At 46.5% G+C, this 57411-nt stretch carries 60 protein-coding genes, 1 other RNA gene and 1 riboswitch (2 of these 62 running past the window's edge); of the genes, 28 read left to right on the forward strand and 33 right to left on the reverse strand.

All coding sequences use genetic code 11. The features are described from left to right. Window positions 1-2376, forward strand: the 3' portion of a protein-coding gene (locus M0413_RS06495; RefSeq protein WP_249553584.1) for a transporter substrate-binding domain-containing protein. Its footprint begins 1029 nt before the window's first position; 2376 of the gene's 3405 nt are visible here — the last part of the coding sequence; its start codon lies off the left edge, out of view; it ends in the stop codon at window positions 2374-2376. A 10-nt stretch (window positions 2377-2386) separates the two neighbouring features. On the opposite strand, the gene M0413_RS06500 is transcribed toward M0413_RS06495, so the two are convergent. From M0413_RS06500 to moaA, 7 genes are all read right to left on the reverse strand, one after another. Beyond that, complete coding sequence (locus M0413_RS06500) at window positions 2387-3490, reverse strand: ABC transporter ATP-binding protein (protein WP_249553531.1); 1104 nt, start codon at window positions 3488-3490, stop codon at window positions 2387-2389. After that, window positions 3471-4151, reverse strand: a complete 681-nt coding sequence (modB, locus tag M0413_RS06505; RefSeq protein WP_144376044.1) for a molybdate ABC transporter permease subunit — start codon at window positions 4149-4151, stop codon at window positions 3471-3473. The genes M0413_RS06500 and modB overlap by 20 nt, the downstream gene beginning before the upstream one ends. Before the next feature lie 8 nt (window positions 4152-4159). Beyond that, window positions 4160-4963, reverse strand: a complete 804-nt coding sequence (gene modA, locus M0413_RS06510) for a molybdate ABC transporter substrate-binding protein (RefSeq protein WP_249553532.1) — start codon at window positions 4961-4963, stop codon at window positions 4160-4162. Between the two features lie 43 nt (window positions 4964-5006). Next, entirely contained in the window at window positions 5007-5474 is a 468-nt protein-coding gene (gene moaE, locus M0413_RS06515) for a molybdopterin synthase catalytic subunit MoaE (protein WP_055646887.1), read from the reverse strand. Between the two features lies 1 nt (window position 5475). Then, on the reverse strand, window positions 5476-5727 hold the full coding sequence (gene moaD, locus M0413_RS06520; protein WP_047538593.1) for a molybdopterin synthase sulfur carrier subunit: 252 nt from the start codon (window positions 5725-5727) through the stop codon (window positions 5476-5478). Between the two features lie 19 nt (window positions 5728-5746). Beyond that, window positions 5747-6181 (reverse strand): cyclic pyranopterin monophosphate synthase MoaC, encoded by a 435-nt coding sequence (gene moaC, locus M0413_RS06525; protein ID WP_370686196.1) that lies wholly within the window; start codon window positions 6179-6181, stop codon window positions 5747-5749. 158 nt (window positions 6182-6339) lie between these two features. After that, complete coding sequence (gene moaA, locus M0413_RS06530) at window positions 6340-7320, reverse strand: GTP 3',8-cyclase MoaA (protein WP_249553533.1); 981 nt, start codon at window positions 7318-7320, stop codon at window positions 6340-6342. Continuing rightward, a riboswitch (molybdenum cofactor riboswitch) is annotated at window positions 7308-7441 on the reverse strand. (Overlaps the previous gene by 13 nt.) A 252-nt stretch (window positions 7442-7693) precedes the next feature. Between moaA and M0413_RS06535 the strand changes: the two genes are divergently transcribed. Continuing rightward, on the forward strand, window positions 7694-9343 hold the full coding sequence (locus M0413_RS06535) for an electron transfer flavoprotein-ubiquinone oxidoreductase (protein WP_249553534.1): 1650 nt from the start codon (window positions 7694-7696) through the stop codon (window positions 9341-9343). A 303-nt stretch (window positions 9344-9646) separates the two neighbouring features. Then, window positions 9647-11563: a methyl-accepting chemotaxis protein gene (locus M0413_RS06540; RefSeq protein WP_047538600.1), complete on the forward strand. Its 1917-nt coding sequence runs from the start codon at window positions 9647-9649 to the stop codon at window positions 11561-11563. A gap of 87 nt (window positions 11564-11650) precedes the next feature. Here the strand turns inward: M0413_RS06540 and M0413_RS06545 are convergent, their stop codons facing one another. The 4 genes from M0413_RS06545 to M0413_RS06560 all read right to left on the reverse strand — a co-directional run bounded on the left by M0413_RS06545 (window position 11651) and on the right by M0413_RS06560 (window position 15439). Then, the gene (locus M0413_RS06545; RefSeq protein WP_037423127.1) at window positions 11651-12007 is read right to left on the reverse strand and encodes a DUF4870 domain-containing protein; all 357 of its coding nucleotides are present in this window, start codon (window positions 12005-12007) and stop codon (window positions 11651-11653) included. Window positions 12008-12046: 39 nt separating this feature from the next. Further along, window positions 12047-12739, reverse strand: a complete 693-nt coding sequence (locus tag M0413_RS06550; RefSeq protein ID WP_218737860.1) for an MOSC domain-containing protein — start codon at window positions 12737-12739, stop codon at window positions 12047-12049. A 94-nt stretch (window positions 12740-12833) separates the two neighbouring features. Beyond that, window positions 12834-14291 carry a sensor domain-containing diguanylate cyclase gene (locus tag M0413_RS06555; protein WP_047538607.1) on the reverse strand — a complete coding sequence of 486 codons (1458 nt, stop codon included), beginning with the start codon at window positions 14289-14291 and terminating at the stop codon, window positions 12834-12836. Window positions 14292-14599: 308 nt separating this feature from the next. After that, a complete protein-coding gene (locus M0413_RS06560) occupies window positions 14600-15439 on the reverse strand; it encodes a PfkB family carbohydrate kinase (protein WP_169548282.1) in 840 nt (279 codons plus the stop codon). A 366-nt stretch (window positions 15440-15805) separates the two neighbouring features. Here M0413_RS06560 and M0413_RS06565 point away from each other — a divergent pair, with 366 nt between their 5' ends. Continuing rightward, window positions 15806-16003: a hypothetical protein gene (locus M0413_RS06565; protein WP_099457300.1), complete on the forward strand. Its 198-nt coding sequence runs from the start codon at window positions 15806-15808 to the stop codon at window positions 16001-16003. 8 nt (window positions 16004-16011) lie between these two features. On the opposite strand, the gene M0413_RS06570 is transcribed toward M0413_RS06565, so the two are convergent. Next, window positions 16012-16407 carry a hypothetical protein gene (locus M0413_RS06570; RefSeq protein WP_037423116.1) on the reverse strand — a complete coding sequence of 132 codons (396 nt, stop codon included), beginning with the start codon at window positions 16405-16407 and terminating at the stop codon, window positions 16012-16014. A 141-nt stretch (window positions 16408-16548) separates the two neighbouring features. After that, window positions 16549-17532 (reverse strand): prolyl hydroxylase family protein, encoded by a 984-nt coding sequence (locus M0413_RS06575; RefSeq protein ID WP_249553536.1) that lies wholly within the window; start codon window positions 17530-17532, stop codon window positions 16549-16551. 293 nt (window positions 17533-17825) lie between these two features. Between M0413_RS06575 and ovoA the strand changes: the two genes are divergently transcribed. The 7 genes from ovoA (at window position 17826) to glnG (ending at window position 26360) form a co-directional block, all read left to right on the forward strand. After that, complete coding sequence (ovoA, locus tag M0413_RS06580) at window positions 17826-19925, forward strand: 5-histidylcysteine sulfoxide synthase (protein ID WP_249553586.1); 2100 nt, start codon at window positions 17826-17828, stop codon at window positions 19923-19925. A gap of 656 nt (window positions 19926-20581) precedes the next feature. Next, window positions 20582-20893 carry a pyrimidine/purine nucleoside phosphorylase gene (ppnP, locus tag M0413_RS06585; protein WP_037423109.1) on the forward strand — a complete coding sequence of 104 codons (312 nt, stop codon included), beginning with the start codon at window positions 20582-20584 and terminating at the stop codon, window positions 20891-20893. A 113-nt stretch (window positions 20894-21006) separates the two neighbouring features. Continuing rightward, a complete protein-coding gene (locus M0413_RS06590) occupies window positions 21007-21603 on the forward strand; it encodes a TetR/AcrR family transcriptional regulator (protein ID WP_037425090.1) in 597 nt (198 codons plus the stop codon). 150 nt (window positions 21604-21753) lie between these two features. Then, on the forward strand, window positions 21754-22911 hold the full coding sequence (locus tag M0413_RS06595) for an iron-containing alcohol dehydrogenase (protein WP_037425092.1): 1158 nt from the start codon (window positions 21754-21756) through the stop codon (window positions 22909-22911). A 294-nt stretch (window positions 22912-23205) separates the two neighbouring features. After that, window positions 23206-23739 carry a DUF4124 domain-containing protein gene (locus tag M0413_RS06600; RefSeq protein ID WP_249553539.1) on the forward strand — a complete coding sequence of 178 codons (534 nt, stop codon included), beginning with the start codon at window positions 23206-23208 and terminating at the stop codon, window positions 23737-23739. Between the two features lie 121 nt (window positions 23740-23860). Beyond that, window positions 23861-24907 (forward strand): nitrogen regulation protein NR(II), encoded by a 1047-nt coding sequence (glnL, locus tag M0413_RS06605; protein WP_140907480.1) that lies wholly within the window; start codon window positions 23861-23863, stop codon window positions 24905-24907. Window positions 24908-24944: 37 nt separating this feature from the next. Further along, a complete protein-coding gene (glnG, locus tag M0413_RS06610; protein WP_037423096.1) occupies window positions 24945-26360 on the forward strand; it encodes a nitrogen regulation protein NR(I) in 1416 nt (471 codons plus the stop codon). 68 nt (window positions 26361-26428) lie between these two features. Here the strand turns inward: glnG and M0413_RS06615 are convergent, their stop codons facing one another. From M0413_RS06615 to M0413_RS06630, 4 genes are all read right to left on the reverse strand, one after another. Then, window positions 26429-26986: a porin family protein gene (locus tag M0413_RS06615; RefSeq protein ID WP_047538633.1), complete on the reverse strand. Its 558-nt coding sequence runs from the start codon at window positions 26984-26986 to the stop codon at window positions 26429-26431. A 154-nt stretch (window positions 26987-27140) separates the two neighbouring features. Beyond that, the gene (locus tag M0413_RS06620) at window positions 27141-27551 is read right to left on the reverse strand and encodes a hypothetical protein (protein ID WP_249553541.1); all 411 of its coding nucleotides are present in this window, start codon (window positions 27549-27551) and stop codon (window positions 27141-27143) included. A gap of 47 nt (window positions 27552-27598) precedes the next feature. Next, on the reverse strand, window positions 27599-28489 hold the full coding sequence (fieF, locus tag M0413_RS06625) for a cation efflux pump FieF (RefSeq protein WP_037423092.1): 891 nt from the start codon (window positions 28487-28489) through the stop codon (window positions 27599-27601). 50 nt (window positions 28490-28539) lie between these two features. Continuing rightward, complete coding sequence (locus M0413_RS06630; RefSeq protein WP_050991289.1) at window positions 28540-29028, reverse strand: Spy/CpxP family protein refolding chaperone; 489 nt, start codon at window positions 29026-29028, stop codon at window positions 28540-28542. Window positions 29029-29387: 359 nt separating this feature from the next. Between M0413_RS06630 and M0413_RS06635 the strand changes: the two genes are divergently transcribed. Next, a complete protein-coding gene (locus tag M0413_RS06635) occupies window positions 29388-30074 on the forward strand; it encodes a response regulator (protein ID WP_037423088.1) in 687 nt (228 codons plus the stop codon). 14 nt (window positions 30075-30088) lie between these two features. Continuing rightward, the gene (locus M0413_RS06640) at window positions 30089-31438 is read left to right on the forward strand and encodes an ATP-binding protein (RefSeq protein ID WP_249553543.1); all 1350 of its coding nucleotides are present in this window, start codon (window positions 30089-30091) and stop codon (window positions 31436-31438) included. A 58-nt stretch (window positions 31439-31496) separates the two neighbouring features. On the opposite strand, the gene M0413_RS06645 is transcribed toward M0413_RS06640, so the two are convergent. Continuing rightward, on the reverse strand, window positions 31497-33356 hold the full coding sequence (locus M0413_RS06645; RefSeq protein WP_249553545.1) for a sigma-54-dependent Fis family transcriptional regulator: 1860 nt from the start codon (window positions 33354-33356) through the stop codon (window positions 31497-31499). A 369-nt stretch (window positions 33357-33725) separates the two neighbouring features. Here M0413_RS06645 and exaC point away from each other — a divergent pair, with 369 nt between their 5' ends. Then, entirely contained in the window at window positions 33726-35246 is a 1521-nt protein-coding gene (gene exaC, locus M0413_RS06650; protein WP_037423082.1) for an acetaldehyde dehydrogenase ExaC, read from the forward strand. A gap of 69 nt (window positions 35247-35315) precedes the next feature. Here the strand turns inward: exaC and M0413_RS06655 are convergent, their stop codons facing one another. Further along, window positions 35316-36077: an SDR family NAD(P)-dependent oxidoreductase gene (locus tag M0413_RS06655; protein WP_249553547.1), complete on the reverse strand. Its 762-nt coding sequence runs from the start codon at window positions 36075-36077 to the stop codon at window positions 35316-35318. A gap of 137 nt (window positions 36078-36214) precedes the next feature. Between M0413_RS06655 and M0413_RS06660 the strand changes: the two genes are divergently transcribed. Continuing rightward, window positions 36215-37132 carry a LysR family transcriptional regulator gene (locus M0413_RS06660; RefSeq protein WP_249553549.1) on the forward strand — a complete coding sequence of 306 codons (918 nt, stop codon included), beginning with the start codon at window positions 36215-36217 and terminating at the stop codon, window positions 37130-37132. Here M0413_RS06660 and M0413_RS06665 read toward each other — a convergent pair. Then, a complete protein-coding gene (locus M0413_RS06665; protein WP_249553551.1) occupies window positions 37129-37626 on the reverse strand; it encodes a hypothetical protein in 498 nt (165 codons plus the stop codon). The genes M0413_RS06660 and M0413_RS06665 overlap by 4 nt on opposite strands. Window positions 37627-37654: 28 nt before the next feature. Further along, entirely contained in the window at window positions 37655-38077 is a 423-nt protein-coding gene (locus M0413_RS06670) for a ribosomal maturation YjgA family protein (protein WP_249553553.1), read from the reverse strand. Window positions 38078-38284: 207 nt separating this feature from the next. Between M0413_RS06670 and M0413_RS06675 the strand changes: the two genes are divergently transcribed. The 6 genes from M0413_RS06675 to M0413_RS06700 are packed head-to-tail and all read left to right on the forward strand — an operon-like array spanning window position 38285 to window position 42197. After that, entirely contained in the window at window positions 38285-38881 is a 597-nt protein-coding gene (locus tag M0413_RS06675) for a cytochrome b/b6 domain-containing protein (RefSeq protein WP_037425122.1), read from the forward strand. A gap of 33 nt (window positions 38882-38914) precedes the next feature. Continuing rightward, entirely contained in the window at window positions 38915-39346 is a 432-nt protein-coding gene (locus M0413_RS06680) for a DUF1924 domain-containing protein (RefSeq protein ID WP_047538656.1), read from the forward strand. 47 nt (window positions 39347-39393) lie between these two features. Further along, window positions 39394-39957 (forward strand): diheme cytochrome c, encoded by a 564-nt coding sequence (locus M0413_RS06685; RefSeq protein WP_047538659.1) that lies wholly within the window; start codon window positions 39394-39396, stop codon window positions 39955-39957. After that, window positions 39950-40216 carry a PepSY domain-containing protein gene (locus M0413_RS06690; protein WP_037423059.1) on the forward strand — a complete coding sequence of 89 codons (267 nt, stop codon included), beginning with the start codon at window positions 39950-39952 and terminating at the stop codon, window positions 40214-40216. Before M0413_RS06685 ends, M0413_RS06690 begins: the two co-directional genes overlap by 8 nt. Beyond that, window positions 40216-40878, forward strand: coding sequence for a winged helix-turn-helix domain-containing protein (locus M0413_RS06695; protein ID WP_037423056.1), 663 nt, complete (start codon window positions 40216-40218; stop codon window positions 40876-40878). The genes M0413_RS06690 and M0413_RS06695 overlap by 1 nt, the downstream gene beginning before the upstream one ends. 2 nt (window positions 40879-40880) lie before the next feature. After that, window positions 40881-42197 carry a sensor histidine kinase gene (locus M0413_RS06700; protein WP_249553555.1) on the forward strand — a complete coding sequence of 439 codons (1317 nt, stop codon included), beginning with the start codon at window positions 40881-40883 and terminating at the stop codon, window positions 42195-42197. A gap of 37 nt (window positions 42198-42234) precedes the next feature. Here M0413_RS06700 and M0413_RS06705 read toward each other — a convergent pair whose 3' ends face one another. From M0413_RS06705 to M0413_RS06735, 7 genes are all read right to left on the reverse strand, one after another. Next, window positions 42235-42747, reverse strand: coding sequence for a DUF1993 domain-containing protein (locus M0413_RS06705; RefSeq protein ID WP_037423051.1), 513 nt, complete (start codon window positions 42745-42747; stop codon window positions 42235-42237). A 585-nt stretch (window positions 42748-43332) separates the two neighbouring features. Beyond that, window positions 43333-44436 (reverse strand): hypothetical protein, encoded by a 1104-nt coding sequence (locus tag M0413_RS06710; RefSeq protein WP_249553557.1) that lies wholly within the window; start codon window positions 44434-44436, stop codon window positions 43333-43335. Between the two features lie 77 nt (window positions 44437-44513). After that, window positions 44514-45035, reverse strand: a complete 522-nt coding sequence (locus M0413_RS06715) for a helix-turn-helix domain-containing protein (protein ID WP_169548301.1) — start codon at window positions 45033-45035, stop codon at window positions 44514-44516. Then, window positions 45028-45207 carry a hypothetical protein gene (locus tag M0413_RS06720; protein WP_249553559.1) on the reverse strand — a complete coding sequence of 60 codons (180 nt, stop codon included), beginning with the start codon at window positions 45205-45207 and terminating at the stop codon, window positions 45028-45030. Before M0413_RS06720 ends, M0413_RS06715 begins: the two co-directional genes overlap by 8 nt. Window position 45208: 1 nt before the next feature. After that, window positions 45209-45544, reverse strand: coding sequence for a hypothetical protein (locus tag M0413_RS06725; RefSeq protein WP_249553561.1), 336 nt, complete (start codon window positions 45542-45544; stop codon window positions 45209-45211). Beyond that, window positions 45544-45852 carry a hypothetical protein gene (locus M0413_RS06730; protein WP_249553563.1) on the reverse strand — a complete coding sequence of 103 codons (309 nt, stop codon included), beginning with the start codon at window positions 45850-45852 and terminating at the stop codon, window positions 45544-45546. Before M0413_RS06730 ends, M0413_RS06725 begins: the two co-directional genes overlap by 1 nt. Window positions 45853-46054: 202 nt before the next feature. Further along, window positions 46055-46723, reverse strand: coding sequence for a recombinase family protein (locus tag M0413_RS06735; RefSeq protein WP_249553565.1), 669 nt, complete (start codon window positions 46721-46723; stop codon window positions 46055-46057). A 147-nt stretch (window positions 46724-46870) separates the two neighbouring features. On the opposite strand from M0413_RS06735, the gene M0413_RS06740 reads away from it, so the two are divergent. Then, the gene (locus M0413_RS06740) at window positions 46871-47869 is read left to right on the forward strand and encodes a HipA domain-containing protein (RefSeq protein ID WP_249553567.1); all 999 of its coding nucleotides are present in this window, start codon (window positions 46871-46873) and stop codon (window positions 47867-47869) included. After that, on the forward strand, window positions 47856-48593 hold the full coding sequence (locus tag M0413_RS06745) for an HIRAN domain-containing protein (protein WP_249553569.1): 738 nt from the start codon (window positions 47856-47858) through the stop codon (window positions 48591-48593). The genes M0413_RS06740 and M0413_RS06745 overlap by 14 nt, the downstream gene beginning before the upstream one ends. A gap of 88 nt (window positions 48594-48681) precedes the next feature. On the opposite strand, the gene M0413_RS06750 is transcribed toward M0413_RS06745, so the two are convergent. The 3 genes from M0413_RS06750 to rsmI form a co-directional block, all read right to left on the reverse strand. Next, window positions 48682-50070 (reverse strand): DUF6538 domain-containing protein, encoded by a 1389-nt coding sequence (locus M0413_RS06750; RefSeq protein WP_330130968.1) that lies wholly within the window; start codon window positions 50068-50070, stop codon window positions 48682-48684. Window positions 50071-50109: 39 nt separating this feature from the next. After that, window positions 50110-50463: RNase P RNA component class A (gene rnpB, locus M0413_RS06755), an RNA gene on the reverse strand. A gap of 75 nt (window positions 50464-50538) precedes the next feature. Beyond that, on the reverse strand, window positions 50539-51384 hold the full coding sequence (gene rsmI / locus M0413_RS06760) for a 16S rRNA (cytidine(1402)-2'-O)-methyltransferase (protein WP_037424211.1): 846 nt from the start codon (window positions 51382-51384) through the stop codon (window positions 50539-50541). A gap of 88 nt (window positions 51385-51472) precedes the next feature. On the opposite strand from rsmI, the gene M0413_RS06765 reads away from it, so the two are divergent. From M0413_RS06765 to dolP, 4 genes are all read left to right on the forward strand, one after another. Further along, window positions 51473-53353, forward strand: coding sequence for a penicillin-binding protein activator (locus M0413_RS06765; RefSeq protein WP_037425139.1), 1881 nt, complete (start codon window positions 51473-51475; stop codon window positions 53351-53353). Continuing rightward, the gene (locus M0413_RS06770) at window positions 53350-53676 is read left to right on the forward strand and encodes a YraN family protein (RefSeq protein ID WP_037425142.1); all 327 of its coding nucleotides are present in this window, start codon (window positions 53350-53352) and stop codon (window positions 53674-53676) included. Before M0413_RS06765 ends, M0413_RS06770 begins: the two co-directional genes overlap by 4 nt. Before the next feature lie 106 nt (window positions 53677-53782). Next, complete coding sequence (locus M0413_RS06775; RefSeq protein WP_011070670.1) at window positions 53783-54376, forward strand: phosphoheptose isomerase; 594 nt, start codon at window positions 53783-53785, stop codon at window positions 54374-54376. Next, window positions 54373-54939 (forward strand): division/outer membrane stress-associated lipid-binding lipoprotein, encoded by a 567-nt coding sequence (gene dolP, locus M0413_RS06780; RefSeq protein ID WP_037424203.1) that lies wholly within the window; start codon window positions 54373-54375, stop codon window positions 54937-54939. Before M0413_RS06775 ends, dolP begins: the two co-directional genes overlap by 4 nt. A gap of 18 nt (window positions 54940-54957) precedes the next feature. Here dolP and M0413_RS06785 read toward each other — a convergent pair whose 3' ends face one another. Further along, window positions 54958-55881: a DMT family transporter gene (locus tag M0413_RS06785; protein ID WP_037425145.1), complete on the reverse strand. Its 924-nt coding sequence runs from the start codon at window positions 55879-55881 to the stop codon at window positions 54958-54960. A 119-nt stretch (window positions 55882-56000) separates the two neighbouring features. On the opposite strand from M0413_RS06785, the gene M0413_RS06790 reads away from it, so the two are divergent. Further along, the gene (locus tag M0413_RS06790) at window positions 56001-56873 is read left to right on the forward strand and encodes a LysR substrate-binding domain-containing protein (RefSeq protein ID WP_188870620.1); all 873 of its coding nucleotides are present in this window, start codon (window positions 56001-56003) and stop codon (window positions 56871-56873) included. Between the two features lie 94 nt (window positions 56874-56967). Here M0413_RS06790 and trpS read toward each other — a convergent pair whose 3' ends face one another. Then, window positions 56968-57411: the 3' end of a tryptophan--tRNA ligase gene (gene trpS, locus M0413_RS06795; protein ID WP_011718615.1), read on the reverse strand. The gene runs 555 nt beyond the window's last position; the window shows 444 of its 999 coding nt (coding positions 556-999); its start codon lies off the right edge, out of view; the stop codon is at window positions 56968-56970.

Here is a 57411-nt window from a genome sequence, read left to right on the forward strand (position 1 = left end):
AGTGCACAATATCCAGACTGGCACATGAGCGAAACTTTTACATCTTTTCCTATTGTGATAGCCACAGCACGCAGTAGCCCACGAATCGCAGGTCTGTCAGAGCTGAACTTTCAACGCGTGGTCATCACAGATAATCTACTGCTGCCAAGCATTAAAAAAGCCTATCCGAATATCGATGTTGTAGTTTCTGCCAATCCCGACGAAGGTCTGACCTTAGTCGCAAAGGGCAAAGCAGCGGCTTACATAGGTAATTTGGCCGTTGTGACTATGCTTATCGACGACAAATTTGACGATGAATTACGAGTAGCGGCACCAACGCCTTATAAAGATGAACTCGCTGTTACCGTTCGTGAACCTTATTGGCCACTTATCCCATTAATTAACCGTGTTTTCTCCAGTATGAGTGAGAAAGAAAAACAGCAGATCCGTAATACTTGGCTAGCCGTAAATTACAGCGAAGGCATCTCTTGGCACACCTTACTCAAAACACTACTGCCAATTGCGATAGGTTTACTGCTTTTCATTGGCGGCTTAACCATAGCCTATTTAAAACTCAGGCAAGAAATCAATAAACGGCGCATCGTCGAAAATGCTCTAGCCATCGCAAAAGAAAACGCCGAGCAAGCCACTAAAAGAAAAGCTGAATTTCTCGCAGCCATGAGCCATGAGATCCGCACGCCCATGAATGGACTCGTGGGTATGGCAGAGCAACTCAGCTTTACCCCTCTTGGTATAGAACAAAAACAAATGGTGCAAATCATTATTAATGGTGCCGAAGAAATTCTCCAAATCATTAATAACATTCTCGATTTTTCTAAAATTGACATGGGGAAAATGCGCTTAGAATCAACCCCAATTCTATTACGTGAAGTTCTCGATAGTACGCTTTATATGGTTATGAATGATTTACATACCAAAAACTTAAACTTCTATTTACACGTTGACCAAGGTGTAGCAGCACAGGTAACTGGAGACAGCCTTCGCATAAAGCAAATCCTATTCAACTGGGTAAATAACGCCATTAAATTCACTGAACGCGGGTTTATAGAAGTATCGGTCAAACTAGAAAGTGAAAATGATGGTCAACAATTACTGCTTATTGGCGTACAAGATACGGGTATCGGCATGAGCACTGAGACTCAAGCACGGATATTTAATATTTTCGAACAAGCTGATGCCTCAACTTCCCGTAGCTACGGCGGGGCAGGTTTAGGCCTAGCTATTAGCCATACACTCGCCGAAATGATGGGTGGTGACATTATCCTAAATAGCGCTCCTCATTTAGGTACCTTTATCGGTTTACGTATTCGTTTACCTGTAGTTGCTCAAGATGCATTTGATAAAAAATTGCAGGGACTCTACGCACATATCGCAATCAAAGATATGAAATTGCACCACACTTTGTCTTGGCATTTAGCGTCATTAGGCATTGTATTAACTGAGAATAAAGCCAATGCAGACCTGTTATTTACTGATAATGCTTCGGATGATCGGCAACAGATATTGTGTATTCAGCTTAATGAAGCACTCGGTTATAAATACCAAAACGAGCAATGTTTATTGAATTCTAACCCTTTAACATCACAGGCTGTTAAGGATGTGTGTTACATAAACATGGGGTGGATTGATACTACAGTCTCGATACCGCAGAAGGAAATTACACTTAAGGTAAATTGGCCTGAATGTAACATTTTACTAGTTGAAGATCATCAGCTTAATCAGATATTGGTAAAACGACAGCTAAAGCAATTGAGTTTAGATTGTGATATTGCCGAACACGGAGTCCAAGCACTCGAACTCATGGAACAAAGACATTACGACTTAATATTATGTGATTGTCGAATGCCAGTAATGGATGGTTACACTTTTACCCAAAAAGTAAGATCACAGGAGATAGTTGGTCAGCATACACCTATCATTGCTCTCACGGCCAATGTATTAAATGAGCAAAAAGAACAATGCGTTGCGGTAGGAATGGATGACTTACTCGCAAAGCCATTACATCTAGATGAATTATATAAAATGCTATTGAAATGGCTCCCACAATTAAAACCTGCACTTATCGATATCAAAATGCTTGAGAAAGCATTTGGTGGTGAGGCATTAAGCAAAATGCTATTGATGTTTAAAGATGAACTTGAAAGTTCGCTACTAGATATTCAACTAACAGCTCCCCAACTTGCAGACAAGCTCCATAGAACTGCGGGAACAATAAGTATGTTAGGTCTCACATCAATTTCAGAGCAGGCTTGGTTACTAGAAGAGAAAATCAGACAAGAAGTTTATGACGACGCGGAGGCAGAATTAACTGAGTTTAGATCAACGTTGATTCAATTAATAAGTGAGCTAAACGCCATAATCCACGCAAATAATTGATGAGTAAGTACTACTCTAAAATATGAATTTGCTCAGATTTGAGCGCAACCGTGGTTTGCATTCCTTTGGTTAAGCCAAGCTTCTGTGCGAGATGAAGTGACACTTCCGTATTAAGCTGTAGTTTAGTCCCGGTAGCATAACAGACGACCCGCACCGACTCGCCCATCACAAGTAATGAGTCTATTGTCACATCTAACTTATTAAAACTACGGCATAAACGTCCATTTGAAATGGCGTTAAATCGAATACCCTGATTGGGGATGACCCAGCGAACTTTACTGCCAACACTGCGGTCTTTGCCAAAATCGCTGGCGATCAGCTGCTCACCAAATTTGAGCCAGGTGATGTCTTTAGTGCGATCTTGAAACACCACTTCGCCATCGAAAATATTCCTTAAGCCCATCTGCCGCGCAACGGCCTCGTTACGTGGCCGCGATAACACCTCAAACGGCGCGCCCTGCTGCAACATCTGACCTTGGCTAATCAAGATCATCGAATCGGCCAGCAACAGCGCTTCATTTAGATCGTGGGTCACCATAATCACGGGGCAAAGCAGCTGCTCTTTTAGGCGAGCAAGTTCGAGGTATAAACGCTCGCGGGTTTCTCTGTCCACCGCCGAAAAGGGCTCATCGAGTAACAACACCGACGGTTCACGGGCAAGGGCGCGGGCAAGCGCAACCCGTTGGCGTTGACCGCCCGAAAGATGCATCGGCAACCTATCGGGTAAACCATGCAGATTGACCCGCTCTAGCCAATCTTTTGCCCTAGCAACTCGCTCCGATTTGGGAATATGGTCAAGCCCCGCGACCACGTTCTCGAGTGCGGTAAGATTAGGAAAAAGCCCAAAATGCTGTGGCATATAGCCGATATGGCGCTGCTGCGGTGTCAGTGCGGTGCGACTTTGATGGTCGAACCATGGCGTTTCACCAAACACAATGCTGCCCGCATCGGGATGATTCAGCCCAGCGATCATCCGCAGTAACGTTGTCTTACCGCCACCCGAAGGCCCGACGACGGCCAGCACCTCACCCGCCTTACAGCTAAATTCGGCGCTCAGTTTAATATGCTTATGGTTTTGGATCTGGCAATGCAGATCAGCGATGATTTGCGCCACCCTGACCTCCTAAACGCCGCGATAGACTGGTGGTGAGAGCCAATGCGGTAATGGCAAATAACAGCAATACCAGAGACATAGTACCTGCAGCACCAAAATCGAAGGCCTGCACGCTGTCATAAATGGAGATCGATATCGTCTTGGTCTCGCCGGCAATATTCCCGCCCATCATCAACACGACCCCAAACTCACCGAGTACATGGGAGAAACACAGTACTAAGGCGGTCAATACCCCTGGCCATACCATAGGCAATTCAATTTTGAGCAGGATTTTAAGTTTGCTCATACCGCAACAGGCCGCAGCATCGCGCACATCGTGGGGAACCGCTTCAAAGGCACGTTGTATCGGTTGCAACGCAAAGGGAATATTCACCAGCACGGACGCCAGCACTAACCCCGAGAAATGAAACACTAATTGCTGCCCAGTTAGGCGCTCTAACCATTGCCCTAACCAGCTTTGGCTGCCAAGCCCCACCAGCAAGTAATAACCAATCACAGTCGGCGGCAAGACTAAGGGCACCATGATTAAAGCTTCAACCCAGGACTTACCCACAAACTGACGATAGGCTAAGGCTCGCCCCGCCAGAATCGCCAGCGGGATCAACACCAAGACTGTGATGCTACTGAGTTTGACCGATAACCAAAGCGCCTGCCAATCCATTGAAGACCTTACTGAGCGGGTAGACCAAATCCGTATTGCACAAATACGGCTCTGGCGGCATCAGATTGAAGATATTGATAAAAACGCTCCGCAGTTACCCCCGCTTTAGGCGTTAGCACCATACGCTGATAAAGTGGGCCGTGAAGATCTTCGGGTAAAGCAATTGCTTGGCCTAATGCTTTAAACTGTGGCGCTAAGGCAAGCGATAACGGAATAATACCGCCTTGAGTGGAGCCACTCACGGCAAATTGCGCCGCTTGGGAGGCATTTTCACCTAGGATTAGCTTGGTTTGTAGACCATCCCACAAGCCTAGTTTTTGCAACAGTTCACGGGCGCGTTCGCCATAGGGCGCATGCTCAGGGTTAGCAATCGCAAAGCGCTCCAACTTACCCGCGGCGAGCAGGGCTTTTACGCCGTTAAGTTCAGTATCCAAGGTTAAAGGGGACTTGTTTGGGGCGACTAAGGCTAGGCGACCGACTGCGTATTGCACGCCTTCATCGCGGGTAAAGCCCGCTTTTTGCAGCTCATAGATATAACGCTCATCGGCACTAAGCAACATTTCAAATGGCGCACCATGTTGAATTTGCGCGACAAAATTACCCGATGAGCCATAGGATACCCGCACCTTAAGTCCGGTTTCAGCGCTGAAGTTTTTAACAATATCATCGAGGGCAAACTTGATATTCGCGGCGGCCGCAATCGCAGGCACAGTCTCGGCGCGACTAACGGCAGGCATCAAGGCAACACTGAACGACAATGCTAGAGAAAATACTAGACTCCAGATTTTGCCTAACCCTGTCACACCGTGCATAAACTCACCTCTCAGTCTCGCCTGCTGCTAGCTCAGTCTTACGTTAGTCTTTATGTTGCCACACTTGCGCCGCTTGCTCGTCGGCATCCTTGGCCTCGACCCAATTCTTGCCCTTGTCCCCAGCTTCTAATTTCCAGAAAGGGGCTTTGGTCTTCAAAAAGTCGATTAAGAATTCGCAGGCCGCAAAGGCAGCCTTGCGATGAGCACTGGTGACACCAATAAACACAATTTGCTCACCCAGCGCCATCGTGCCAACACGGTGGATAACCGTAACTTTATTGAGCGGCCAACGCTCACGCGCCTCGGCAACGATTTGCTCAAGAACGCGCTCCGTCATACCGGGGTAGTGCTCTAAGGTTAGATCCGTCACCACTGAGCCATCGTTAAAGTCGCGCACCTTGCCAACAAAAGTCACAACGGCGCCATCGCTGTTATCTTGGGCTAATTGGTGGTACTCATCAGCCACATTAAAATCAACGGTTTGCACCCGTACATTCGGCAGTAAACGCATATCAACCTCCGGTCACAGGTGGGAAGAAGGCGACTTCATCACCATCACTCACTCGGGTATCCCACTGGCTGATGGTTTGATTTACCGCCACCAGTAATTTGTCCGAGGCTAACACTTTGGCCCATTTATCATCTTTAGCCGCTAAAGTTGCCCGTAATCCTTCCGCAGTTTGTGTCTGCTCGCTCGCTTCAACACTCAGTTGTGCCGTACCTAAAAGCTCACGAACTTGGGCAAAAAACAACACGTTAATCATATTCTTATCTCGCTTTACGTTATTCAGCTTTAAAGTGTCCCGACTTGCCGCCGCGTTTTTCGAGCAGGCGCACCTGTGAAATCACCATGTCTTTCTGCACGGCTTTGCACATGTCGTAAATCGTCAGCGCTGCGACAGAGGCCGCCGTGAGCGCCTCCATTTCGACACCGGTTTTGCCGGACAATTTACACAGACTAGTGATGCGCACACGATTGTGCTCAGGCTGAGCCTCAAGCTCGACTTCGACCTTGGTTAGCATTAGTGGATGGCATAACGGAATTAAATCTGAAGTCTTTTTCGCCGCTTGGATCCCCGCGATACGCGCGGTGGCAAATACATCGCCCTTATGGTGGCTGCCGCTCATGATCATCTCAAGGGTCGCGCTCGCCATCTCGATAAAGGCTTCGGCACGGGCCTCACGCTCGGTCACGGCTTTCTCGGTCACATCGACCATGTGGGCATTGCCGTCGGCATTAATATGGGTAAATACATTGCTCATTGAAGCGATCCTTTAAACTGCTGCTAAATTCAAGCATATTGGAAATTGAGCGCAATCGCGAAACCTAACTAAATGAAAGATCACGCGATAAGCAGACTAAAACCTAAGTTAGATTAACCGCCAATCGAGGCCAAATGCTGAGTTACGCCAGTAATGCCCTGATGCAGATAATGGGTTTCTTTCTTCTGTGCCAGTTGACCGTGTAACCGCTCGATTAATTCCGCTTGCTGACTCGGGTGTTGTAGTAGATCACGCAAATCAATACCGGACTCGGTAAACAGGCACAAGTGCAACTTACCTTTGGCCGAGACCCGCAAGCGATTACAGCTCGCACAGAAGTTAGTAGCGTAGGGCATGATCAAGCCGATACGGCCCTTAAAGTCACTGTGGCTGAAGTTTTGCGCAGGGCCATCGTCGGCACGGGGTGTATCCAATTGCCAGCCGTTGGCAAGCAACTGAACTTTAATATCGGCCCCCGCTAAGTGGTGGGCTTGGAAATACTCGCGGCCAAGGCCGGTTTCCATTAACTCAATAAAACGCAGATCGATGGGCGTATGCTTAATCCAATTCAAAAAGCGCGGTAAATCTTTATCGTTCATGCCTTTGAGTAATACCGCATTGACTTTTACGCGCTCAAAGCCTGCTGATAATGCAGCATCGATACCACTCATCACCTCGTCGAACTTATTCTCGCCGGTGATCTGGTAAAACATCTTAGGATCTAAGCTGTCTACCGACACATTGATGCGGCGCAGACCAGCATCGAACCACTCTTGGGCATGCTTCTCGAGCCTATATCCATTAGTGGTAGTGGCTACGGTATGAATACGCGGATTATCGGCAACGACTCGAATAATATCGGTAAAATCTTTACGCAGCGTGGGTTCACCGCCAGTAATACGGATTTTTTGAGTGCCAACGAGGCTAAATGCGGACACCAAGTTTTCTATCTCACTGAGAGATAAAAACTGTTGCTTGCCATTGGGATGATAACCATCGGGGAGGCAATAGCTGCATTTGAAGTTACAAACGTCAGTGACTGACATCCGTAAGTAATGAAATTTACGACCAAAATTGTCTTGTAATTGAGACATGATCACCTTTCCAAGTGTGGGAGGCGAGTGCATTTCTTTACTCACCCCAGTGGCCTTATTGCCACGGCTACACCACCATATCTGTTGACTTAGGTAGGCAAGCTCGGAGAACCGTCAGCCGTGATTATAAGCCGAAAGTATTGGCTAGCTATACCCCTAAACAGGTATTTCTTGATCCGCTTCAACTGAGCGTGAACAATCTGTGACAGTGCTCACCCAAAGATTTGTCACTCTTTAGGCTAAACAGCCTGCTTAGCCCCTGTGCCCTGCGGTGATTTTGAGGTAAGGTGGACATTAGTAATAAAACGCCCGTTTACAAACAAACTACAACACCCGATATAAATTGGGGATAAGCGAAGGAAAAGGTGAACTGATGGAACGCGAATCAATGGAATTCGATGTTGTTATCGTCGGCGCTGGCCCAGCTGGCTTGGCGACTGCGTGTCGATTAATGCAGATATCAAAGGATTCAGGTAAAGAAATTACCGTTTGCGTGGTAGAAAAAGGCTCCGAAGTGGGCGCGCATATTCTATCAGGCGCCGTATTCGAACCAAGGGTATTAGACGAGCTATTCAGCGACTGGCGTGATAAAGGCGCTCCCGTCACCACAGCTGTGACCCACGATGAAATCTATCTACTCAACTCCGCTACCGACAGCAAACTCATGCCTAATGCATTTGTGCCGAAAACCATGCACAACGAAGGCAACTATATTGTCAGCGTAGGTAATCTCTGCCGTTGGCTCGCGACCCGTGCCGAAGAACTCGGCGTAGAAATTTTCCCCGGCTTTGCCGCCAGCGAATTACTCTTCAATAAAGATAACAGCGTGAAGGGTATCCTGATTGGCGATATGGGCATCGGCGCCGATGGCCAACCCAAAGACAGCTTTATGCCCGGCATGGAGCTTCACGCCAAATATACCGTGTTCTCAGAAGGCTGCCGTGGTCACTTAGGCAAACAGCTGATCGCGAAATACCACTTAGATAATGGTAAAACACCACAACATTACGGCCTAGGCTTTAAAGAAATCTGGAAAGTGTCCGCCGAACAACACGAACAAGGTAAAGTGGTACACACAGGTGGTTGGCCATTAACCGATGGCGCCTCGGGTGGTGGCTTCCTCTATCATATGGAAGACAACCAAATTGCCGTGGGTCTGATTATCGACCTCAATTACAAAAACCCCCATTTAAGTCCATTCGATGAGTTTCAGCGTTATAAGACTCACCCAGTCATCGCCAAATACTTAACTGGCGGCGAGCGTTTGAGCTATGGTGCACGTGCTATCACTAAAGGTGGCCTGAACTCACTGCCGAAGATGAGTTTCCCCGGCGGTTTGCTGATTGGTTGCGATGCGGGCACTTTAAACTTTGCCAAGATCAAAGGCACGCATACCGCCATGAAGAGCGGCATTGTTGCGGCTGAAACCTTAGCTAAGGCAATGATGGCCGAGGTCGAAGGCGGTAAAGATCTGGATTGTTTCCAAACCCATCTGGAAGAAAGCTGGTTACACGAAGAGCTATATAAGTCGCGCAACTTTGGCCCGGCAATGCATAAGTTTGGCACTTTCCTTGGCGGTGCATTTAACTACATAGATCAAAACTGGTTCGGTGGTAAGTTCCCGATCACCCTGCGTGATGAACACCCAGACTATGCACAAATGGCTCCAGTCAGTGCCTACAACAAGATTGATTATCCCAAACCCGATGGCAAACTCAGCTTCGATAAGCTCTCTTCAGTTTACCTGTCGAGCACCTATCATGAGGAAGACCAGCCTTGCCATCTACGCTTAAAAGACAACAGCATTCCGCTCGGGATAAACCTGGCGCAATTTAACGAGCCCGCCCAGCGTTACTGCCCTGCTGGCGTGTACGAAATTGTTGAGGAAGCGGGTCAACCGAAGTTTGTTATCAATGCGCAAAACTGCATCCATTGCAAAACCTGTGACATTAAAGATCCTAGCCAAAATATTACTTGGGTGACGCCCGAGGGCGGCGGCGGTCCAAACTACCCGAATATGTAATCTCTACCGAAGAAGGCGCTCATTGAGCGCCTTCTTTTTACTTGCCTTACCCCTACATTTTGGCCACAATTGCACCATAAAAATCACATGCTTCAAATCAGCAACTCATTTCCATCTATACTCTACATAACAAGATCTACCGCAAGAGCAACAGGTTAGGCCAAATAAATGTCTTGTACGCTGTTTTATTCGGCATTAGACCAAAACTAAGGTTAACTTTTAACATTTCTGTCCGATACTAAGTCATTGGTAGAAAACGTCGACCGATATTTCTAAACGTATAACACAGGCATATTGATATTTATGATATTTAATAACCTTACTATTAAGCAGAAAATTCTGCTGACAGTGGCATTTGCAGTGCTGCTATCAACCATTCTGGTGGGCGTGCTCAGCCAACGCAGTGCTAAAAATGTGGTTCAGCAACGTATGCTCGGGTCGGAAATGCCTAGCCTAATGATGCAAATCCGCAACAAGATTGAGCTGGATATTTCGAGCTTAATGAATGCAGCTGAACAACTCGCCAGCAGCCGTATGTTACTGCAATGGCTTGAAAATGGCCGCCCAACGGAGCAAGAGCCCCACGTCGTTGCCCAATTAAAGGACATCACCCGCCAATATCATTTGGCCCAAGCCTCCTACGCCGATAGACAAACCGCAGCCTATTATACTCAGGACGGTTTTTTACGCGTACTCACGCCCGCCCAAGATGGGTGGTTTTTTGGTTATCGTGATAGCGGCCAAGAGCGGATGTTAAACGTATTTACCGAAGCCAATGGTGAGGTAAAACTCTTTATAAACTATCAACAACCTAACGGTCGCGGACTTGTTGGTCTCGCCAAATCCCTCGATGATATGGTGCGGCTCCTCGACTCTTTTAAGATTGAAAAAACCGGGTTTGTCTACTTAGTCGATGCCAAAGGCGAGGTAAAACTACATCCAGACGCCAGCCAAATTGGCAAGAGCAGCCTCAAGAGTTTGTACTCGGGCGCCAACATGAGTTCATTACTCAATCGTAGTGATTTCAATCTTATTAATACCGATATCCAAGGTGAAAACACCTTTGTTGCCAGCAGTTATATTCCGTCGATGGATTGGTATTTGGTTGCCCAAGTACCTGAAGCCGAAGTCTTCGCCCTGCTGACAGATGCCGCCTACCAGATCCTAATTTGGACCGTAATCATTGCCGCGGGCTTTATCATGCTCGCCATTGTGGTAGCAGGTTCAGTGAGCCGTCCTATCGCCCAAGTCGCAGCAATGTTCCATGATATCGGCGAAGGTGAAGGTGATTTACGCCAACGCTTACCTGTAAATGGTGAAGATGAAATTGCCCAACTTGCCCAAGGATTTAATAGCTTTATCAGCAAAATCCAAGATTCTGTTATTGAAGTCGCGCAGACCAGTGAACAACTCGGTCTCTCGGCGAAAGATGTATCTAATCAAGCGCAGCAAACCCTTGAAGACAGCCATGAACAAAAAGACCGCACTATGATGGTGGTAACGGCCATCAATGAGATGGGGGCAACCGTAAATGAAATCGCCAGCAATGCCGCCCAAGCCGCTGTTGCCGCGAAAGATGCCGATACAGAATCCAATAGCGGCCAAGTGGTGGTAACGCGTGCCCGTGACACTATCAATCAGCTCTCCCATGATGTGGAACAAGTAGGTGAAGTGATTGAATCCCTCGCGACTCATACCAAATCTATCGGTGGCATCCTCGATGTGATCCGTGCTATTTCGGAGCAAACCAATCTATTAGCCCTCAACGCCGCGATTGAAGCTGCACGCGCAGGTGAAGCGGGACGTGGCTTTGCCGTAGTTGCCGATGAAGTCCGTAATCTGGCATCACGTACCGCAGCCTCTACTAACGAAGTCCAAGGTATGATCGACAAGTTGCAATCTGAAGCAAGCCGCGCAGTTAATGCCATGGCACAGAGCCGTGCTCGCTCACACGAAGGTGTAACAGCGGTTGATGAGGCTAGCCAGTCTTTGGTTGGCATTAGCGATCGCATTGGTCTTATCAGTGATATGAACATTCAAGTCGCGGCGGCAACAGAAGAGCAATCAACTGTGGTCGAAGATATTAATCGTAACGTGACCGAAATTAACGACATTACCCAACGCACCGCGAGCACAGCCCAAGCTGCGGCGCAGGCCAGTTTAGCGTTAAATCAACTCGCCCACCGCTTGGATACCTTGGTAGCTAAGTTTAAAGTGTAATTGTCAAACACAAAGATATTGATATAGAAACAAAAACGCCTTAGTGGATCTCCCTAAGGCGTTTTTATTACATAACTTAAAAGGCGATTAGTTATCGGAGAGAAACTTGATCGTCAGTGGATAGCGATAAACCTGCCCTTCACTGGCCTTAACTATGCCTAGGATAGTACAGACTAAGTCCAAAATGCCGAGGATGATAAGCAAGATAAATCCAATGCCTACAAACGCTAATATCCCACTGATGATCACGTAGATTAGTAGGCTTAGCTTAAAGTTCAGACAGCTGCGCCCACATTGATCGACAAAAGCCGACTCTTCACGCTTCATCAGCCACAAAATGAGCGGACCAAGGATGGAGCCTAATGGCACTAAATACCCGATTAAACTAGAGGCATACACCAGTAAACCAAAATCTTTCTCGCTCTTCGTCACTGACTCTATCATGACACTTTCCCTGTATTATTGTTTGAAATATAAAAGTTATTAGCTCTTTGGCCCATACAAACGCATTTGCCAATCTTCGACTTGCTGCGTTGCTAAGCGGCGCTGTAGGCTATTCACCCAGCTTTGTGCCAGCCCTTCACAGGAGGCGAGTCTATCATAGGCTTTAGCGTTATATTGAGGAGAAAAATACAGCGCCATCGCCTCGGCAACGCTGATATCAGTTTTACGCTCAACTAATTCTATCTTGTCGCTTAACTGAATCACACCTGGGGTTAATACTCTGTAAAACCAACCGCATAACTGACTCTGCTGCATGGCAAGGGCAAATTCGCTATGGCCAAATTGCAGGTTCAATTTAAAGCAAGGTGAGCGCGGCTGAGTCACTTGCACTGTGACGGCACCGATTTGCAGCACATCCCCAATATTGACCTCGGTTTCATTTAAGCCAACCGTGCTGATATTTTCACCCATGCTCGGTGCATCTTCGAGTTGGGTGATTAAATCCCAACGACGGTATTGACCATAATGCTCACGGGGAAAATGATGCAATACTCGGTCAAGTCCGCCATGATGTTTAGGATCAGCCTGTGCATCGCCTTCCACATGGTCGACATTCACCACTAACTGCTGCGCCGATTTTTTACCGTCAATGCCAGTTGAAATGCCGCTAATTTCTTGCAGGCTCGCCCCTAAATACAAACCCGATAATCTGTTTACCAATAAGGTCGACATTGGTTACTCCCATCATTGTCGCCACACGGGGCCAAATAAAAACGCTAAGTATTACATACTCTAAACAAATCGAGCTTGCTCTAAAATCTGGGTATCACTGATTTAACACTACTTGATTACGGCCAGCTTCTTTCGCTTGATATAAAGCTAAATCGGCTCGTTTTATTAAATCCTCTGCCGGTTCAAGCTTTTGATATTCTGCAACACCAATACTGACTGTGATAGCAATATGTACTCCATTGACCTTCAACTCGCGCTGAGAAATCGAATCACGGAAACGTTCCGCCAACTCTGCCGCGTGGCTTAAATCCATCTCTGGCAATAACACCAAAAACTCTTCCCCACCCCAACGGCAAAGTATATCTTGCTGTTTTAGCTGGCTACGTAGCAGGTTAGTGACCGTTTTGAGCACTAAATCACCAATACTATGACCATAGCTATCATTCACTTTTTTAAAGTGGTCGATATCGACAAGGAGAACTGAAATAGGAGTTTGCGACAAATTAGCTTTGTCTAATGCCTGATGGAAATACTCTTCAAAGACTTGTCGATTAGCTGCACCAGTGAGTTTGTCAGTTGATGCCATAACCTCAAGTTTGCGCTGATAGCGCCCTAAGGTCATGTTTGAAATAAACAAAATACCTATGGTCACGACCAAACTTAGGGCTAAGTTCCCCCAAAAGGTATTAAGCAGTTCTTGTTCTTGCGGAGCATCTTCTTGCTCAACAATTAAATACCACTTGAACTCAGGCACTAATCGACTGTTTAAGTAGACCGTTTTACCGTTGCGCTGATAGCTAAATGCGGCGCTTGGGCTAGTTAAAATGCGCGTTGATAGTTGCTCCAAGCCAGTGCTGGCTTGCAGTGAATTAGCGCCATCATATTCATCACCATGGAGAGTAACATTCCCCTGTCTATCGGTGAAAAAAACCCGACGGTTATAACGCTTTTGATAGAGTTCAATCAGCGCCTTGACCTTTTCAACTGCAAGGCCAACGCCAGTAACCCCCATAAACTTACCTTCAAAATCAAAAACTTTATAGTTAACAAATACGGTTGTTTTAGTGCGATCAGCGGTATCAGCATCGATATTAATTTCATAATGTTCTGATTCTGGTAACGAACGGACACGAAAATACCAAGCATCATTAGGCTCAATATCTTGGATTTTCTTTAACACCCCCGATGAGTGGTAGTAGTTGCGACTCTGTTCTGAAACAAAAAAGCTGGTGACAGTATCGTACTTATCCTGGATTTCTTTCAGATAACGGATCAGCTTTTCAGGCTCTTGCTCATGGTTTAATGTCCAATCACGCACAAAGGTATCCTGTGCCATAAGGGAGGAAATAAAGATCGGACGTAGTAGATCTTGTTGAATTTCTGAATAAATATTATCGCTTGTTAAAGGTAAAGTATTACTTTCAATTTGCTGACTCAAAGAGTCATGGGCCACTTTATAGCTAATACCACTGGTCACTAAAAAGGCAACTAGCAACAACACAGAAAGTAGCCAAATAAACTTCTTTTTATCATTCCAAACGTGATTGCCCATTTCCAACTCCAACAGCAGTAGGCTTATTATTTTGTAGTAGCGTGGTGAGTTACCTAAATGTTAACGCAATCCCTCAATGACCGCACAATATTTCCGCTATATGAATGTTCTTCGACGAAATAACATTATTCGAGGTAAAAAAATGCCCCGTTGGGGAAACGAGGCAAACAAGCGAACCAACAAAATGGGAGAAAAGCGCAAGCAAACGTTAAAGGACAAGAGCTCTCCGTCACTGTGCACACTTTATCAATCCAAGATGACAGAAAAATGACGTCCAAATTGTTTAACGGTTGCAGCCCATTTCCACATTATGCTTCTAAATACTGCTTTAAAGCTTCACCAGGAATAGAACTGTCTGTTGCGACTGCAAAAGCCGCCCAAACAGCACCTTCAGACATTGCTTGAGTGATAGATTTGCCAGCACAGAGTCCATGAATAAGCCCAGCAGCATAGGCATCCCCTGCACCCGTGGTGTCGACAACCTCAGCAGGCACCGCAGGCACATGCTGCACATCATCTTGGGTATAAACCTTCGCGCCACGGACACCATCAGTCACCACAAAATAACGTAATGATTCACCACCAATGCTTACACCGTAATCCCAAGAGGCGACATCACATCGTCCATGCATATCACTCATAGAAGCAAGTAGTACATGGCAAGGGCGTGGTCTATCATCCTTGGCCAGTTGCGCGATCACAAGGCAATGATCCAGTGCCGTTTTAGCCCAACTTACAGTCCCTTCCGCTGATGTATTAAAATATAACGCATCCCAATGCTGCCATTTTGGTGGAACTGATAACTCAAAAACTGGCCGCTGCGGGCGGATAATGGTGCGCTCACCGTCAGGAGTCATCACCAGTAGCATCTCGCAGGTATTCCCTGCGCGGCGCTGCACTAAACGACAATCAAGCCCTTGGGTACTCGCCTCGGCGATAGCCCAATCCCCCATTTCATCCCTACCCACTTGGCTGACTAATGCAACTCGATGACCTGCCCAAACAAGTCCAAGCCCCGTATTCGCCCCACCGCCGCCTAGCCGTTGACCGCCATCTTGATAATGAAAGCGACCACCGGTTTTTAAAGGTTTATCAAGGATTAACACACGGTCACAGTTAAGGTTGGCCACCAGCAAAATATTTGCCATGACAAGGCTCCATTGAAAGAGAATACCACGCCCAACCGGGACACGTTTGGGGCTAAAAGAGCCCCCAATCTAGACCAAAATGCGAGGTGGCACAATCTGAGTATCTAATACCTATTATTCATCAAATGTCAGCTTAAACGGGCTTTTGTTGTAAGACCTTGACCATAATCAAATTCAGCAACACCACACATTCAGGCTAAACAGTTAAAGACGATGTTCGATTAAGAACATGATAAATAATATGAATAATCTTGAAAAACGTAAGCTTTACTCATGAAAACATAAAAATGTCACCAAGATTCAAGCGAGCCTTAAATTAGAAAAAGGTTAAACTTGGTGCCAAGGATAAAAACGAAAGGAATTCGTATGTTAATGGGCTGGCTGCATGAAGATATGGATAGCGAAGAACAATTACGCCGTTATCGGCAATGCGTAGAGGAATTTCATCAGCTGAATTTTCATGATGTTTATGTAGCAAAAATCCAACATGAATATCGATTACTACAAACCTTGTTTGAAGAGCAGTCGATTCAACAAAGTGAGCCTGACTGCTCTGAAAAATAACACGAGAATTAATCAACCGCCTTAAATGGCGAAAGTGATGCAAACTTGACCTCAAGTTGCCAATCCTGAATAACCATCTCCGACGGTTGCCAACTGTCATCAACCCATTCGTAAAGTAGGCCAGGATCTTCCTCAGCATTCACCAATAAACGACGGCCATCTTTTAAAACAATCGTATAATCAAGCCCCTGCGCATCCACACTTTCAATATCCCCCAAGACTTTGTGGTGAATGCTTGCAATTGCCCCTGTAGCCTTAACTGCTTCAGTTTTATTCGCTCCGCTGTAAAGTCTTAATACCTCATTGGTAGCGGGTTTATGAAATAAAAACTCTTCAGTCACGCCCACAACGATCGACGGATCAAGCTCATACCAAGCGGGTATCCATAATGCGTTCATTGCCATCCCGTTATATCCTGCATAATAATTTTACGGACGTGAACATTCTGCCCTAACCTTAGCCGATAAAATACTGCCCAAAGATAAAATAATTTTATCCTTGCGCAATCCAGTAAACGGCAATTCCTTTATCAAATACAGATAAAGCTAGCCGAACAAGCCCGCTCTTAACCAAAACGGCTTATCTCTAAACCACTGGGTACAAACCCATTTTTGCCCCGCTGTTACCTCACAGCCACGGTGCAATGAGGAAGGAATGGGTTTGCCTGTTTGATCCGTATTGTCAAAAACCAAAATAGCGGCAGTCTCAGGTTTGACTTGTATATAAGGTGCCTTGAACTCCGTTTCGCCTCCGTCAAAATCATCATTAAGATACAAAATAGCCGTTTTTGACCTTTGGCCAAAACGTGCCAATTCGGCTTCAATTTCAGCCGTATATGCATGTATTGCATCATAATGCCATTGATAAAACTGGCCAGGCTCGTACCGAAGTACAACGATGGGTTCCGCAAACGCCAACTTAACCCCTGCAAACTTGGCAATGACTCTTTCAACACAAGCCATTGCAAGATTGTCATTAGGAATCGGTGTGGGGTAATGCATGTTGTTGCGGATACCACTTTCGACACTCCCCTTTCCCTGATGTCCATACACAGTAATAGGCCGTAAATGGGGCAATGAAGACCTCTTGATATCGTCTAGTAAATTCACAGGTAGTTGGGATTGGGACAGCGTTGCCGATTGCAGTTGCTTCCCGGCTGAAGTCGGCCTGCGCTCAAAAGCCAATAGCGCAGCAAACACATTGATCGCATCAGCGTGGCGGGGCGTAATCGTTTTTAGCCAAGGTACGAAATAACAAAATTGCGCTTTAACCTCTTGCGCTTGCAGAGGATCTTCCATCAAAACATAGGAACCCCAGAACGATTTTAAACTCGCCAGTTCCTCTAACACCCACTCAGCACTGAAAAACAAAGCGATGGCCAGCTCTCTTTCAGAAACCATGCTACGCATGCAGTGAACTAACCAAAAACGCACAAAATCAGCCGACTCAGTTGCCAACTTAAGTACTAACGCCTCAGGCAAACGATTGAAATAACGCTCTTCTAATAATTGAACAAATAACTGCTGCATATAAAGACCTATTCACAACTCAACCCTACTATGCTCATTAAAACTGAATCGAATCTGCGAAGAAACATTTTATTTACAATTGATCGTTTTATCGTCTTTTGTCTCTATCAATCTTGAGTACAAAAATACAATCCTAGTTTCATCTCAGGCTTGGTTTCTGTTAGCTTGAAAACTCAGATAAATAACTGCCACATTTTGTTGGTAAAGTGATCCGATAACCAACCGTGACGTATTGAGCCTGACAACCCATGGCAACAACAATGGCACCCGCTTGCCCTATGGAGAAATCGAACATGCCTGTTTTGCAAACACTCAAACTTACGGGTGATAATGAAACGCTAAAACGTCAAGCGCTTAAGCACTACTTCAATCAAACTTGGACGCTCTATGAGTCGCTCTTCGAGTTGATAAAACACGACCAGGCCTATTATTTAAAAGCCGAGCCTTTACGCCATCCGCTGATTTTTTACTTTGGCCACACCGCGACCTTCTACATCAATAAGCTCAAACTGGGCAAATATCTTGAAGACAGAGTCAACGATCATTTTGAGTCGATGTTTGCTATTGGTGTTGACGAGATGTCTTGGGACGATCTCAATGAAACCCACTACCAATGGCCAACGGTCACCGAGGTAAAAGACTATCGAGACAAGGTGAATCGCGTTGTTAACCAATTAATTGATACTATGCCAATCACCTTGCCTATCACTCAGGACAGTCCTGCTTGGGTCATTTTGATGGGGATTGAGCATGAACGTATCCATTTAGAAACCTCATCAGTCATTATCCGTCAGTTGCCTTTAGAGGAAGTATCCCCAAGTGCTCACTGGCCTGAGTGCCAAGACTATGGAACGATAGACGCTAACCAGCTGATTGCTGTGGCGGGCAAAAAAATCACTTTAGGTAAAAAAGAGCAAGATGAAACCTACGGCTGGGACAACGAATACGGCAATAAGAGTTTTAAAGTGGCAGACTTTAAAGCCTCAAAGTATTTAGTGAGTAATCAAGAATATTTAAGCTTTGTTGAAGCCGGAGGCTATCAATCGCCCGAGTTTTGGAATGAAGAAGGTCGTGCATGGCTGGCTTACACTCAAGCCCAGATGCCACGTTTTTGGCGCCGTTATGAGGGCCAATGGTGGCAACGAAATCTTACCAGCGAAATTCCACTTCCCCTTAATTGGCCAGTTGAAGTCAATCAACTCGAAGCTAAAGCGTTTTGTTATTGGAAAGCGCGCCAGACTCAAAGCAACATACGCCTTCTGACTGAGGCGGAATGGTATATTTTACGAGAAAATATTCCAACCGATGCCCCCGACTGGCAAGAAGTACCAGGGAATATCTCGCTGGCCTACTACGCTTCCTCTTGTCCGGTAAATCGCTTTAAACATAATGAATTTTACGACATTGTCGGTAATGTCTGGCAATGGACCGAAACTGCTATCGATGGTTTTAATGGCTTTGCAGTGCATCCACTCTACGATGATTTTTCAACGCCAACTTTCGATGGTAAACATAACCTGATTAAAGGGGGCTCTTGGATCTCGACGGGCAATGAAGCCATTGCAGCCTCTCGCTACGCGTTTCGCCGTCACTTCTACCAACATGCCGGATTTCGTTATGTGGAGTCCCTGCAAAACCCAGAGCAAATGGCCGAGGTTAATGTGTACGAAACCGATGAACTGATTTCTCAATATTTAGAATTCCATTATGGCGCTCAATATTTTGGCGTCCCGAATTTCTGCGTTAATGGCGTTCAACAGGCGTTAAACGAAATCCAACTTGAGCATACCGCGAAGGCATTAGACATCGGCTGTTCGGTGGGCCGAGCCAGTTTTGAGTTAGCTAAAGTGTTCGACCATGTTGACGGTATCGATTTTTCGGCCCGTTTTATTCAACAAGCCTACGCGCTGACTGAACAAGGCGAAAAACGCTATACCATCCGCACCGAGGGCGATTTACAAGAGTTTAAGAGTGTCAGCCTTGCTAAACTGGGCTACCAGGAAGAAGCCAAAAAAGTCAACTTCATGCAAGGTGATGCCTGTAATCTTAAGCCGATCTACACAGGTTACGACTTAGTTTATGCCTCAAACCTTATCGACAGGTTGAACGATCCCAAACATTTCCTCACCAGTATTGGCCAACGCATTAACCAAGGTGGCTACCTAGTGATTGCATCACCTTATACTTGGCTTGAGGATTACACACCAAAAGAGAAATGGCTCGGAGGCATCAAAGTAAAAGGGGAAAACTTCACCACTTTAGATGGATTGACCGAAACCTTGATCGGCCAATTTGAGCTAGTCGCGGTTAAGGAAATCCCCTTTGTTATCCGTGAAACTAAACGCAAGTTCCAACATTCCCTCTCAGAAATGACGATCTGGCGTAAACGATAACCGAGAACATTAAAGAAAAAATCCGCCAGAGAATCACTTCTGGCGGATGCATAACAGACAGCTCTGTGACATTTGCGGCCCCAATGGCAAGGATCTGCTTTTGATATTGCTTACCGATAACCAAGTTGATTTACTAACCCAATAAACTCTCTGTCCTGGAAGCGGCTAGGCTTATCACAGCACTGTATTCCTCTACTAGGGCGTGTTGACGTTTCAGTAGAATAACGACACATCATTCCTCGTTTCGCGAGCACGTGCTTGCCAGAACGAACAAAATCTAATCTCGAAACGTCAACACGCCCTAATACCAATGGCATTAAACATCTGTTCATTCAGCGCGAGTTCAAAGTGCTTTAGGCAAGTCGAAGCATAATGGAGCTCTATCAGAAGTCTTTAACCTAATATAAAGTACCTCATCCAGCCATCACCTGCACTATGGTTGCTAAGCCAGATTATTTTATTAGGTATGCCAGCACCAACGAGTAATAACATAGAATAACTTAGAAAGTTTATGCACTTACACCCAAAACAAATCCTGTGTGCACAAAATCCTATTTATTAAGCAGCTATAGAGTAAAAAATCATATTGACGACAGAATTAAAATAACCTTGAATTGCATACATATTCATAAAACATAAAGTAATTGGAGCACGGGATGGAACGAATTGAGCAAGTAGCAGTAGCCAAAAAAGCCAATATCTATTTTGAGGGTAAGGTCGCTAGCCGCAGTGTATTTTTCAGTGACGGTAGTAAACAAACCCTAGGCGTAGTGCTTCCTGGAGAATACGAGTTTTCCACCTCACAGGGTGAAATCATGCAAGTCACCAGCGGCAGTTTTGAGGTATTACTGCCAAATAGCTCAACTTGGCAAATATTTAGCGAAGGCAGCCAGTTTGAGCTTGCGGCCAATGTCAGCTTTAAAATTCGCAATAGCGACATAGCAGAATATTGCTGCAGCTATCTATAGCGTTCAAGTCGATGGAATGCTTAGTCAACTGAGCATTCCGCTGTTTACACAATACATCTGTATAAAAACCAACCACTAGACGACTGGTCTAATTTGCTATAGACTCCTTCGCCATGAAAACAGAAACCCAATCAACCCGTCAGCATATTCTCGACGTCGGTTACTCGCTGATCGTTAAGCAAGGCTTTTCGTGTCTAGGATTAGCCCAATTACTCAAGACCGCCCAAGTACCAAAAGGCTCGTTTTACCATTACTTTGAATCCAAAGAGCAATTCGGTGAGGCACTGTTAACCAGTTATTTTGAGCAATACCAAACAGAGCTTGATAGCTTATTTGCCAACCCACAGCTCTCTGGCTTTGATCGCCAAATGCAATACTGGCAAAGATGGTTGCACGTGCAGCAGGACGGTTGTGTCGATCAAAAATGCCTAGTCGTTAAGTTAAGTGCTGAGGTGGCCGATCTCTCTGAGGCTATGCGCCTTGTGCTTTTAAAGGGGTCGGCTGGCATCATTGAGCGCTTAACCCAGTGCATTCAAGTGGGGATTGCCGATAAATCCATCTGTGAACAGGATGCTCAGGCAACAGCAGAGTTGTTGTATCACATGTGGCTCGGCGCCAGTTTGATGAATAAACTCGGCCACAGCCGCGCAGCTTTAGAGCGCGCCCTTGCAATGACCGAATCTATTTTAAAGACCAAAACCATGGGTTAATGCCAGCAACACTGGCACACCAATTAATCAGCAACCCGTTAATGAACAATGAAATATCGCCTCGTCGGCTTGATTTATCATTTAGTAGCCAAACCAATATAGACGACTGGTCTACTAAATTCATTTTCCAACCATAGGACAAATAGCAGTATGTTTAATTTCACCTACTACAATCCAACTCGTATTCATTTTGGTAAAAATACCATAGCTGAAATCGACACCTTAGTGCCTAGCAATGCCAGAGTGATGGTGCTATTTGGCGGCAGCAGCGCCAAACGAACAGGTACCTTAGCTGAAGTAAAACAAGCGCTTGGAAATCGTTTTGTGGTCGAATTTGAGGGGATCGAACCCAATCCAACCTACGAAACTCTGATGCAAGCGGTCGCGCAAGTACGTGAATTACATATCGACTTCTTACTCGCCGTTGGTGGCGGTTCGGTCATCGATGGCACTAAGTTTGTTGCCGCGGCTGCGGTATTTGAAGGCGAGCCTTGGGATATTCTCACGAGCTGGGGCACCAAGGTGACCAAAGCCATGCCATTTGGCTCGGTATTAACCCTACCGGCCACAGGTTCAGAGATGAACAATGCCAGTGTGGTGACCCGTAAATCTTTGAAAGCAAAGCTGCCATTCCGTAACGATTTAGTGTATCCACAATTCTCCATCCTCGATCCCACCAAAACCTTTACCCTACCGGAAAGACAAGTGGCGAACGGTGTTGTCGATGCGTTTGTGCATATCACCGAGCAATATCTCACTTACCCAGTCAATGCCGCGGTACAGGACAGATTTGCCGAAGGTTTACTGCAAATTTTGATTGAATTAGGCCCACAAGCACTCACCAAACCTGAAGATTACGATATCCGCGCCAACCTGATGTGGGTCGCAACCATGGCACTCAATGGCACGATTGCCACAGGCGTTCCGCACGATTGGGCAACTCACATGATTGGCCATGAGCTCACCGCACTCTATGATATTGACCATGCGCGTACCTTAGCCATTGTATTGCCAGCACTATTACGCTGCACAAAAACGGCTAAGCGTGAAAAATTACTGCAATTTGCAGACAGAGTATGGCATATCACCACAGGCTCCGAAGACGAACGAATCGAGGCCGCGATTGCGAAAACCCAAGCATTTTTCGAAGCCATGGGCATTGCAACGCACTTATCTGGCTATGATTTAGGTAAAGAAGCTGTCGATGCGGTTGTTGCTCAACTCGAGAAACATGGCATGGTTGCCTTAGGTGAACATGGCAATATCGATCCCGCCATGAGCCGCGATATTTTAACCCTCGCCTTATAGTTCAATCTCACACCTCTGCAATCCCATGCTGCCGTGAGACTTTACACTATCAACGCACCATAATGGTGCGTTGATATTCCCTCAAACGGGGCAAAGGGTACTCACACTTAGGGGCATCAAGTTTTAAAGAAATATTTGTAATGGCGTTAGCGACATCAATCAGTCACACCTTGTCATCTTGTAAACCCGTTTATCGCCGATAAATCCTCATTACTGATGCACAAACACCATGATTTTTGATGAAAAAACGACTACTCTTGGATAATCTTATCTTACTGATAAAAGGATTTTTGCATGCGTTTCTTTACTCTCATCAGCTTAGTGCTGCTTAGCTTATTCGCGCAGGCAACAGTATATAAGTGGGTCGATAAGGACGGTAAAGTTCATTATTCCGATGAGCCACATCCAAATGCTGAGATTGTTGAATTAAAAGAAAAAACGCTAAACCAAATTACTCTTCCCCCCGTAACCCCTGATACAAATGACTCGCAAGCCATTGAACAAACCAAATACCAAGTCGTCATAACTTCCCCTGAAGAAGAGGAAACCGTCAGGGATAATAATGGCGATTTCCAAGTCACAGCCACAGTCACCCCTGAAATCAAGAGCCAATATCTCATGGCCCTTAAACTCGATGGTAAAGCCATCGGCCAACCCCAAATTGGCGGCACATTTCAGTTGAACAACATCGACAGAGGTGAACATACCATTGTTGTCGATGCGATGACTCAAAACGGCAAAGTCTTTGCATCTAGCTCACCAAGAAAGATATTTCTTCATCAAGCGGCGATGACTCCAGCACCTAAAAAGCAACCAAAATCAAATTAAATGGTTTAATAATAATTAGTTAGGTTGCAAGCAATACATTAAGCCGTTTGACGAAGTCGAGTTGCAGCATGCACCAAATCGGTGCAACATAAGGGTGCAACCCTATTTTCAGGAACGGTAGATGGATAAAGAGACTCTGCTCAATCATTTAGTGACCGCGGTACTGGTCATCGATAAGGATCTTAAGCCTTGTTATGCCAACGCCGCTGCAGAGCAACTGTTAGGTGTCGGTAGCCACAGGCTAGTCGAACAAGCATTACCCGAGCATTATCAAGCGCTCGGTGTCGATGCTCAGCTCCTTAGCGATGCGGTAAAGGCTGGGCAAAGTCTCACCGTTAACACCGCGACGTTAGTCACCTTAGATGCCCAGCATCACACAGTCGATCTGACACTGATCCCGCTCGAGGATGAAGCACAGCTGAGCCTGCTTGAACTTAGGCAAGTCGACCAACAGCGACGTATCCACCAGCAACTTAGCCAAGATGCACAGCAGCAGGCAGCACAATTCTTAGTGCGTAACTTAGCCCATGAGATTAAAAACCCCTTAGGCGGCTTGCGTGGCGCAGCGCAATTGCTCTCGCGGGAACTCGACGATCCCGCGCAAAAGGAATTTACTAATCTCATCATCGAACAAGCTGATCGGCTGCGTAGCTTAGTCGACCGACTGCTCGGCCCGCAGCGCCCCACTCAACATAGCCTGCATAACATTCATCAAGTGGTGCAAAAAGTGTACAAGTTGGTGGAAATCGCACTGCCAGCCAATATCCAGTTGAAACGGGATTATGATCCCTCGATCCCCGATATCGAGATGGACCCAGATCAAATGCAGCAAGCGGTGTTGAATATTTTGCAGAATGCGGTGCAAGCCCTCGAGTATACCGGCGGCGAAATCCTAATCCGCACCCGCACGCAACACCAAGTCACTATCGGTTCGCAGCGCCACAAGCTCGTACTGACCCTGTCCATTATCGACAATGGCCCAGGCATTCCACCTGAGCTCATGGACACACTGTTTTATCCCATGGTCACCAGCCGTGAGCAAGGTTCTGGGCTGGGTCTATCGATTGCCCACAACATTGCCAGATTACACTCGGGCAGAATTGATTGCGTCTCCAGCCCTGGACACACAGAATTTATTATCTCTCTACCGATTTTAAGTGCCAAATAATTAAGCAAAACCAACACATACCGTATGAGGAAGCAAAATGCGAATCAGTGAACAAGTGTGGATCCTCGACGATGATAGCTCAATACGTTGGGTGCTCGAAAAAGCGCTCCAAGGCGCTAAACTTAGCACCGCCAGCTTTGCTGCGGCCGAATCACTTTGGCAAGCATTAGAGATTGCCCAACCACGGGTCATCGTCTCGGATATTCGTATGCCGGGCACAGATGGCTTAACTCTGCTTGAAAGACTGCAAATCCACTATCCGCATATTCCCGTTATCATCATGACGGCGCATTCGGACTTAGACAGTGCCGTGAGTGCCTATCAAGCAGGGGCGTTTGAGTATTTGCCAAAACCCTTTGATATTGATGAAGCAATTTCCCTCGTTGAGCGTGCGCTGACCCATGCAACAGAGCAAAGTCCAACGCCAGCGGCGCAGGAAACTCAAGTCAAAACCCCCGAAATTATCGGTGAAGCCCCCGCGATGCAGGAAGTGTTTCGCGCCATTGGTAGGCTGTCGCGTTCTTCAATCAGCGTGCTGATCAATGGCCAATCAGGCACAGGTAAAGAGCTAGTCGCAGGCGCACTGCATAAGCACAGTCCGCGTAAAGATAAACCTTTTATCGCCTTGAATATGGCGGCGATTCCCAAGGATTTAATCGAATCAGAACTGTTTGGCCATGAAAAAGGCGCATTTACTGGTGCGGCTAACGTGCGTCAAGGGCGCTTTGAGCAAGCTAACGGCGGCACCCTGTTTTTAGATGAAATCGGCGATATGCCGCTAGACGTGCAAACCCGTTTGCTACGGGTTCTCGCCGATGGACAGTTTTATCGAGTCGGCGGCCATAGCGCCGTCCAAGTGGATGTGCGCATTATTGCCGCTACTCACCAAGACCTAGAGCAATTAGTCCTAAAAGGCGGATTTAGGGAAGACTTATTCCACCGCCTCAATGTGATTCGTATCCATTTGCCACCGCTGTCACAACGCCGTGAGGATATTCCTCAACTCGCAAGCCACTTTTTAGCCTCCGCCGCCAAGGAGATTGGTGTCGAAGCCAAAATCCTCACCAAGGAGACCGCCGCTAAGCTATCGCAATTGCCATGGCCGGGCAACGTTAGGCAACTCGAGAACACTTGTCGCTGGCTCACCGTCATGGCCTCAGGACAAGAAATCCTGCCCCAAGACTTGCCGCCCGAGTTACTTAAGGAACCTACCAGTATTAATCCAATGGCGAAAGGCAGCCAAGATTGGCAATCGGCACTCACCGAGTGGATCGACCAAAAACTGTCTGAGGGAAATAGCGATTTATTAACCGAAGTACAGCCTGCCTTTGAGCGCATATTACTCGAAACCGCATTGCGACATACACAAGGGCATAAACAAGAAGCGGCAAAACGTTTAGGCTGGGGAAGAAATACTTTAACGCGAAAACTGAAAGAATTGTCTATGGATTAACCATCCATTTAAAAGCAAAAAAGGGATATCATTATCCCTTTTTTATTATTTAGATTTAATCTAAATAATTAGAACTGGTAATGCACACCAATCGCCAGTTGTTTAATATCGGTATCGATATCTTTCACATTTAAATAATTGTGGTCAGCGTCTAAATCACCGCTAGTAACATCGTAACTCAAGCGAACATTTAAATGCTCTGTCACAGCAGCGTTAATACCAACACCGTAAGTCCAGCCATAGCCTGTGAAATCTTCATCAAAACCAAAACCGTCAATATTCATAGCCATAGATGCAACACCGACCTTTGCATAAGCTGAGAACATATCATTGATTTGCATAGTAAACTTAGGTGTAAAAGTAAGTGCACCCGCAGAAATATCGACATCCTTATCGCCTAAATCGCCAGTTGCAAATAAATTCGCCTCTAAACCAAACCATTCGTTAAAGTTGTAACCACCGTATACACCGAAACCTGTCCCTGTTTCTCCATCATCAAGCACATCAACAGTCACGCGATTTAGTGCACCACCCACATAAAAACCTGTGGTGTCAGCTGCCGCTACAGCTTGGCCTGTCACTAATACTGCTAGTAAAGAACCCGCAACTAAAGATAGTTTTTTCATTACATTTCCCTAATGAGTTAACCTAAGTAGTAAACGCCGCGAATAATATAACAAACACAAAATAAGAGTAATAGTTTGTAAAGGCTAAATACACTTTATACAGAAAGCATTCAGCTTTAAATAAAACGAGCATGTATGAAAAGAGACTTAAGCATTAACTAACGACTCGCAATACATTCATAATCGCGAAATAACACCAACGAATAAGGGAAAGACGTTTTCGCTCATCGAGGCATTCACTAATCATGACTTTTCCCGATAGTGCACAAATTACCCGACTGCGCCACATTAATAATGGCCAAACATGTAGTCGATACTCCCGCTGCGCAATATTGAACGGAATAATTCTCGGCCAATAATATAAGGATTGACGCAGGATAAGCTCGCTCCAAACGCCCATAGGAAGATTCACTAGATTATGATCAGAGAGGTTTGAGTCAAGTCCCCCGCTCGCGCTGGGGACATGCTCGGCAATCAACTCAAAGCGAGTCGACAATCGATGATAACGGCAGATGAGCCGCGTATTAGCATCAAACAGGTGAGACTGCCGCTGCATCCATGGCATAACCACTCCTTTGGTATGTCAATAATCGCTTTAGTGTTTTACCGCGGTTATTGAGTCGTTGGCTCCACTTGTACGGGATCTTGGTGAATAATCACCTCGGCATCTTCAAAGGCGGCCTTTACCCTAAGCCCTGTGGTATCAGCAATACTGTGGGCCTCGTTTAGGCTTAAATGGCCGTCTAACTCCAAATGGAATTGAATAAAAATGGTTTTACCTGCTTGGCGCGTCCGTAAATCATGAAGCCCTAATACTCTTGGATCTTCCTTAGCAATTTGTTTTATCCGCTGACGGGTTTCTTCATCTAACTCACGATCTAACAATGCTTGAATCGAGCGGTAACCTAAATCAAAAGCCTGCCGGCCTATGTAACAGGCAATCAGTACTGCAAATAGACCATCCGCCCACCACCAGCCATATTGAGACAATATGAGTGCTAAAAGCACCGCGGCATTGAGAAATAAATCTGACTTATAGTGCAACGAATCGGCTTCCACCACTGTGCTATTCGTTGCCGCTAGCGCCCGTTTTTGCAGCAAAACTAAGGCGAGTGTCAGCACAATTGCGACCACAGAAACCACTACGCCTAAGGTGGCATTTTCAACGGGTGAAGGATTTAGCAAACGTTCGCCGCCATAAAATAGCAATAGAAATGCCGATCCCATAATAAAAGCCGATTGCGCTAGCGAGGCTAATGGCTCAGCTTTACCGTGGCCATATCTGTGGTCATGATCTGCGGGAACGAGAGCATAGCGAATGGCAATAAAATTGATAATCGAGGCGAGTGCATCGGCGAATGAATCCGTCAAGGATGCCAACATACTGGCAGAACCGGAATACAACCAAGCTAACAGTTTGATTGTGATAAGGGTCAAAGCAGTAGCCACGGAAGCGCGGCTAGCTAATTTGACCCAAAAATCGTATTGGGAAGTTTCAGTCATAGGGGTCTATATCGGGAAGCTATGACTCTATTGTATATCAGCTTACAAGCTTAACTGCGAGGTTCTTTAGCAGCTTGTGCTTCAAATCGCGCTTTAAACTTAGCTTGTTGCTCGGGCGTCAGCAGATTGTAAATTTGATTCTGCATCTTCATCCTTTCAATCGCTTGCGTTAGACGTTTTTCCTGCTGAGCACTCAGCAGTGCCTTAGCTTGCGCCTCATCGAAGGTGGCCGAGGTGATCAACCCATGCATTTCAGTTCGGTGCGCTAAACGCTCTTCCTTCGAAGGTCTATCATCACTACGTGCTGCACGTTGCTCAGCAAACAGTTTTTTAATGTCCGCTTTTTGTGCATCAGTTAAGTCTAATCCTTCGAACATTCTATGCATGCCATCATGCTCCATGCGATCGCCACGTTTATGAAACTCACCACGAGAATGATCACAGCCTTGGCTAGGCTCAGCACTCACTGCTGTCGCCAATACTGCGGAGCTTGCTAAGATGGCAAATAGACCTGCTTTTAAAGGAGATAATGTTTTCATCATATTAACCTCAATAATTCAACTTCATGTTGTAAAGATAAGAAATAGTGACGACCCTTTTAAAAGCCGAATCACTTTCGACGATAACAGTCTAAAGCCTCATATGTAAGTGAGGGCGTGACCTGAGTAAATCAGTGTAAAGTTGCGCCAATAACCATACCCGAATCACCTTAAGGAGCAGAAACTCGACTCTGGAACTCGCTTAGGTAAAACAGATTCTCTATTCTTTACTTTGGCTTACATTGCTACACAGCAATTGACATCAAAAGGGGTATACTCAGGCAAAGTACTAAAAGTGCCTGCGATTTACTGAGCCCATGCCGGTCTGCAGCACCCGTTCACCCAGATTAAGGAACACTATGAGTCGGATATTATTAATCGATGATGATCTCGGTTTGTCAGAACTCCTTGGACAATTACTCGAACTCGAAGGGTTTAAACTCACGTTAGCCTACGATGGTAAGCAAGGCTTAGAACTTGCCTTGGCTGCAGATTACGATTTGATCTTACTCGATGTCATGTTGCCTAAATTAAATGGCTTTGAAGTGCTTCGCGCCCTGCGGCAACACAAGCAAACACCGGTGCTGATGCTCACGGCTAGAGGCGATGAGATTGACCGCGTGGTGGGGCTTGAAATCGGTGCCGATGACTATTTGCCTAAACCCTTTAACGACAGGGAGCTTATCGCCCGTATTCGCGCCATCATTCGCCGCTCACACTTAACCGCCCAAGAAATTCATGCAACACCCGCGCAAGAGTTTGGTGATTTGCGTTTAGATCCCACTCGCCAAGAGGCCTATTGCAATGAGCAACTGATCATCCTCACGGGCACAGAATTTACTCTGCTGCACACCTTAGCGCTCCATGCTGGCGAGTTGATGAATAAAGAAGAGCTCAATGAAATTGTGCTGGGTAAAAAATTGATGCCATTCGATCGCAGCCTAGACATGCACCTCTCGAATCTACGTAAAAAACTTCCCGAGCGCAGCGATGGCAGACCCAGGGTGAAAACTATACGTGGCAAAGGTTATATCTGGTTACCATAACGGCGGGAACAACTGTGCCTAATCGCTTATTTATCAAATTACTGCTCGGATTTTGGCTCTGTAGTTCGTTGATTATTGCCTTAGTCGGGCTGTTGCCTTTGTTGCAACAAAATCACGACCGCGCCCCAATCCCGCCCCACCTGCAAAAAGTACTGGCGACCGTAGCGCAGCGCATTCAAGAAAATCCAACTCTGCTTAAGTCCGATTTTCTGCGCCGCTGGGAGAGGCATCGAGATATGGAAGGCAAACCACTGCGGCTGTATCTCACCAATAGCCAAGGCCAAGTGATTAACACCAATAGAATCAGCCGTGGTGTGCGCAGTTTTATGCTGATGGCCGATGAAGAAAAACAGCCAATTAGCCACCAATTTAAAGATGAATTAGTATTTGGCCCACACCAATTTACTCTGGAGGGAGAAACCTATTTTCTCTATGGTCGACTGCCAGATATTCATCCTCGGCCCTGGTTCTTCTTCTTTATCGAAAACAAACTACTCACCCTCAGTTTGGCCATACTGATGTCGGGATTACTCTGCGCCCTACTCGCTTGGCATTTGGGTAAGCCACTCAGTTCACTCAAGAAAAGTGCAGATGCCCTCGCCGAAGGTGATCTCAGTAATCGGGTAGATAAGGCAACCACCCAACGTAACGATGAAATCGGCCAACTCGCCACTGCGTTTAACAGCATGGCTGACTCGATTGAGGCCATGGTCAAAAATCAACAGCGATTAATGGGTGATATTTCCCACGAACTGCGCACCCCACTGACCCGCCTGCAATTGTCACTGGCACTGGCCCGTAAGAAAGGCCAACAAACTACAGAAACCGACCGCATTGCCTACGAGGCCGAGCAATTAGAACAACTGATTGCCGAGCTGCTGGAGCTATCGCGGGTCAAACTTAGCACCAATGAGACCAAGGTACGCCTTGGCTTAGCCGAGTCGCTAAGCCAAGTATTGGACGATGCCGAATTTGAAGCCGATCAACAGGGTAAAAAGATCACTATCGATATCGATGAAGCCATCGAACTCAGCCATTATCCAAAATCCCTGTCCCGAGCGATAGAAAACCTGCTGCGCAACGCGATTCGTTATGCCCAGAGCGATATTCACCTGCGCGCGAACCAAGCCAGCGGCCAAGTACAGATCACCATTACAGACGATGGTCCGGGGATAGACCCTGCTGAACTTGAGTCAATTTTTAAACCCTTCTATCGCCCCGATTCGGCAAGGCAGCGGGAAAGCGGTGGCTGGGGACTGGGGCTCGCCATTACCGAAGCAGCCATTAGCGCCCATAAAGGCAAAATCAGAGCCGAGAATCGTCAGCCACACGGCCTTGAAGTCAATATCAGTTTACCGACCTAAAAACATAAGCCCCGCTAACACAGTTAGCGGGGCTTATATTATCAACAGTCAACTACCGTTAGTCCTTAATACCGAGCTGTTTTAATTTGCGATACAAGGCATTACGACTAATCCCCAAACGCTTAGCACATTGGCTCACATTACCCTCACAGGCGCGGTAAGCCTGCAACACGTTCAGATTTATGGTTCCATGGAGCGAGTCGATGGTAGCGGAGCTAGACTCGGCCAGTTCGTGCGGATGCGCCGTGGTTTCCGCGTCGACAAATTCAGTTAAAGTTTGCGGCTCAAACGCCAGATCCATTAGCTTTTGAGCAAGGTAATCGGGGAGATGATTGATCTCGAGTACAATCTCACCTTCGGCCATTAAACAAGCCACCTGCATCAAATTATCTAACTCTCGCAAATTGCCGGGCCAATCGTAACGCATCAGTTGCGCCAATAACTCAGCACACAAGGTTTGTGGGCTGCTGCGGTGACGGCGGTGCAATTTATGGATAATACGCTCAATATCCTGCCGCTCACGCAGCGCAGGTAATCGCACTTGCAATCCATTTAGGCGATAAAACAAATCCTGACGGAACAGCCCCTGCGACACCAGCGACTCTAAATCCATATGGGTCGCGGCGATGATCTGAATATCGACCTTAACACTTTGATTACTGCCGACAGGAACGACCTCGCGCTCCTGCAACACCCGGAGTAACCGGCTCTGCGCCGCCAGCGGCATCTCGCCAATTTCATCGAGGAACAAAAAACCACCGTGGGCTTGGCGGATCTTACCGATAAAACCAGTTCGATTAGCGCCAGTAAAAGCCCCTGCCTGATAGCCAAATAACTCAGACTCAACTAACTCAGCGGGCAAGGCGGCGCAGTTCACCGCCACCAAGGGCTGCGCGCGGCGGGCACTCTGGGCGTGGAGCTTTTTCACAAATTGCTCCTTGCCGACACCCGTTTCGCCAAGCACCAGTAGGGGGATCTGCTTAGTAATCACCTTATTCGCTTGCTGCCAAGCCCGCTCAAGCAAAGGATCGCGAAACCTTACTCCCAATTGACTCTGCGGCTTATCTTGAATCGTCTTCGCACTTTTGGTCTGCGTAGCACCCAACGCCTGAGTCTGTAAGTGCAGGGCCAAATCCCGATTGAAGCCCCCCGCTCGCGCCCAACTATCTCCCAAATGCAGCTCTAGGCTATCGCCCAGCTTGGCTTGACTCAGCAATTGTTTTGCCATGGGATTACAACCCACAATTCGCCCATCACTGTCAGCGATCACTATGCCTTGCCAGCCAGAACTTAATAAACTCGGCTCGGCGGCTAAATCAATCCGATAATGGCTATCGGGCAGATGACACAGCAGCGCCGTTTCGACCTGCTGCGCCAGACTCGACACTAACATTAAGGTCTGCTGTGAATGCCGCTGTTGCTCACTGGTGATATCGAGCACTCCGAGCATCTCGCCTTGGGGTGAAAAAATCGGGCAAGCAGTACAACTCATAAAACGATTTTGGCGGATAAAATGCTGCTCGCCAACCACTGAAACCGCCTGCTTAGCCGTGAGCGCCGTCCCTATGGCATTGGTGCCTTTATACTGTTCAAGCCAGTTAACCCCAATATCAAGCGCTACATCCGCTAACTTACTGGAATAGCGGCTCACACCCCAATGTTTCAGCACATAACCGTCGGCATCGGAGAGCAATAATCGACTATTGGAGTGCGCCATCAGTTGATTAAACAGCGGTAAGGCATGGGATTGTACTAATTCGATGAGTTGCTGATATTGCTCATGTTTATGTTTGAGTTCAGCGCGCGTGAGCCTGAGATCCTCACCAGCACGAAACTCTGATAAGCCAGCACCTAAGCTGCGCTGCCATGAATCGGCTAACCATGCCTGTGTGGTTGGGAAATGCGGTTTTACTGTCATAGCCATGCTCCCCGAGCGCTGTTCCATTTCGGCACACCTATGGTGTGTCGTTGGATGACAAAATGACCACAGGGCACCTTTCCTTCCGTGAATGCCCCTATTGTTTGGGATCTGCAAAATTAGCTTTTCATCATACTGTTAGCTCAACAAGTGTACAACTCCTGCCAGTTTGGCACTGTCCTTGCGATATCCGTTTATACGCAGTACTCAAGTGTTGCGTAAGAGAACACCAACTTAATCAACAACTTTGTCAGTCAATCCGATTGGCAAAGGATAAAAATAACAACAGTGCTCAAACCTATTTCAACAAGACCCATGCTGAGACGCTACACATTTAGCGTTTTCGGCAGCCACAGAAGGAATAACACTATGATTTATGCTCAACCCGGAACTCCTGGTGCCATCGTTAACTTTAAAGAAAAATACGCCAACTTTATCGGTGGCAAATGGGTCGCCCCAGTTAACGGCGAATACTTCGATAATCGCTCCCCCGTCAATGGTCAAAACTTCTGTAAAATTCCCCGCTCCGACTATCGCGATATCGAACTGGCGCTCGATGCGGCCCACGCCGCTAAGGATGCTTGGGGAAAAACCTCGGTCACCGAGCGTGCGAATTTACTGCTGCGTATCGCCGATCGCGTTGAGCAAAATCTCGAATACTTAGCCGTTGCCGAAACCTGGGAAAACGGCAAAGCGGTGCGTGAAACTCTCAACGCCGACTTGCCTCTGTTTGTAGACCATTTCCGTTACTTCGCTGGCTGCATTCGAGCACAGGAAGGCAGCGCCGCCGATATTGATGGCAACACCGTCAGCTATCACTTCCCTGAACCTTTAGGTGTCGTCGGGCAAATCATCCCGTGGAACTTCCCGCTATTAATGGCAGCATGGAAAATCGCCCCCGCGCTCGCCGCAGGTAACTGTGTGGTACTCAAACCCGCCGAGCAAACGCCGGTCTCTATCCTTGTGCTACTCGAACTGATTGAAGATCTGCTGCCGCCCGGCATCCTCAACGTCGTCAACGGTTTTGGCGCCGAAGCGGGCCAAGCCCTCGCCACCAGCAAACGTATCGCTAAACTGGCCTTTACTGGCTCCACCGAAGTGGGTTACCACATCTTAAAATGTGCCGCCGAATCACTGATCCCATCGACAGTAGAACTCGGCGGTAAATCGCCTAACCTGTATTTCGCCGATGTGATGGACCACGAAGACGAGTATTTAGATAAGGCCGTCGAAGGCATGTTGCTGGCCTTCTTCAACCAAGGTGAAGTCTGTACTTGCCCATCAAGAGTGTTAATCCAAGAGTCGATTTACGATCGCTTTATCGAAAAAGTGCTCGCCCGTGCGCAAACCATCAAGCAGGGCAACCCGCTGGATACCGCCACCCAAGTGGGCGCACAGGCCTCCCAAGAACAGTTCGATAAAATCTTAAGTTACCTTGCCATTGGTAAAGATGAAGGCGCGCAGGTGCTCTTAGGTGGCTCGCTCTGCCAGCTTGAGGGCGAGCAAAGCAAAGGCTATTACATCAGCCCAACGATTATGAAAGGCCATAATAAGATGCGGATTTTCCAAGAGGAAATCTTCGGTCCGGTTATTTCGGTCACCACCTTCAAGGATGAAGCCGAAGCCTTAGCAATTGCCAACGATACCGAATATGGCCTAGGCGCAGGCGTGTGGACTCGGGATATGAACCGTGCCCAACGTATGGGCAGAGGCATTCAAGCGGGTCGCGTTTGGATTAACTGCTACCACGCCTATCCTGCCCACGCGGCCTTTGGCGGTTATAAGAAGTCGGGCATCGGCCGTGAAACCCACAAAATGATGCTCAATCACTATCAAAACACCAAAAACCTATTGGTAAGCTACGATATCAATCCGCTCGGGTTCTTCTAACCCAGCTGAAACTTTGCCTTGATAACAAGAAAGGGCCATTGGCCCTTTCTTTATTTTTATCGCGTTGAACTATAAGAACATACCGCCAGATGCCTCGATACGTTGCGCGTTTATCCACGCCGCAGCGGGTGACAATAAGACACTGATTGCACCGCCAATATCCTCGGGTAATCCCACCCGCCCCAGCGCCGTTTGCTGCGCTAAAAACTCATTCATCTGTCGGTTATCCCGAACGGCACCGCCACCAAAGTCCGTTTCGATTGCACCGGGAGCCAGCACATTAACACGAATCCCGCGTGGACCAAGCTCCTTCGCCCAGTATTTGGTCATGGTTTCGACCGCGCCTTTCATGGTGGCGTAGGCACCAAATCCCGGAACAGCAAAGCGCGTTAACCCCGTAGAGACATTGATAATACTGCCATTATCGGCAAGCAGAGGCAGCAACGCCTGAGTTAAAAAGAAAGGTCCTTTGACATGGATATTCATCAAAGTATCGAACTGCTCCATACTGGTTTCAGCCATGGGCATATGGATACCAATCCCAGCATTATTAACTAGATAGTTAAAACTATCCCGTTGCCAAGTCTGTTCGAGTGCGGTTTTAACGCGTTGAGAAAAATCACTAAAGGACTGGCTATCACCCACATCTAACGGTAACGCGACAGCCTTGCGTCCGTGCCATTCAATTTCCGCAACCACCTCGGCGGCGGCAGCGACATTACTTTGGTAAGTAAGAATAATATCAACACCTTGTGCGGCTAAGGTCAGAGCCGCATTTTTACCTAAGCCACGGCTTGCACCGGTGATCAGCGCGATGGGAGTTGTGTTCATTGTGTATCCTCTTCATTCATCTATGTTAATGCCGCCGCACAGCATGGCGATTCCACTGCACACAGCTTATTACTTGCACAAAGAGGGATAAACACACTATAAATGGCAAGACTGTTAGCTATTAAAGAACAATTGCGATGCAAGATAGACTACAAGCCATGCAAATTTTTATGCGGGTGGCTGAATTAGAGAGTTTTACTCAAGCCAGTATCAGCCTAGGTCTGTCGAAAACCCATGTGTCGAATGTGGTAGCTCAGTTCGAAACCGCGTTAGGTGCACGTTTACTACAACGTACCACTCGTACTGTGCGCCTCACTCAAGATGGCATAAGTTGTTATGAGCGCTGTAAAAACTTGCTCACCGACTATCAAGAACTAGAAAGCCTTTTCCAGTTGCAGGCGACGCAAGTTTCGGGTCGCTTAAGAGTCGATATGTCCACGGGGATTGCACGTAACTTAGTGCTTCCTCATCTTCCTGACTTTATTGAGCAATATCCCCAAATTGAGTTGGAGCTAAGCAGTACCGACCGCAAAGTCGATATCGTCGCCGAAGGTTTTGACTGCGTGATCCGCGTAGGCAGCGTGCAGCAAGAAGGTGTTATCGCTAAAAAGATTGGCCACTTTAAGATGCTTAACTGCGCAAGCCCAAGCTATATCGCAAAATACGGCAAACCATCGAATATAGAAGAGCTTAGCCAAGGGCATAAGCTCATCCATTACGTTGGCCAGTTAGGCGGTAGCGATTCAGGATTTGAGTATCTAAGCCCAGATAATCACGAACTATGCGCCCTAGCCTTACCTAAGCTAATCACAGTCAATAATGCCGATGCCTACAGCGCGGCCTGTCTGGCGGGTTTAGGGATTATTCAAGCGCCGAATATTGGGGTGGCAAAATATCTCCAAACTGGCGAACTGATAGAGTTCTTGCCAGATTACCCTGCACCCTCAATGCCAGTGAGCTTGCTCTATCCCCATAGACGCCATCTTTCAAAGCGCCTTCAGGTATTTATGGCTTGGTTAACCAAGTTGCTGACGCCTTTTTTAGTATCGCGTTAACGGTCAGTTTCGATATTCCCTAACCGCTGCGACAGTTCCGCCATCGAGCTTGCGGTGCGAGGATCGCACTCAGGATTGGCTACGGGGCTAAATGCGAGACGCGGACCGCCGAACCGGCCTAAACGGCCTAAACGGCTTGGCAGAATATGCAAATCCCAAACTAACTGATCGTAGTAATGCAGCCGCAGGCCATTATCCGCAACAGGCCAATGGGCATAGAGTAAAAACGAATGATAACTTTGCGAGAGGGAGCGACTCGCCACTAATTTAAAATTTGCATCGAGCAGGCTGCACTCGGTCGATTCTTCAAAGAGGCAATCGTAGGAGGTCAGCAGTAAATAGCCTTGGGTGCCATTAGGTAAAATGCAGCAGTACTGTGCCTCAAGCTGCCTTCCCGCAATCTTGGCCCCAGTAGCTTGCTGATTGAAATATAAAGGCTGAGTGAGCGCCTCGGTATCGGACACTCGCAGTGTGAAGGCTGTTATCGGCTGCATGCGGTATCCTTCCTTTGTCTTGAAATAGCTAATTTCGCTTCCAATACAAGCCCATCAATATCAGGTATCCCACAAAATACGCCAGCAAATCGAGTGGGTCGAAATGGCTACCAATCACAATTCGCGCCAAGCGGTTACCGCCCAGCCCCAGCTTGTCCACTAAGCCCCAATACTGACCAAATTCGATAGCGAAGGCAAACAGCAACACAGCCAATGCCAACCATGGCGTGTGCCAAAAGCGATTGATTGATTCCCCTTTTGCATTCACCACGGGCACTAGCGTGCGCGCTATGCAAAACAATAGGATCACGACTAACACGTCACCGACAAAACCGCGAATAAATCCCGAAGGCACAAAACGGGCGATCAACACTTCGATGATAAATAACAGCACCGCATAAATTAAAAAAGATTTTCGATCGGGCTGACGGCTAAAAAGATGGACTGGCATAAACAGGTTGCTCCCTTACCTCTCGAAGATGAAGCGGCAAAATCTAGCTTAATACCAATACCTTAACAAGCTTAGTTCGATGGATTTCTCACTTATTTGCCCAGTTCACTCAACAGAACAGCGGGCAAGTTCACTCCGCAAAATTTAAGCGTCGTTTAAGTTTGGCTTTAGTAGCCTGCAAGCACACCACCTTAGGAGCAACAGATCATGTCCTCAAATATGCAGCAAAACATCAACGTCTGGGATCCCTTGATCCGTATCTTTCACTGGTCATTGGTGGGCTTTTTTACCTTAGCCTACCTCACCGAAGGCGAAGACGAATGGATGAACATCCACAGTTACGCCGGCTACAGCATCTTAACCCTGCTGGTATTTCGCCTGTTGTGGGGCGTGATTGGCACTCACCATGCGCGTTTTATCAACTTTGTCACCCGTCCGAACATCGCTTGGACTTACCTGAAGGAACTCTTCACGGGCAAGGCTAAGGATTACATCGGCCACAATCCCGCAGGCGCACTGATGATAGTCGCCCTAATCCTCAGCATAGGGTTCACTGGCTTCTCCGGCATGGCACTTTATGCCACCGATGGCCAAGGTCCACTGGCCACAAGCTTTTTCGCTACTTGGCCCGAGGGCACACTGAAGGAAGTACATGAGTTTTTCGCCAACTTCAGCCTGTTTCTAATAGCGACCCATATCGGCGGCGTGATTGTCAGCAGCCTGCTGCATAAGGAAAACCTCGTCAGAGCCATGCTGACAGGTAAAAAGCAGCGCCCGCTGATCCAACAAGATGAACATCAATAACCGCCGCAACTCGACCGTTCAAAGGAGTCAGAAATGAACTACGTGAATAAACACAGCATCGGACTAGCAATCACTGCGCTACTGCTCAGCAGTGTTAATGTCAGTGCCGCCAATACCAAGGTCGCCAGCTTGCCACTCAGTGCCGAGCGAATTGGCTTACAACTGCAACAATATCAAGCACAAGGTGCAGGCCCCTTTAGCGCCGATGCAGGACAAGCACTGTGGCTACAGCAGAGTGAGGATCGCAGCTGTGCCAGCTGTCACACCGCCAAAGTGACAGACCCAGGTATGCATCAAAATACCCGAAAACCCATTGAGGCCATGGCGCCGTCGCTCACCAGTAACCGTTTAACCGATGCGGCCAAGATTGAGAAATGGTTTAACCGCAACTGTAACTGGACCTTTAAACGCGAGTGCACGCCTCAAGAAAAAGGCGACGTACTGCTGTGGCTAAGTTTGCAATAAAGGCGTTATCCACATCCATTTTAGTAAGCAAAACGTAAGGAAATACCATGACTAAACAAGCCCATCCCCTAAGCTGGATTGCCGGTTCCACACTGACTGCCCTCGCCCTGGCGATAGGCGTCGTAGGGCTCAGCTTAACCTTTACCAGCACGGGTTATGCCGACGATGGTCGCGAGCTGAATCAAGCCATCCCACAAAATGCAGAATACTCGGCAGAATGTGGCAGCTGCCATATGGCGTATCCCGCAAATTTACTGCCCGCAGACAAGTGGCAGGCAATTACCAACAACCTAAACAATCACTTTGGTGATGATGCCAGCCTGACGCCTGAAGCAACTGCGAGAATTGAGCAATATCTCGTTCAACATGCCGCGCAAAATGGTAAGGTGATGAAAAATAGCAAACCTTTAATTGTTGATATGGGGCCACAAAAAATTACCGAGCAGGCATTTTTTATCCGTAAGCACGATGAGATCCCAAGGCGCATGGTGCAAGATAACCCCAAAGTCGGCTCATTCAGCCAATGTAGCAATTGCCACAACCTCGCAGAGAAGGGCATATTCGATGAAGATACCGTTAATATTCCTGGCTTTGGCCGCTGGGATGATTAACAGCCCAAGCTGTCTAGCCCATGATGACGACCTCTCTAACAAAGTGGTCGAATGGGTGAAGGAGGGTAAAGTATTACCCTTCGACACCATCATGCAACGCTATGAATCACGGTTAAAGGGACGTTTGCTCGACCTTGAGGTCGAGCAAAAACACGGCCGCATCATCTATGAACTCGAAATCCTGCGCGACGATGGCATTGTCTATGAGATTAAGATCGATGCCAAAACCGGTGAATGGCTTAAGGAAAAGGTCGACTAATGCGCTTACTCTTGATTGAAGATGATGCCGACTTAGTAGCTCGCCTCATTCCCGCCCTTAACAAGGCGGGCTATACCGTTGAACATGCCAATAACGGCATCGATGGCGCCTTTCTCGGTGAGGAAGAAGCCTTCGAAGCGGTGATCCTCGATTTAGGCTTGCCCGGTAAGCCGGGTTTAAGTGTGCTGAGCCAATGGCGCCAAAAGGGCCTGCTGATGCCAGTGTTAATTCTTACGGCACGCGATGCCTGGCACGAACGCGTCGATGGCCTTAAGGCCGGCGCCGACGATTATCTCGGTAAACCTTTCCATGTTGAGGAGCTGCTCGCCAGATTAGAAGCGCTGATCCGCCGACACTTTGGCCGCGCCGATAATCTGCTGCAACATGCTGGCGTCTCTCTCGATGTGGATAAACAAGCTGTGACCAATGCCGAAGGGGAAGTTATCGAGCTCACTAAGATTGAGTATCGCCTGTTGCATTATTTAATGGCCAACCCGACTAAGATTGTGTCCAAATCCGAGCTGAGCGAGCGCATTTACGAAGAGGAACAAATCAAAGACAGCAATGTAATTGAAGTGTACGTCAACCGACTCCGCCAACGCTTAGGCAAAGATTATATCGAAACGCGGCGCGGCCAAGGTTATCGACTCAAGGATGCATAAGCGTGTATTCACTCAAAGCCTATCTCACTAGAAACCTGCTTATCACCCTCACCTGCGCCATGGTGCTATTGCTGTATTTGCTATTTCAAGGCATTCAAATCTTAACCCAAGACTTTGTTGCCTCGCGTCTGCAACACGATGCCGATAGCCTGATCTCCGCCCTCGAACCGCAAGCCGATGGCACTTGGTCGCTGAGTACAGACAGGCTCCCCAATGTGTATCACAGGGTCAATTCAGGCCACTACTTTGCAATTAACATCGGTGAGCAGTTATTACGTTCCCGCTCGCTGTTTGACCATATAGTTTCACTCCCCAATCTTAAAATTGGCGAGCAACAACAAGCCACTCAATACGTTGGCCAAGAACACTGGCTGATGCTCAGTCAGACAATCGTCAAAAATGGGCAAACCATTACCCTCTGGGTGACCGAAGACATTAGCTCGCTCGAGCAAACCCAATTACGCTTTTTAGGCTTTGCGGCGGTAGTGGTACTGCTGACCATTATGATCCTGTTATTTGCCCAACACCTGTTGCTCAAACGGGGCTTTAAACCGCTAGAGCAAATGCCAGATGCCATCAGGCAACTGCGGCTCCAAGGTCAAGAAATCGATACCCAGCACACGCCAACAGAAATTAGCCCTTTGATTGAGGAAATCGAACGCCTCATGAATCAACTGGGGCAAAGGGTACAACGCTCACGCAATGCCTTGGGTAATCTTGCCCACGAAATGAAACGCCCTCTGCAAGGGCTACAATCCTACCTCGATAGCCTAGCGCCAGAGCAAAGACGCGAAGGCAGTAAGGTGCTCGCAGATCTGCACCATATTATTGAGCGAGAGCTTAAGCGCACTAAAATCGTCGGGCTCTCCACTCCGGGGCGTTTCACCGTGCTCAATGACGATCTGCCGCCACTCATCCAAGTGATGCAGCGCATTTATCCAGAGCGCAAAATTGATTATCGGTTTGATAAAGCACTGGTGATTCCCTTTGACCGGGACGACTTACTGGAACTGCTTGGCAATCTGCTCGATAACGCCTGCAAGCATGCGCGTCGACAGATACAGCTTTGTATTGAACAGACAAATACCAGCAATCGAGCGTATCTGATTGAGGTCAGCGACGATGGCGAAGGTGTATCGGATAGCGATTTAACGGTGATTACGGAACGAGGGATTCGGCTCGATGAGAGCATTCAAGGCCACGGTTTAGGCCTGTCGATTTGCAAAGATATTGTCGAGAGTTATCAGGGAGAACTTAGCTTTACGCATTCAACACTTGGCGGGTTAAAAGTTAGCGTGATATTACCTCAGCCGCATTAAACGCACAGCAAAGCAAATGCTCGCTGTGCGATGGGAATTACGACTTATAAGGCATAGGGCCGAGATAATCTTTCTTACCCACATCCACACCGTTATGGCGCAGAATCGCATAGGCCGTCGTCACATGGAAATATAAGTTTGGGATAGCATGTTCAATCGCAAACTCATATCCCGTTAAATACTTACCTTCCCAACGTGGTTGAGAGACGTGAATTGTTGCCGCATCGGCAAAATCTGCCTCGGTAAATTGGGCTAAGTACTCGATAACAGAAGCAATACGCGCTTGCAACTCTGGCAGAGTCGTTTCAGTATCATCATGCTTAGGTACGGTATCTAAATTCCCCGTTAGACGCGCGACCCCAATCTTGGCGGTATCACAGGCAATCTGGATCTGACGGATCAGGTTAAATTGATCGGGTGCTAAGCGGGAATTCAATAATACCGCCATATCCACCTTCTTCAAGTTGGCAAAAATCTCACCCTTTTCCAGAATAAGACTCAAGTTTTTCAGCATCTTGCTAAATTGAACAGCCGTTAAATCATAAAGCATGACATAAACTCCTGTGATAAACGCCACCAGATTGCAGCACTAGAGACTATATTGGGGCAAAAGGGATGATTTCAACAGAGTTAAAATTTCAGCTTTGCTAGGGCGTGTTGACGTTTCGAGATTAAATTTTGTTCGTTCTGGCAAGCTCGTGCTCGCGAAACGAGGAATGATGTGTAGTTATTCTACTCAAATGACGAGCGGCTCTTATGACAGAAAGTAACATAAAAACAATTTCTTAGCATTTATCCAGAAGCTTAACTATCAATCTTCTTTATGCATCGATTAATCGTATTGCCTGAAAAATAAAAGGCCTCGCATTGCTGCGAGGCCTTTTATTTTAAAGAGGTTGAGTTGGCCGATAAGCCGACTCCTCGCAGCGGAATCTGTTCAGTAATGGTAAGGGTTAAAGGCGCTTTACAATCTTTTGTGTCTCAGTTTGAGACACAAAATGTAGCACACTAAAACCAGACTACCGGATAGTCAGAATTTTGCAAACGAGTATTTAGCTGGTGTGCTTTTGGGGTGAATTTTCAAAAAATACCCCAAAAACAATGAAACGGGTGGCTTTAGGGAAACGCGTTTTTTCTAGGACTTTGAGGTTTTAGAAGCTGGTGGGGTCTTATATTTCTTTCTGAACTCTCTAGATAGCTTTACTAGCTCTCTCTTTTTATCGCTAATCATAGTTCCGAAGTTAATGAAATTAAGTCGTTGGTTATCGTTCTCATCGGTAAGTTGCTTTGACAAATAATCTGCAATGCCGACGTCTATAGGCAATCTTCTATGGATATAATTGGAGCCTTCAGGACGCCACGTATTCATCCAATATTCAGAATTGTGCTCCTCGATTGGAGGAATCACATTCCCACTCTGTTCTTCCTCTAAAGCGGTTAAATCTGTATACCGAAACTTTGTTATGTAGCTATCTTGAATCTTAATAGCACTGTCATAATGGTTAGCATCCTTCTTGAGAAGCTCTCTCAGCGCAGGAAATCGATTTGAGGCAGACTCCTCGCTGATTGTGATGATATGCGCGTGTGAGAGCTTTTTAGAGGCCTTCCCGTGTTCTAAAACAATTATGGTTGGCAGTCCCCACCCTCTTTCTCTCAACTTCTTACCGTAAGCATGAGCTGAAAGATTCTTAGCCTTGGCTTTGTGAGAAAAGTATACCGTGGCTAAAACTAAGCGACCTGTAACGATTCGCTTAGTAATGAGGTCTTTCATCGCCAAGAATGCGTTTTCTAGTTCTCTAGAGAAAAATCTAATCTCGTCACTATTGGTAAGACATAGCTTTGTTTCTCGTGCTCTTTTTTTCTCTTTTCTATCGATGCTAACTAGGGGCTTGTAGTGATAGCTGTTGAGATGTGCTCCCTTACCTTTGACTTCTGCTTTCGGAGTTTCTAACTCTTCAGCCTCATCCTGTATTAAGCAATCATCTAATTGTTGTTCTTCTAGCTCTGTTGTCTTTTGCTCTCTATCTAGTAAGTTATAGTAATGGATATTACTACCTACTGGACTATCGTCCATTCCAGCTGCTTTTGCATACTCTATAGCCCGCAACACAGCTGGGATACGGGTATTTTCCGAAGTTAAATTTTCGAAATCCAAAATCGTATTTTCATTACCATTTTTCTCAGGCAAAAATTGCACACTTTCTAGGCTAGAGTGATTGGTTTCGAAGTTAGATTTCATAGCGGTTTGCTCTTATAAACTCAGTGATGTTCTAATAAAAAAATTGCCTCTCGAGAGAGGCATCAGATAAGGCGACATTAGGAAGCTTCTACGGTAGTGAATTTCCCTTTTACATCGAGAATTTCAACCTCTAGCATTTCTCTTACTATCAACTCCGGTAGATCTTCGTTGACCTCAGGTTCTTCACCTAACTTAAAGCTTGCTCTTAGGGTGTCGTTTGAAAGCTTTAAGCTGGTGGCTATTGCAGACAGGGAACGTGCAATAAGTACCGCCTCTTTGGTGTCCCTTGGTGAGTCCGGTAGCTCATCCAAAAGCACATGTAATTTACTGCGTAGCTTTGACGACAAAGCTAGATCATCCATAAGCAGGGCAGATGCCTTATCTCTTATGAAATCACTAGCTAGGGAGTCTTTCAGGGCATTTTGATATTTGAGGATAACTTGCTTCTTAATTTCACCGGATTTGATACCTGCTCGCTTCTGAATGCCTCTGACGGTGTGATACGAAAGGCCGAACTGGCTTGATACAGCGGCAAGTGAGTAACCTGCCGCAATCATCGCTAAAACTTCGCCTTCGATATGGGGCGGTGTCTTAGCCAATAACTTCTCCTAATTCGTTTAAACCTGCCCGTAATCTTAAGGTGTTTAAACCTTCAGCGATCAAATACGCAACCAAATCTCGATATTCCATATCGGAGTGCTCTGCAATCCCAATGATGATTTCATTCAGCTCTTTACGTATACGAATAGGGTGGCTTGCGTTGATGCTCATATTACTTCACCCCCAAGATCGGCAAGGCTACGTTTTTAGCGATATTAGCTTCACGAAGTAAGAAGTCTGCCAATGTGGATTGTTGTAGGCCATGACCACGCCCAAAAGTAGTGCAACCAGTGAGCACCAAGGCTTCCAACGCTTTAATGTCATCAAGGCCAGTGTTCTTTGCGACCTGCTTGATTGCTTTCGCTGTGACTTGATCACCAAACTTTAGGCCGTTAATGACATTCTTGAGTGCATTAAGGTTTGCAAGTGCCGAGGTTTGATCATTCGTCTCAATGGCGTTAATGGCTGTAGAAACGAGATCTGAACAAAAGTTAATTCTATCTAACATTATTTAAGTCCTTGTTTAGCTAAAGAAGCGCTGATTCGGTATAAACCACCTAAGTGTTGATATTTAGAGGTTTCCTTGACCTCCTGCTCTAACTGTCTCTGTTTCCTCTGCGCTTCTTTTTGCTTGGACTGTTGATTGATTAGTTCTTGCTCCTCGAATGAGATTTTTTGGGGTTCATTCTGCTTGTATTTATTAGCTAGTCGATAAATCTCGTGCTCTGAAAGCTGATTTAAATAGCTTAATTCTAAACCTTGATCTTGGAGATCCAGAATTAAGATATCTAGTGTTTTAGATATGTTATTTCTCATAAATTTTACTTTACTCTGTATAAGGATAAATCTTTACGATTCAGACACCTGCATTATACACATAATGAAAAAATGTAGCTACATTACATAGCTACATCAACTGTTTGTAAGCTGTGCATAATTCGTGGATATATAGAAAAGTAGATCTTTATCAGCGGGTTAGTGCCAGCAAAATATTTTGCTCTTTTAGTTCGATCGCTTCTTATTTGATCGAGTTTTGCTTTTTTACCCTTTGGACTGTTGAAACGGAACACCCGAGCATCTCGGCAGTTTTACGAATACTCATCGTTTGCAGGTGAGTGTGAATCGCTTGGTGAAGCTTTTCATCCTTGTTTTGACCTCCCCATGTTTTCCCTTCGGCTTTGGCTTTAGCAATGCCTTGGGCTTGTCTAACCCTTCTCGTTTCGTAATCGTCCCGAGCCATACCCGCTGCGAGGTCAATCATAAAGTTAGTAAGAGCCTTTTGAATGAAGCCGGAATTCACATCGTTTGCTGTTAGTGCTGAATGTGTTTGAGGTTGGTCGGCTATCACAATGATGATCCCTTTACTCGCAATCTTGCTCTTTAAACTCTGCCAAGTTTCCCAAGGTAAGCGGCTCAAGCGATCCATCTTCTCAATGAGCAGAATGTCCCCCTCGGATGCTTCCTCAATAAGCCGATTTAGCTCTGGGCGGTCAGGGTCGTTTCCTGATACGTTTTCTTGATAAAAGGTCGTAATCTTTACGTGGTGAGCTTTAGCGAAGGCGATTAACTCCGGTTTGGCGCGTAAGCTGTCTTGATCTTTGGTTGAAGCTCGAAGGTAGGCACGAATGGTAAGATTAGGTGTATTCAGCATGTGGTGTCTCAAGTCATTACATTTAGGTGTATTCATTTGGCTCTGAAAGCCGCATTCCTACGTTATACCAAATGTATTCATTGAAGTATACTACATGACAACAACGCTACCTATAGGAAATTATTAAAAATTAATCTTTTATCTATGAACTATTAGTGTTTTAATCAAGTCTAAAAAGAATATTTGACTCCTGAGCAAGCATCTCACTGCTACCACCATTTTGACAACAAGCAACTTATGCCATATGAAGTAAAAGAACTAAACGTCAACCCCGAAGACCTCGAACAACTGGGAACCAAAGAAAAGTTTTGGTTTTCATATGGAAATGCCCAAGAAGGAGACAGAAGGTCAATTAAATGGCTCTTTAAATACTCGCGCGCGAACACAGGTGAGCATTGGTCTGAAAAAATTGCAGAGCAGATGTGTAAAGCGCTGTTTATACCTCATGCACAATATGACATGGCATGTGTAAATTCTCGCATGGGAGTTGTTACGCCTAATATTATTCCTGAAACGCGACGCATGGTAATGGGTAACGAAGTTCTGCACAAAGATAGCCCTGCTGCTTACCCAGACCCCGAAGACCAAGTAAAAAAAATCGTTAGGATCAAAGAACATACTATCAATCGTGTTCTAGGTTGTTTAGACAAAAACAATGTTCAACCGCCTGATGGGTGGGACAACATTGAAGGACTAAATGCTGGTGATGTCTTCTGCGGATATCTCATGTTAGATGCACTGATAAGCAATCAGGACAGACACCACGAAAATTGGGCGATTGTGATTGATTTAAAAACACAAGAAAAATACTTATGCGAAACTTATGACCATGCAGCAAGTCTAGGAAGAGAGCTACTGGACACAGAACGAACCGAGCGAATGCATACTAAAGATGTAAATAGGCGTATCATTAGTTTCGTGTCCAAAGCTCGCTCTGAACTTTTCAAGCTAAAAACAGATAAAAAACCTATGCTTACTGTAGATGCATTTTTTACTGCCGTAGAGAAAAGAGAAACAGCTAAAAACCACTGGCTTGGTCGACTAAAGAACTTAACTGATGATAAAATAGTTAGTATATTTGATGATGTTCCAGACAATGTAATATCAGATGTCGCGAGAACATTCGCATTGAATATGGTACTTGAAAATAAAAAAAGGTTATTAACAGATGAGAGAGCATAGCACGGTTTACTTAGCTTGGCAGGCGCCAGAGACTAGAGACTGGCATGTCGTTGGTGCTTTAACACAAGCTTCAAAAGGTTATGATTTCCACTACACAAAGGGTGCATTGGTTTCTGAAAGTTTTGTTCCTTTTAGTGGTATGGAAAATCTAAATAACTCATATCATTCTGATGAATTATTTCCTTTATTTAATAATAGGTTACTTTCACAAAAACGTCCTGAATACCCAAGCTTTATTAAATGGCTCGGACTATCAGAAAGTGAAGCTACTCCTGTAAATATTCTTGCTCGTTCTGGTGGTATTAGAAATACTGACCAACTACAAATGTTTAGGAAAATTGAAGTCGATGAGTCAGGTTTGTTTACTCACTACTTTTTTTTGCATGGGCTAAGTTATTTGCCTCAGCAGGCTCAAGAGAGAATTGATAATCTTTTGGAAGGTGAAAAATTACTATTATGTAAAGATTGTCAAAATCCTTACGATAGCGAAGCTGTTTTTGTTAGAGCAAACCATCCTCCAGAAATTGTAGGTTTCTGCCCTAGATATTTAGCCAGAGATATTAGCAAGTTGATGGATACAACAGATTATCTCAATGTCACAGTTGAAAAAATCACTTCAGATGCACCAATAAATTATCGATTAATGTGCAAAATTGAAGGGAAACTAAATTCGGATAATTTTGAACAGTTTACAGATCAAAGTGAGTATCAGTTTATTGTTTAATTGAAATTCCCTATATAAATATCTACATAGAAGCCGAGAACTATAATTTATGGCTCTCGGCTTTTTAATTATTAGGTGTTCTAAAGTCCTAGAAGTTTGTTTCGTATACTAATCCATCAAGCAGCGGCTTCAACTTATCCAATGAAATTAGATAAATATGAGAGTATTTATCATGAATTCCATCTCCGTTTTTAGAGGATTTGTGACCCGCAATAGCCTTACTTAGAAACTCATTTGCCCCATTCGCTCGTATCAAAGAAATGACCGTGTGCCTGAATGAATAGAGAGTCAACTTGTTACCCTCAACATCCCTTTCTGGTAAACCGATTTGTTTGCGGATTTCAGGGTAGCGAGAGGTCAGATAGCGCTCTGATACATCGAATAAACGATCTTCTGCATTCTTAAACGAATTTACATAATCCATGAAACCTAGTTGAATTAACGGCTCTGCGATAGGAATCTTCCGAGTGGATGCATCTGTTTTACCGAACTGAATTTGCATGTACCAAATGCCAGTCATAGGACATCGTAGAACCTTTCCTTTAGTGAGTTTTTGGATTTCATTATTTCTCATGCCAGAATACGCCATGATTAACAATGACCACTTTAAATGTAGCCTTTCACAACCTTGCGCAAAGTCGATAATTTTCTTAGCTGTCGGTATATCAAATGCTCCTCGATCCTCACCATTTTTCGACTTAACTCTTCTTTTCTCCATAGGCGAAACATCTAAAACTCGCTCCATGACCAACCAACGGAAAAAGCCTTGGTATGTCTTTAGCCAATGAGTGTTATTCGTTATTTGATCCTCATCAGGTACTTCATCCTGTAAAGCTAACTCCATAAGTTCCGAGAGTTCTTTGTTCTTGTAATCCTTAAGGTTCCCTCTTGGCATACGTGAACTAACCGAAAGCAATTCATCGACTTGTGCTCCATTGAGATCAACCGAAAGTTCACCATGTAAATAAACAATCAACGCCATATGTCTAATTCTGGCTTGCATATCATCGTGGTTTAGATGCGTACAGCTCTCGAGCCACTTCTTAGACATTTCCGCAATTGTAGGTTTTGACTCGCATTCATCGACTTCAATAACTTTTGTCAGAGGAGCCTCAAAGTGCTGAGGATACTCTTTCATAAATGCAGATAGCTCTTTCCTTTCTTCGCTGAGACTATTCCCTTCAAATTTCAACTCAAATGAACCCGTCAGACAGGTAATTAAACCCATTTGAATCGTGTTTTCTATCTGTTTAGCCACCAATGAACTCCTTAAATCATCAAATTGACTAATCACATTGGCCACAATCTTTCGCGCTATTCTTGAGGATTTGGTATGAAGGCTTTGCCGGATAACAGGAGGAAGGTCTGTAGCTTCTTGCACAAGTTTTGGAACACGAATCCGCAAGTAATAGATCCCATTCCGTTGAAAGGTATAGGGGAGATTTTGTAGCTCAGTTTGTAGCACAGTCTGTAACATAAAAGGCCTCGCATCGCTGCGAGGCCTTCTATTTCGAAAGGTTTGAGTTGGCCGATAAGCCGGGTCCTGTCGTGGACAGTCATTCATCTAGGCCTGCAATCGCTCACAGGCTCAAGCGACCTACCCGGTTCCAACGCGAGCCACGCCATACGGAACCCTATTTGGTCTTGCTTCGGGTGGAGTTTACCTTGCTACGGACTATTGCTAGCCGCACGGTGCGCTCTTACCGCACCCTTTCACCCTTACCACCTTAGCCGAGGCTATGATGGCGGTCTCCTCTCTGTTGCACTTGTCGTCGGTTCACACCGCCCAGGCGTTACCTGGCACCCCGCTCTTTGAAGCCCGGACTTTCCTCCCCGTTCTTGCGAACGCGGCGACTGTCTGGCCAACTCGGCGCGGATTATAGCCTAAGCAATCTGCGCGTACCACTGTTAATCCTGCCAGTGTGTGTCTATCTGTTAGATCTGCTTATAAATCAGACTCTAAACCGAACTTATACAGGGCATTCTTTTTAAGACCGTGAATTTGCGCGGCAATGGCGGCGGCCTTTTTAAGCGGCAATTCTTCACAGAGTAACTTGAGTGTGTTGATGGCAACGGTTGGGATAGCTTCATCATCCTCGGCCGCACGGTGACCGTGCACCATCAGCACAATCTCACCTTTTTGCTGGTTAAGATCGTTGCTGACGGTAGCCAATACCTCAGCCACTGGGCCGCTGAGAAAGGTCTCGAAGGTTTTAGTCACTTCACGCGCCATCACCACCTGCCGCTCACCGCCTAACACTTCAACCATAGTCGTTAGGCTATGTTCGATACGGTGGGGAGATTCATAAAAAATCAGCGTGCGCGGATCTTCTTTTAGTTCTAACAACTTGTCGGCGCGAGCTTTTTCTTTCGAAGGTAAAAAACCTTCAAAAGAAAAACGATCCGACGGCAAACCCGAGGCACTTAACGCCGTAATCGCCGCACAGGGGCCTGGCAGCGGGATCACCTTAAAGCCAGATTGGCGCACATGGGAGACCAAGTGATAGCCGGGGTCGGAAATCAGCGGCGTGCCCGCATCAGAAATTAGCGCAATCGACTGCCCTGCGGCTAGCTGATCCACAATCCACTGGGCGCGAGCACGCTCATTATGGTCGTGCAGTGCGATGGTTTTAGTTGAAATGCCAAAATGACTCAATAACTTGCCGCTATGGCGGGTGTCTTCACAGGCAATTAATGCAACCTGACTGAGCACGTCAATAGCACGTGGGCTCATGTCCCCCAAATTACCAATAGGAGTGGGAACGATGTAGAGTGCGACGCTTTGGTCCATATATACCTCTGTAATGACAGTGCCAAGACTTTCGTCAAGCGCAAGAGAAGGTTAAACTAGAGGCAGCATCTTACCAGAGTGAAGCCCAGTGTTAAAAAGCCTGAATACAACTAAGTTAGTTTCCGTGGCCATTTTATCCGCAGTATTGGCGGGTTGCGGCAGTCAAGCGCCCAGCAGCTCTACCAGTACAGCGCCCACCGTGGCCACCTCATTAGCCTCTGCTCCATTGGCGCCAAATGTGTATTTAGCACAGGCCGCTAATAGCAAAGATCCTCAGCAACGTGATACTTACCTGCTGCTGGCGGCGCATGCGCATATCAATGCGAACGACTATGCGGCGGCGCAAAAGCTGCTCAAGTCGATGCTGCCAAGCCTGACTCAGGTCCCGACGCTAGTGGCTGAACATAAATACCTGACTGCGCGGGTGCTAGAGCATACATCGACGCCGCTTGATGCTCTGAAAACGCTAACTTACCCAAGCACTTGGGTATTACCCGGCTGGCAAATGGCAGCGTATCATCAATTAAGAGCGCATTTATTCCAACAGAATAAACAGCCTATCGAACAGGTGCGCGAATTAAGTTTATTGACCACCTATTTACCTCCCGCCGAGGCGAATGAAGTCAATAATCAGATCTGGCAAGTGTTGCAACCGATGCACGAGCAAACCTTGCTCGCATTCACCAAAGATGCCAAAAGCCCTGTTTTTGCAGGTTGGTTACAACTGGCGTATATCGCTAAGCATTATGCGGTCGATCCCAACCAACTGGTCCGTTATTTAGGCGACTGGCAAAAACAAAACCCTTATCATCCTGCGGCGGCGAAGTTGCCTGCGGATTTAGATCAAGCGTTAAACGCCAAACCTTATACCCCAAAAAATATCGCTGTACTCTTGCCGCTCACAGGCCAGCGCGCCACTGCCGCCAATGCGATTCGCCAAGGCATTTTGGCCAGTTATTTAGCCAAACCGAATGAGCAAGTCTCGGTGAATTTTTACGATACCGCTAACGATGCCGTTTCCGCCTATCAGCAAGCGGTAAATGCAGGCGCTGAGTTTATTATTGGCCCGCTACTGCCAAATGAAATCGATCAATTATTGGCATTAAACACTGGTACTGCGGCAACCAACACCACTGGCACGCCAGCAACACCTGTTGCGGCAAGCGCGCCGATCCCGCAACTGTTTTTAAATCAAACAGACAAGTTTGTCGCTGATGCTAATAAGTTTTACTTTGCATTATCGCCAGCACAAGAAGCAGCCGATGCTGCAATACGCATGTATCAAGATGGCGTAACTATGCCGCTGCTACTCGCCAGCAACGATGCTATCGGCAAACGTATGGCCGAGAGCTTTATTCAAGCCTGGAAAAAGAAAAGCGATACGCCCATCGAAGTCTATTACTACGACAGTGGCGATAAGATGAAAACCACGGTGCAAGATGCGCTCGGCGTTCGCGATAGCCAAGCCCGTATTGCGCGCATCAAGGAACTACTGGGCAATTCAGTACAGGCCGATTTTCGCTCGCGCCAAGATATAGATGCCATCTATATGATCTCGACGCCGCAGGAGTTAACCCTGCTCAAGGCCTTTATCGATGTCACCTTTAGCGTCTTTACTCAGCCCGTGCCGTTGTACACCTCGAGCCGTAGCCGTATCGATAATGAATCGAGCCAAACTGCACAGGATTTAAATAACCTCACTCTCAGTGACGCACCTTGGTTGATGCAAAATGGCGAAGAAAACCTGATGGTTAATACCTTATGGCCCGGCTGGAACAACGGCCAAAAACGCTTATTTGTGATGGGTTATGATGCGATGGATTTGATCAGCAAACTCGCACAAATGCGCTCATTTACCGGTTACCAGTTCAATGGTCGTAGCGGCGTGTTATCGGTCAATCCCGATGGCGTAATTAACCGCCAATTAAGCTGGGGACGCTATCAAAGAGGCAGTTTCCGCCAACTATGACACTCGGACAGCAGGCAGAGTCGCTCGCCCAAGGTTACCTTGAACAACAAGGTTTGACCTTTGTTGAGCGTAATGTCCGCTATCCCTTTGGTGAAATAGACTTAATCATGCGCCACAAAAAATACTGGGTATTTGTTGAAGTAAAATACCGCTCAGCAAATCAATTTGGCGGCGCAATACAAGCACTTAGCAAAGCACAAATCGGCAGGATCCGCATGGCGGCCAGCCATTATTTACAGAGCCATAAATTGGATGTACCCTGCCGATTCGACGTTGTCGCCATCGAAGATACGCAGATCCAATGGCTGGTCGATGCCTTTTAAACGAGGCTCTCGACTCAGCTAATCGAATAATTTTTAACGCTTATGCCTCAACTCCACCGTGGAAATATGGCATCATAGCCACACTTTATCCTGAAAGGATGTATCCATGTTAGAACGCATTAAAGACAGCTTTACTGAATCTATCCAGACTAAAATCGATGCAGCCGAAGCACTGCCAGAATCCATCGCCAAAGCGGCGGAGATGATGGTGCAATGTCTTTTGGGTGGCAATAAAATTCTTGCCTGCGGTAACGGTGGTAGTGCCGGTGATGCTCAGCACTTCTCGGCCGAGCTATTAAACCGCTATGAGATTGAACGTCCACCACTGCCAGCCATTGCCCTGTCGACAGACACATCGACTATCACGGCAATTGCTAACGATTACAGCTACGATGAGATTTTCTCAAAGCAAATCTTAGCCTTAGGTCAGCCTGGCGACATCCTGTTAGCCATTTCCACCAGCGGTAACTCTGGTAACGTGATTAAAGCGATGGAAGCGGCACTGAGTCGCGATATGACTATCGTAGCCTTAACCGGTAAAGACGGCGGCGCGATGGCGGGATTACTCAGCGTGGGTGACGTCGAAATTCGCGTTCCTTCGAACGTGACGGCACGTATTCAAGAAGTGCACTTACTGGTGATCCATTGCCTGTGTGACAATATCGACCGCACACTCTTCCCACAGGACGAACAGCAATGAGATATGCTGCCCCACTGTTAATGGTTTGCATGCTACTGCAAGGTTGCGCCGGTGCCGTTATGGTGGGCGCAGTCAGCGGCGCCATGATGGCCAACGATGAGCGTTCGGTAAAAACGCAGCTCGATGATACTAATACTGATTTTAAGATCACCAGTGCGCTACTTGAGCATGAAGATCTTAAGAAACAAACCAATATCACGGGTGTATCGGTAAACGGTAATGTGCTGATGATAGGCCAAGCCCCCAACTCGATGTTGAGGGATAAAGCGGTTAAGGTCGTACAAGACCTTAAGCTGGGCGGTAAAATCCACAACCAGATCCGCATCGGTAATCCAACGTCTTTCACGACTCGCAGTAACGACACTTGGGTAACAACCAAAGTGAAGGGACGGATGCTCAACGAGAAAGAATTGGATGTGACCCGAATTAAAGTGATCACTGAAAACGGTGAAGTCTTCCTGCTAGGGCTGATCCACCGCTCACAGGCAGAGCTTGCTGTTGACATTGCCCGTCATACTGCTGGTGTACGCAAAGTCGTTAAGGTTTTCGAATATATCGAATAACCGATTGAGCCTAAACACTTAAAGTTTAGGCTCGCCTTTTACCGCGGTATCAATTCCTAAAGACTTCACCTGTATGTTATCCATCATCTTGGGTGACTTCTCCACCAACGCTCCTATCCAAGGTAAAAACAGCGAAGGCAGCACAATCAAAGCGGCACCCAGCCAACTTAAGCTATCCAGCCATTCATCAAACAGCAGCCAGCCTAATAAGACGATAAATAACAAACCAGTATATTCGGCAATCGCAATATCACTCGCCTGCGCTTTACGGTAAGCCAGTACACATAACCAATGATAAATCAGTAAAAAGGCATTACTAAGTAGTGCAACCGCGAGCAATTCCCAGCTCAGTCCCTCCAGCCCCTGAAAGGCCGCAATGACTAAGGTCGCGGGGATTCCCAGCAAGTTATAGAGCATTAAGGTTAATACCGGATGCTCAGTATTAGGCACTTTTTTAAGCATCAACTGATTGATAGCAAAAGTAAATGCTGAAAATAACACCGCTAATCCAAACCAGTTCATCTCGCTCGGCCTGAGGATAATTAAGATCCCCACAAAGCCTAACAGTGTGCATATCACCTGCCCTGTGGTAATCCGCTCCTTTAAAAACCAGTATCCCATCAAAATAATCATCAGGGGGGCAGAATAAAACAGGGAACTGACTGTGGCTAAAGGCAATGCCATCAATCCAATAATTAAAAAAAGCGCGCCAACCGAGCCTATGTTGGCACGCCAAAGGTGAACCGAAATATATTCCGTCTGCGGTCGCTGCGAGTACAACCAAATCGGGGTTAACATGAGTACTGAAGTGATTTGTCTCACGAGTAGAAAAGTGGCTGCATTAGCATCTTCTGGCAACCATTTGATCGATACATCGTAAAAAGCACTAAATAGATTACCCACTATCAATAAAATCAAACCGATAACAACAGGGCGCTGCATTTTAACTATCCGTAAATCTCAATGCTGGCATGATAATCCCCGCAAAACTTAAGCTGAAATGATGCTTTCTCATGCTAGATGAATTAAATTCATACTAAATCGTTTAGACTTTGAAAATCATGAGAAAGCTTCCACCCTTACGTGCGCTGCAAGTATTTGAAACTGCCGCGAGGCAACAGCATTTTTCCAAGGCTGCCGCCGAGCTTTGCATTACCCAAAGCGCGGTTTCACACCAAGTGCGTGTATTGGAGGAGTACTTTGGTGAACAACTTTTTGATCGTCAGGGACGTAAACTACAGCTCACGCCCAAAGGCCAGAGCTTATTTATTGAGTTAGAAAGAATTTTTAATGAGTTAAGCGATCTTAATCTCAAAATCCGCGACACCCCAAATCAACAACTCTGTTTGGCGGTATACAGCTCATTTGCGGTGAAATGGTTGATCCCAAGGTTAGCGGATTTTCGGCGCCAATATCCCAGCGTTAAAATTCGCCTCGAGATGATCACTCAAGACCCCGATCTCAGCACCAGCACGGCCGATATCTTTATCGCAGGCAAACTCAATCAACGGGGTTATTGGCAACAATTACTGCACAAGGAACGCCTGATCCCCGTATGTAGCCCTAGCCTTTATCCTAAATGGCGCGAGATTAACTTGGGCAATTTTCAGCAACAAGCATTACTGATTGTGGATGAAGGCCCACTTGGACTCGATTGGCATAAGTGGTCATCGGCGCATAAAATCCCCCTGAACAACGAGCAACAACATATTTTTAGCCACATAGTGATGGCAATTGAGGCGGCGATTGCCGGACAAGGTATCGCCCTCGCCCCTGATTTTATGGTGGCCGGCGATATCAGCACCGGACGACTGGTAGCGGTAAATCTACCCGATGTCCATACGGGCTTTGAGTTTAGTTTTATCTGTAAGCAGCGCCGTCTAGCTGAACCCGCGATTGCCGCCTTTTCCTCTTGGCTGAAATCACAGGCCTAACACTTAACAGCCCAATGAATAACAGACATAAAAAAGCCGACCTAAGAATGGGTCGGCTTAATCGAGTGTTATGTAATGCGCTTTTTAGGTCAAATTACACTAACAAACCAATCTTCTCGTACACCTTTTTCAGCGTCACTTCGGCGCGAGCCTGGGCATTTTCGGCGCCCGCTCTCATCACTTGGTCGAGGTAAGCACGGTCGGCACGCAGCGCACGGTAACGCTCTTGCAGCGGCTCTAACATGCCCACGACCGCTTCACCCGCGGCACCTTTTAAGTGGCCATACATCTTGCCTTCAAACTCGGCTTCGAGGCTGGCAATGCTCTGGCCTGTGATACCCGACATTAAGCTCAACAGGTTAGATACACCAGGCTTGTTTTCCATATCGAAACGCACGACTGGCGGCTCATCACTGTCGGTCATGGCTTTTTTCAGCTTTTTCATGACCGCTTTTGGATCTTCAAGCAAACCAATTACGTTGTTACGGTTGTCGTCCGACTTAGACATCTTCTTCAGCGGATCCTGAAGCGACATCAC

Source organism: Shewanella sp. 8A, from assembly GCF_023475945.1.
GTDB classification, from domain to species: Bacteria; Pseudomonadota; Gammaproteobacteria; order Enterobacterales; family Shewanellaceae; genus Shewanella; species Shewanella xiamenensis.

What these genes read in the sequence shown, in the direction of transcription:
- exaC (WP_037423082.1), top strand. Translation starts at nt 33,726, where the DNA reads ATGATTTATGCTCAACCCGGAACTCCTGGTGCCATCGTTAACTTTAAA.
- M0413_RS06670 (WP_249553553.1), bottom strand. Translation starts at nt 38,077, where the DNA reads ATGCCAGTCCATCTTTTTAGCCGTCAGCCCGATCGAAAATCTTTTTTA.
- moaA (WP_249553533.1), bottom strand. Translation starts at nt 7,320, where the DNA reads ATGTCTCAATTACAAGACAATTTTGGTCGTAAATTTCATTACTTACGG.
- M0413_RS06660 (WP_249553549.1), top strand. Translation starts at nt 36,215, where the DNA reads ATGCAAGATAGACTACAAGCCATGCAAATTTTTATGCGGGTGGCTGAA.
- modA (WP_249553532.1), bottom strand. Translation starts at nt 4,963, where the DNA reads ATGCACGGTGTGACAGGGTTAGGCAAAATCTGGAGTCTAGTATTTTCT.
- M0413_RS06535 (WP_249553534.1), top strand. Translation starts at nt 7,694, where the DNA reads ATGGAACGCGAATCAATGGAATTCGATGTTGTTATCGTCGGCGCTGGC.
- M0413_RS06570 (WP_037423116.1), bottom strand. Translation starts at nt 16,407, where the DNA reads ATGGCAATGAACGCATTATGGATACCCGCTTGGTATGAGCTTGATCCG.
- M0413_RS06770 (WP_037425142.1), top strand. Translation starts at nt 53,350, where the DNA reads ATGACACTCGGACAGCAGGCAGAGTCGCTCGCCCAAGGTTACCTTGAA.
- M0413_RS06680 (WP_047538656.1), top strand. Translation starts at nt 38,915, where the DNA reads ATGAACTACGTGAATAAACACAGCATCGGACTAGCAATCACTGCGCTA.
- M0413_RS06595 (WP_037425092.1), top strand. Translation starts at nt 21,754, where the DNA reads ATGTTTAATTTCACCTACTACAATCCAACTCGTATTCATTTTGGTAAA.
- M0413_RS06560 (WP_169548282.1), bottom strand. Translation starts at nt 15,439, where the DNA reads ATGGCAAATATTTTGCTGGTGGCCAACCTTAACTGTGACCGTGTGTTA.
- M0413_RS06645 (WP_249553545.1), bottom strand. Translation starts at nt 33,356, where the DNA reads ATGACAGTAAAACCGCATTTCCCAACCACACAGGCATGGTTAGCCGAT.
- M0413_RS06705 (WP_037423051.1), bottom strand. Translation starts at nt 42,747, where the DNA reads ATGCTTTATGATTTAACGGCTGTTCAATTTAGCAAGATGCTGAAAAAC.
- M0413_RS06735 (WP_249553565.1), bottom strand. Translation starts at nt 46,723, where the DNA reads ATGAATACACCTAAATGTAATGACTTGAGACACCACATGCTGAATACA.
- moaD (WP_047538593.1), bottom strand. Translation starts at nt 5,727, where the DNA reads ATGATTAACGTGTTGTTTTTTGCCCAAGTTCGTGAGCTTTTAGGTACG.
- M0413_RS06710 (WP_249553557.1), bottom strand. Translation starts at nt 44,436, where the DNA reads ATGAAATCTAACTTCGAAACCAATCACTCTAGCCTAGAAAGTGTGCAA.
- ovoA (WP_249553586.1), top strand. Translation starts at nt 17,826, where the DNA reads ATGCCTGTTTTGCAAACACTCAAACTTACGGGTGATAATGAAACGCTA.
- M0413_RS06615 (WP_047538633.1), bottom strand. Translation starts at nt 26,986, where the DNA reads ATGAAAAAACTATCTTTAGTTGCGGGTTCTTTACTAGCAGTATTAGTG.
- M0413_RS06720 (WP_249553559.1), bottom strand. Translation starts at nt 45,207, where the DNA reads ATGAGCATCAACGCAAGCCACCCTATTCGTATACGTAAAGAGCTGAAT.
- M0413_RS06750 (WP_330130968.1), bottom strand. Translation starts at nt 50,070, where the DNA reads ATGTTACAGACTGTGCTACAAACTGAGCTACAAAATCTCCCCTATACC.
- glnG (WP_037423096.1), top strand. Translation starts at nt 24,945, where the DNA reads ATGCGAATCAGTGAACAAGTGTGGATCCTCGACGATGATAGCTCAATA.
- M0413_RS06545 (WP_037423127.1), bottom strand. Translation starts at nt 12,007, where the DNA reads ATGATAGAGTCAGTGACGAAGAGCGAGAAAGATTTTGGTTTACTGGTG.
- M0413_RS06655 (WP_249553547.1), bottom strand. Translation starts at nt 36,077, where the DNA reads ATGAACACAACTCCCATCGCGCTGATCACCGGTGCAAGCCGTGGCTTA.
- glnL (WP_140907480.1), top strand. Translation starts at nt 23,861, where the DNA reads ATGGATAAAGAGACTCTGCTCAATCATTTAGTGACCGCGGTACTGGTC.
- M0413_RS06675 (WP_037425122.1), top strand. Translation starts at nt 38,285, where the DNA reads ATGTCCTCAAATATGCAGCAAAACATCAACGTCTGGGATCCCTTGATC.
- M0413_RS06565 (WP_099457300.1), top strand. Translation starts at nt 15,806, where the DNA reads ATGTTAATGGGCTGGCTGCATGAAGATATGGATAGCGAAGAACAATTA.
- M0413_RS06540 (WP_047538600.1), top strand. Translation starts at nt 9,647, where the DNA reads ATGATATTTAATAACCTTACTATTAAGCAGAAAATTCTGCTGACAGTG.
- M0413_RS06730 (WP_249553563.1), bottom strand. Translation starts at nt 45,852, where the DNA reads ATGAGAAATAACATATCTAAAACACTAGATATCTTAATTCTGGATCTC.
- dolP (WP_037424203.1), top strand. Translation starts at nt 54,373, where the DNA reads ATGAGATATGCTGCCCCACTGTTAATGGTTTGCATGCTACTGCAAGGT.
- rsmI (WP_037424211.1), bottom strand. Translation starts at nt 51,384, where the DNA reads ATGGACCAAAGCGTCGCACTCTACATCGTTCCCACTCCTATTGGTAAT.
- M0413_RS06725 (WP_249553561.1), bottom strand. Translation starts at nt 45,544, where the DNA reads ATGTTAGATAGAATTAACTTTTGTTCAGATCTCGTTTCTACAGCCATT.
- moaE (WP_055646887.1), bottom strand. Translation starts at nt 5,474, where the DNA reads ATGCGTTTACTGCCGAATGTACGGGTGCAAACCGTTGATTTTAATGTG.
- M0413_RS06775 (WP_011070670.1), top strand. Translation starts at nt 53,783, where the DNA reads ATGTTAGAACGCATTAAAGACAGCTTTACTGAATCTATCCAGACTAAA.
- modB (WP_144376044.1), bottom strand. Translation starts at nt 4,151, where the DNA reads ATGGATTGGCAGGCGCTTTGGTTATCGGTCAAACTCAGTAGCATCACA.
- M0413_RS06690 (WP_037423059.1), top strand. Translation starts at nt 39,950, where the DNA reads ATGATTAACAGCCCAAGCTGTCTAGCCCATGATGACGACCTCTCTAAC.
- M0413_RS06785 (WP_037425145.1), bottom strand. Translation starts at nt 55,881, where the DNA reads ATGCAGCGCCCTGTTGTTATCGGTTTGATTTTATTGATAGTGGGTAAT.
- M0413_RS06620 (WP_249553541.1), bottom strand. Translation starts at nt 27,551, where the DNA reads ATGCCATGGATGCAGCGGCAGTCTCACCTGTTTGATGCTAATACGCGG.
- M0413_RS06790 (WP_188870620.1), top strand. Translation starts at nt 56,001, where the DNA reads ATGAGAAAGCTTCCACCCTTACGTGCGCTGCAAGTATTTGAAACTGCC.
- ppnP (WP_037423109.1), top strand. Translation starts at nt 20,582, where the DNA reads ATGGAACGAATTGAGCAAGTAGCAGTAGCCAAAAAAGCCAATATCTAT.
- M0413_RS06635 (WP_037423088.1), top strand. Translation starts at nt 29,388, where the DNA reads ATGAGTCGGATATTATTAATCGATGATGATCTCGGTTTGTCAGAACTC.
- M0413_RS06745 (WP_249553569.1), top strand. Translation starts at nt 47,856, where the DNA reads ATGAGAGAGCATAGCACGGTTTACTTAGCTTGGCAGGCGCCAGAGACT.
- M0413_RS06665 (WP_249553551.1), bottom strand. Translation starts at nt 37,626, where the DNA reads ATGCAGCCGATAACAGCCTTCACACTGCGAGTGTCCGATACCGAGGCG.
- M0413_RS06555 (WP_047538607.1), bottom strand. Translation starts at nt 14,291, where the DNA reads ATGGGCAATCACGTTTGGAATGATAAAAAGAAGTTTATTTGGCTACTT.
- M0413_RS06630 (WP_050991289.1), bottom strand. Translation starts at nt 29,028, where the DNA reads ATGAAAACATTATCTCCTTTAAAAGCAGGTCTATTTGCCATCTTAGCA.
- fieF (WP_037423092.1), bottom strand. Translation starts at nt 28,489, where the DNA reads ATGACTGAAACTTCCCAATACGATTTTTGGGTCAAATTAGCTAGCCGC.
- M0413_RS06590 (WP_037425090.1), top strand. Translation starts at nt 21,007, where the DNA reads ATGAAAACAGAAACCCAATCAACCCGTCAGCATATTCTCGACGTCGGT.
- M0413_RS06575 (WP_249553536.1), bottom strand. Translation starts at nt 17,532, where the DNA reads ATGCAGCAGTTATTTGTTCAATTATTAGAAGAGCGTTATTTCAATCGT.
- M0413_RS06685 (WP_047538659.1), top strand. Translation starts at nt 39,394, where the DNA reads ATGACTAAACAAGCCCATCCCCTAAGCTGGATTGCCGGTTCCACACTG.
- M0413_RS06695 (WP_037423056.1), top strand. Translation starts at nt 40,216, where the DNA reads ATGCGCTTACTCTTGATTGAAGATGATGCCGACTTAGTAGCTCGCCTC.
- moaC (WP_370686196.1), bottom strand. Translation starts at nt 6,181, where the DNA reads ATGGTCGATGTGACCGAGAAAGCCGTGACCGAGCGTGAGGCCCGTGCC.
- M0413_RS06550 (WP_218737860.1), bottom strand. Translation starts at nt 12,739, where the DNA reads ATGTCGACCTTATTGGTAAACAGATTATCGGGTTTGTATTTAGGGGCG.
- M0413_RS06600 (WP_249553539.1), top strand. Translation starts at nt 23,206, where the DNA reads ATGCGTTTCTTTACTCTCATCAGCTTAGTGCTGCTTAGCTTATTCGCG.